45 protein-coding genes and 3 pseudogenes (1 of these 48 running past the window's edge) are annotated in these 57,671 nt (G+C 70.8%); 24 read left to right on the top strand and 24 right to left on the bottom strand.

Going from position 1 to position 57,671, the window contains the following annotated elements; genetic code table 11:
* Positions 1–113: the 3' portion of a hypothetical protein gene (locus tag ACIBJG_RS06670; RefSeq protein ID WP_399304640.1), read on the top strand. Its footprint begins 73 nt before the window's first position; only the last 113 of its 186 coding nucleotides appear in the window; the start codon falls outside the window, past its left edge; it ends in the stop codon at positions 111–113.
* A gap of 104 nt (positions 114–217) precedes the next feature.
* Here the strand turns inward: ACIBJG_RS06670 and ACIBJG_RS06665 are convergent, their stop codons facing one another.
* The 5 genes from ACIBJG_RS06665 to ACIBJG_RS06645 form a co-directional block, all read right to left on the bottom strand.
* Positions 218–3,160 carry an AfsR/SARP family transcriptional regulator gene (locus ACIBJG_RS06665; RefSeq protein ID WP_399304638.1) on the bottom strand — a complete coding sequence of 981 codons (2,943 nt, stop codon included), beginning with the start codon at positions 3,158–3,160 and terminating at the stop codon, positions 218–220.
* A gap of 281 nt (positions 3,161–3,441) precedes the next feature.
* Complete coding sequence (locus tag ACIBJG_RS06660) at positions 3,442–6,642, bottom strand: amino acid adenylation domain-containing protein (RefSeq protein WP_399304636.1); 3,201 nt, start codon at positions 6,640–6,642, stop codon at positions 3,442–3,444.
* A 30-nt stretch (positions 6,643–6,672) separates the two neighbouring features.
* Complete coding sequence (locus ACIBJG_RS06655; protein ID WP_399304634.1) at positions 6,673–7,773, bottom strand: branched-chain amino acid aminotransferase; 1,101 nt, start codon at positions 7,771–7,773, stop codon at positions 6,673–6,675.
* 65 nt (positions 7,774–7,838) lie between these two features.
* The gene (locus ACIBJG_RS06650) at positions 7,839–8,252 is read right to left on the bottom strand and encodes a nuclear transport factor 2 family protein (protein WP_399304632.1); all 414 of its coding nucleotides are present in this window, start codon (positions 8,250–8,252) and stop codon (positions 7,839–7,841) included.
* A 24-nt stretch (positions 8,253–8,276) separates the two neighbouring features.
* The gene (locus ACIBJG_RS06645; protein WP_399304630.1) at positions 8,277–10,217 is read right to left on the bottom strand and encodes a non-ribosomal peptide synthetase; all 1,941 of its coding nucleotides are present in this window, start codon (positions 10,215–10,217) and stop codon (positions 8,277–8,279) included.
* 205 nt (positions 10,218–10,422) lie between these two features.
* Between ACIBJG_RS06645 and ACIBJG_RS06640 the strand changes: the two genes are divergently transcribed.
* Entirely contained in the window at positions 10,423–11,046 is a 624-nt protein-coding gene (locus ACIBJG_RS06640; RefSeq protein WP_399304628.1) for a helix-turn-helix domain-containing protein, read from the top strand.
* A gap of 1 nt (position 11,047) precedes the next feature.
* Positions 11,048–12,409, top strand: a complete 1,362-nt coding sequence (locus tag ACIBJG_RS06635; RefSeq protein ID WP_399304626.1) for an MFS transporter — start codon at positions 11,048–11,050, stop codon at positions 12,407–12,409.
* A gap of 93 nt (positions 12,410–12,502) precedes the next feature.
* Here ACIBJG_RS06635 and ACIBJG_RS06630 read toward each other — a convergent pair whose 3' ends face one another.
* Positions 12,503–13,024, bottom strand: coding sequence for a hypothetical protein (locus tag ACIBJG_RS06630; protein ID WP_399304624.1), 522 nt, complete (start codon positions 13,022–13,024; stop codon positions 12,503–12,505).
* Positions 13,025–13,255: 231 nt separating this feature from the next.
* On the opposite strand from ACIBJG_RS06630, the gene ACIBJG_RS06625 reads away from it, so the two are divergent.
* Positions 13,256–14,056, top strand: a complete 801-nt coding sequence (locus ACIBJG_RS06625) for an SAM-dependent methyltransferase (RefSeq protein WP_399304622.1) — start codon at positions 13,256–13,258, stop codon at positions 14,054–14,056.
* A 232-nt stretch (positions 14,057–14,288) separates the two neighbouring features.
* Here ACIBJG_RS06625 and ACIBJG_RS06620 read toward each other — a convergent pair whose 3' ends face one another.
* Positions 14,289–14,771, bottom strand: a complete 483-nt coding sequence (locus tag ACIBJG_RS06620; protein ID WP_399304619.1) for a tetratricopeptide repeat protein — start codon at positions 14,769–14,771, stop codon at positions 14,289–14,291.
* 199 nt (positions 14,772–14,970) lie between these two features.
* Positions 14,971–15,193 (bottom strand): annotated as a pseudogene (locus ACIBJG_RS06615) (transposase); the annotation flags it as partial.
* A gap of 192 nt (positions 15,194–15,385) precedes the next feature.
* On the opposite strand from ACIBJG_RS06615, the gene ACIBJG_RS06610 reads away from it, so the two are divergent.
* Positions 15,386–15,775 (top strand): VOC family protein, encoded by a 390-nt coding sequence (locus ACIBJG_RS06610; RefSeq protein WP_399304614.1) that lies wholly within the window; start codon positions 15,386–15,388, stop codon positions 15,773–15,775.
* Between the two features lie 101 nt (positions 15,776–15,876).
* On the opposite strand, the gene ACIBJG_RS06605 is transcribed toward ACIBJG_RS06610, so the two are convergent.
* The 8 genes from ACIBJG_RS06605 to ACIBJG_RS06570 all read right to left on the bottom strand — a co-directional run bounded on the left by ACIBJG_RS06605 (position 15,877) and on the right by ACIBJG_RS06570 (position 26,325).
* Positions 15,877–16,146, bottom strand: a complete 270-nt coding sequence (locus tag ACIBJG_RS06605) for a DUF1905 domain-containing protein (protein WP_399304612.1) — start codon at positions 16,144–16,146, stop codon at positions 15,877–15,879.
* Between the two features lie 458 nt (positions 16,147–16,604).
* The gene (locus ACIBJG_RS06600) at positions 16,605–17,468 is read right to left on the bottom strand and encodes an NAD-dependent epimerase/dehydratase family protein (protein ID WP_399304610.1); all 864 of its coding nucleotides are present in this window, start codon (positions 17,466–17,468) and stop codon (positions 16,605–16,607) included.
* A 4-nt stretch (positions 17,469–17,472) separates the two neighbouring features.
* Positions 17,473–19,704 carry an FAD-dependent oxidoreductase gene (locus ACIBJG_RS06595; protein ID WP_399304608.1) on the bottom strand — a complete coding sequence of 744 codons (2,232 nt, stop codon included), beginning with the start codon at positions 19,702–19,704 and terminating at the stop codon, positions 17,473–17,475.
* Entirely contained in the window at positions 19,701–22,013 is a 2,313-nt protein-coding gene (locus ACIBJG_RS06590; RefSeq protein WP_399304606.1) for a hypothetical protein, read from the bottom strand. Before ACIBJG_RS06590 ends, ACIBJG_RS06595 begins: the two co-directional genes overlap by 4 nt.
* Positions 22,014–22,049: 36 nt before the next feature.
* Positions 22,050–22,931, bottom strand: a complete 882-nt coding sequence (locus ACIBJG_RS06585; protein ID WP_399304604.1) for a carbohydrate ABC transporter permease — start codon at positions 22,929–22,931, stop codon at positions 22,050–22,052.
* Positions 22,928–23,881: a carbohydrate ABC transporter permease gene (locus ACIBJG_RS06580; protein ID WP_399304602.1), complete on the bottom strand. Its 954-nt coding sequence runs from the start codon at positions 23,879–23,881 to the stop codon at positions 22,928–22,930. The genes ACIBJG_RS06585 and ACIBJG_RS06580 overlap by 4 nt, the downstream gene beginning before the upstream one ends.
* Before the next feature lie 7 nt (positions 23,882–23,888).
* A complete protein-coding gene (locus tag ACIBJG_RS06575; RefSeq protein WP_399304599.1) occupies positions 23,889–25,268 on the bottom strand; it encodes an ABC transporter substrate-binding protein in 1,380 nt (459 codons plus the stop codon).
* Between the two features lie 55 nt (positions 25,269–25,323).
* The gene (locus ACIBJG_RS06570; protein WP_399304597.1) at positions 25,324–26,325 is read right to left on the bottom strand and encodes a LacI family DNA-binding transcriptional regulator; all 1,002 of its coding nucleotides are present in this window, start codon (positions 26,323–26,325) and stop codon (positions 25,324–25,326) included.
* A gap of 204 nt (positions 26,326–26,529) precedes the next feature.
* Here ACIBJG_RS06570 and ACIBJG_RS06565 point away from each other — a divergent pair, with 204 nt between their 5' ends.
* The 5 genes from ACIBJG_RS06565 to ACIBJG_RS06545 all read left to right on the top strand — a co-directional run bounded on the left by ACIBJG_RS06565 (position 26,530) and on the right by ACIBJG_RS06545 (position 33,502).
* Entirely contained in the window at positions 26,530–27,672 is a 1,143-nt protein-coding gene (locus ACIBJG_RS06565) for a mandelate racemase/muconate lactonizing enzyme family protein (protein ID WP_399304595.1), read from the top strand.
* 59 nt (positions 27,673–27,731) lie between these two features.
* Positions 27,732–29,885 carry a DUF6351 family protein gene (locus tag ACIBJG_RS06560; RefSeq protein ID WP_399304593.1) on the top strand — a complete coding sequence of 718 codons (2,154 nt, stop codon included), beginning with the start codon at positions 27,732–27,734 and terminating at the stop codon, positions 29,883–29,885.
* 467 nt (positions 29,886–30,352) lie between these two features.
* Positions 30,353–31,651, top strand: a complete 1,299-nt coding sequence (locus ACIBJG_RS06555; protein ID WP_399304591.1) for an ABC transporter substrate-binding protein — start codon at positions 30,353–30,355, stop codon at positions 31,649–31,651.
* A complete protein-coding gene (locus tag ACIBJG_RS06550) occupies positions 31,651–32,640 on the top strand; it encodes a carbohydrate ABC transporter permease (RefSeq protein WP_399304589.1) in 990 nt (329 codons plus the stop codon). Before ACIBJG_RS06555 ends, ACIBJG_RS06550 begins: the two co-directional genes overlap by 1 nt.
* Entirely contained in the window at positions 32,633–33,502 is an 870-nt protein-coding gene (locus ACIBJG_RS06545; protein WP_399304587.1) for a carbohydrate ABC transporter permease, read from the top strand. Before ACIBJG_RS06550 ends, ACIBJG_RS06545 begins: the two co-directional genes overlap by 8 nt.
* Positions 33,503–33,600: 98 nt before the next feature.
* Here the strand turns inward: ACIBJG_RS06545 and ACIBJG_RS06540 are convergent, their stop codons facing one another.
* A complete protein-coding gene (locus tag ACIBJG_RS06540) occupies positions 33,601–34,464 on the bottom strand; it encodes a helix-turn-helix domain-containing protein (protein ID WP_399304585.1) in 864 nt (287 codons plus the stop codon).
* A 149-nt stretch (positions 34,465–34,613) separates the two neighbouring features.
* On the opposite strand from ACIBJG_RS06540, the gene ACIBJG_RS06535 reads away from it, so the two are divergent.
* The 3 genes and pseudogenes from ACIBJG_RS06535 to ACIBJG_RS06525 all read left to right on the top strand — a co-directional run bounded on the left by ACIBJG_RS06535 (position 34,614) and on the right by ACIBJG_RS06525 (position 38,062).
* Positions 34,614–35,660: an NAD(P)-dependent alcohol dehydrogenase gene (locus tag ACIBJG_RS06535; RefSeq protein ID WP_363222962.1), complete on the top strand. Its 1,047-nt coding sequence runs from the start codon at positions 34,614–34,616 to the stop codon at positions 35,658–35,660.
* 22 nt (positions 35,661–35,682) lie between these two features.
* Positions 35,683–35,880: pseudogene (locus tag ACIBJG_RS06530) on the top strand (hypothetical protein); the annotation flags it as partial.
* Between the two features lie 793 nt (positions 35,881–36,673).
* Positions 36,674–38,062, top strand: a complete 1,389-nt coding sequence (locus ACIBJG_RS06525; RefSeq protein WP_399304582.1) for an MFS transporter — start codon at positions 36,674–36,676, stop codon at positions 38,060–38,062.
* Positions 38,063–38,123: 61 nt separating this feature from the next.
* Here the strand turns inward: ACIBJG_RS06525 and ACIBJG_RS06520 are convergent, their stop codons facing one another.
* Positions 38,124–38,606, bottom strand: coding sequence for an NUDIX hydrolase (locus tag ACIBJG_RS06520; protein ID WP_399304580.1), 483 nt, complete (start codon positions 38,604–38,606; stop codon positions 38,124–38,126).
* Positions 38,607–38,636: 30 nt separating this feature from the next.
* Entirely contained in the window at positions 38,637–40,232 is a 1,596-nt protein-coding gene (gene lnt / locus ACIBJG_RS06515; RefSeq protein WP_399304578.1) for an apolipoprotein N-acyltransferase, read from the bottom strand.
* A 194-nt stretch (positions 40,233–40,426) separates the two neighbouring features.
* Here lnt and ACIBJG_RS06510 point away from each other — a divergent pair, with 194 nt between their 5' ends.
* Complete coding sequence (locus ACIBJG_RS06510) at positions 40,427–41,533, top strand: O-antigen ligase family protein (protein ID WP_399304576.1); 1,107 nt, start codon at positions 40,427–40,429, stop codon at positions 41,531–41,533.
* A gap of 51 nt (positions 41,534–41,584) precedes the next feature.
* Here the strand turns inward: ACIBJG_RS06510 and ACIBJG_RS06505 are convergent, their stop codons facing one another.
* Both ACIBJG_RS06505 and ACIBJG_RS06500 read right to left on the bottom strand, forming a co-directional pair.
* The gene (locus tag ACIBJG_RS06505; RefSeq protein WP_399304574.1) at positions 41,585–42,148 is read right to left on the bottom strand and encodes a hypothetical protein; all 564 of its coding nucleotides are present in this window, start codon (positions 42,146–42,148) and stop codon (positions 41,585–41,587) included.
* A gap of 69 nt (positions 42,149–42,217) precedes the next feature.
* The gene (locus tag ACIBJG_RS06500) at positions 42,218–43,003 is read right to left on the bottom strand and encodes a glutamate racemase (RefSeq protein WP_399304572.1); all 786 of its coding nucleotides are present in this window, start codon (positions 43,001–43,003) and stop codon (positions 42,218–42,220) included.
* A gap of 58 nt (positions 43,004–43,061) precedes the next feature.
* Here ACIBJG_RS06500 and ACIBJG_RS06495 point away from each other — a divergent pair, with 58 nt between their 5' ends.
* Positions 43,062–44,234: a glycosyltransferase gene (locus tag ACIBJG_RS06495; RefSeq protein WP_399304570.1), complete on the top strand. Its 1,173-nt coding sequence runs from the start codon at positions 43,062–43,064 to the stop codon at positions 44,232–44,234.
* 13 nt (positions 44,235–44,247) lie between these two features.
* On the opposite strand, the gene ACIBJG_RS06490 is transcribed toward ACIBJG_RS06495, so the two are convergent.
* Positions 44,248–45,591, bottom strand: a complete 1,344-nt coding sequence (locus ACIBJG_RS06490) for a TerD family protein (RefSeq protein WP_399304568.1) — start codon at positions 45,589–45,591, stop codon at positions 44,248–44,250.
* A 255-nt stretch (positions 45,592–45,846) separates the two neighbouring features.
* Here ACIBJG_RS06490 and ACIBJG_RS06485 point away from each other — a divergent pair, with 255 nt between their 5' ends.
* From ACIBJG_RS06485 to ACIBJG_RS06470, 4 genes are all read left to right on the top strand, one after another.
* Positions 45,847–46,317: a DUF6643 family protein gene (locus tag ACIBJG_RS06485; RefSeq protein WP_399304566.1), complete on the top strand. Its 471-nt coding sequence runs from the start codon at positions 45,847–45,849 to the stop codon at positions 46,315–46,317.
* A 57-nt stretch (positions 46,318–46,374) separates the two neighbouring features.
* Positions 46,375–47,199, top strand: a complete 825-nt coding sequence (locus ACIBJG_RS06480; protein WP_399304564.1) for an MOSC domain-containing protein — start codon at positions 46,375–46,377, stop codon at positions 47,197–47,199.
* Between the two features lie 132 nt (positions 47,200–47,331).
* Positions 47,332–47,934, top strand: coding sequence for a hypothetical protein (locus ACIBJG_RS06475; protein ID WP_399304562.1), 603 nt, complete (start codon positions 47,332–47,334; stop codon positions 47,932–47,934).
* A 151-nt stretch (positions 47,935–48,085) separates the two neighbouring features.
* On the top strand, positions 48,086–50,518 hold the full coding sequence (locus ACIBJG_RS06470; protein ID WP_399304560.1) for a right-handed parallel beta-helix repeat-containing protein: 2,433 nt from the start codon (positions 48,086–48,088) through the stop codon (positions 50,516–50,518).
* On the opposite strand, the pseudogene ACIBJG_RS06465 reads toward ACIBJG_RS06470, so the two are convergent.
* Positions 50,491–52,862 (bottom strand): annotated as a pseudogene (locus tag ACIBJG_RS06465) (hypothetical protein); the annotation flags it as partial. The gene ACIBJG_RS06470 and the pseudogene ACIBJG_RS06465 sit on opposite strands and share 28 nt — an antisense overlap.
* A 182-nt stretch (positions 52,863–53,044) precedes the next feature.
* Here ACIBJG_RS06465 and ACIBJG_RS06460 point away from each other — a divergent pair.
* From ACIBJG_RS06460 to ACIBJG_RS06450, 3 genes are all read left to right on the top strand, one after another.
* Positions 53,045–53,887, top strand: a complete 843-nt coding sequence (locus ACIBJG_RS06460) for a DeoR/GlpR family DNA-binding transcription regulator (protein ID WP_399304558.1) — start codon at positions 53,045–53,047, stop codon at positions 53,885–53,887.
* A gap of 52 nt (positions 53,888–53,939) precedes the next feature.
* Positions 53,940–54,392, top strand: coding sequence for an SRPBCC family protein (locus tag ACIBJG_RS06455; RefSeq protein WP_399304556.1), 453 nt, complete (start codon positions 53,940–53,942; stop codon positions 54,390–54,392).
* Positions 54,393–54,530: 138 nt separating this feature from the next.
* Entirely contained in the window at positions 54,531–55,010 is a 480-nt protein-coding gene (locus ACIBJG_RS06450) for an SRPBCC family protein (RefSeq protein WP_399304554.1), read from the top strand.
* Between the two features lie 27 nt (positions 55,011–55,037).
* Here the strand turns inward: ACIBJG_RS06450 and ACIBJG_RS06445 are convergent, their stop codons facing one another.
* Positions 55,038–56,189, bottom strand: a complete 1,152-nt coding sequence (locus tag ACIBJG_RS06445; RefSeq protein WP_399304552.1) for a PLP-dependent cysteine synthase family protein — start codon at positions 56,187–56,189, stop codon at positions 55,038–55,040.
* 226 nt (positions 56,190–56,415) lie between these two features.
* On the opposite strand from ACIBJG_RS06445, the gene ACIBJG_RS06440 reads away from it, so the two are divergent.
* Both ACIBJG_RS06440 and ACIBJG_RS06435 read left to right on the top strand, forming a co-directional pair.
* A complete protein-coding gene (locus ACIBJG_RS06440) occupies positions 56,416–56,733 on the top strand; it encodes a hypothetical protein (protein ID WP_399304550.1) in 318 nt (105 codons plus the stop codon).
* Between the two features lie 187 nt (positions 56,734–56,920).
* Positions 56,921–57,442 carry an ATP-binding protein gene (locus ACIBJG_RS06435; protein ID WP_399304548.1) on the top strand — a complete coding sequence of 174 codons (522 nt, stop codon included), beginning with the start codon at positions 56,921–56,923 and terminating at the stop codon, positions 57,440–57,442.
* Positions 57,443–57,671 lie beyond the last annotated feature (229 nt).

The following is a 57,671-nucleotide window of genomic DNA, read 5'->3' as shown; positions in this document are numbered from 1 at the left end:
CCGCGGCAGTGGCGCCGGCCACCGCGACGACATCGCAGCTGTCCGAGGGGGCGGACGGCGGAACGACGCCGCCGCCGTCCGAGCACCCGGACGGGGACACTCCCTGGACCTGAGCCCGGCCCGCACCCCGGCGGGAGCCCGGCCGGGGGATCCGTCCGTCAGGCTCAGCGCCTCCGGCTCCGTCCGTCAGGTCAGCCCGGCAGCTCAGCCCGGCAGCTCAGCCCGGCAGCGAGTCCAGGGCCTCCAGCGTCCGGTCCTCCCACAGCCTCAGACTCTGTTCCCGGAAGATGGCCAGAGCACGTTCGAGATGGCGGCGTGCTCCGGCCCGGTCGGCCCCCTGGGCGAGCAGGCTGCCGAGCTCGAACAGGGCCCGGCCCTGCGCGACCGTGTCCGCCAGTTCCTCGCTGATCTCCAGGGTCTTGCGCAGCATGGTCTCTGCCGTCTGGAAGTTGCCCAGTCTCATGTGCACCGCGCTCATCCCGAGGCGGGCGTAGCTCTCTCCCACCAGGTCGTCGTTCTGGCGCACCAGCAGCAGTACGGTGGTGAACGCCTCACGGGCCGCGTCGACCCGGTCCTGCTCCAGCTGCGCGAGGCCGAGGCGGTACAGGACCTGCGCCTCGGTGCGTCTGCTCCCGACGGCCCGGCAGATGCCGAGGGCCTCGTCCAGTTGCTTGACCGCCTCGTCCGGCGCGTCGGCGTCCAGCCGGTGCTGGGCGATGTTGACGAGGACGTGGGCGGCGCCGATCCGGTCCCCGGCCCGGCGCAGTTCCCTCAGGGCCGACTCGTACCGTGCCAGCGAGAGCCGGGTCTCGCCCATGTGGTAGTCCAGCGACGCCTGGCTGCGCAGGACGAGGCCCTGGCCGTGGCGGTCGTCCAGTTCCTCGAAGATCTCCATGGCCCGGTCGAGCAGCTCGGGTGCCGTGCCGCTCTGGCGGCGGGTGACGTGCAGCGAGCCGAGGGAGGACAGGATCGCGGCGATGCCCCGGCGGTTGTCGGTCTCGCGGACCGCGGCCAGCGCGAACTTGTGCGTCTCCGTCCAGTCGTCGAAGTAGCCCCTGGCCTCGAAGAGGGTCACCAGCGTGCTGGCGAGGTCCCAGCACAGTTCGTCCAGGCCCGCACCGGCGCTGTGCCGTACCGCGGCCGTCAGGTTGAGGCGTTCGCTCTCCAGCCAGCCCAACGCGTCGCGCATGGGGATCTCATGGAACCCTCCGCGCGGCTCCCAGCGCGGAGCCGTGCCGTGCAGCAGCGTGAACTGACCACCGTAGAGCAGCCCGTGGGCGTGTTCGGCCAGGAAGAGCCAGCCGCCGCACACCCGCTCCAGGAGCCGCCGGCCGTCGGCCTCGCGCTCCGGGCCCTCGACGGACTGCTCCCGCGCGAAGATGCGGATCAGCACGTGGAACCGGTAGGAGATACCTCCGGAGGCGCCGGCGGCGATGTAGTCGAGCAGGTGGGCGTCGACCAGCTCGTCGAGCAGGTCCTCCGCCTCCCGCACACCGATGTCGAGCACGGCGGCGGCCACCCAGCTCGGGAAGGTGTCCCATGGCAGGTCGCTCAACGCCCGGAAGAGCAGGCGCACCTGGGGCGGCAGCGTGCCGTAGGTCAGCGAGATGCTGGCCCGTACCGCGAGGTCGCCGTGGACCAGTTCGTCCAGCCGCCGGTGTTCGTCGGCGAGCCGCCGCACCATGGTCTCCAGCGTCCAGTGGGGGCGCGCGGCAAGTCGGGCACCCGCGACCCGCAGCGCCAGCGGGAGGCCGCCCACCAGCTCGGAGAGGGTGTGGGCGGCGGCCGGCTCGGCGCGCACCCGGTCCTCGCCGACGACCCTGCCGAGCAGCTCGATGGCCTCGCTCTGGTCGAACTGGCCGAGGTTGACGAGCCGGCAGCCGGGGAAGCCGGTCAGCCGCACCCGGCTCGTGATGATCACCGCGCAGCCGGCGCTTCCCGGCAGCAGCATCCGCACCTGGGCCTCGTCGGCGACGTCGTCCAGCACGATCAGTGCCTTCCGGGCCGCCAGCCGGCTGCGGTAGAGCCGGGCACGTTCCTCCACGGCGTCGGGGAACTTGGTGCCGGACGGGCTCAGGGCCCGCAGGAAGGACATGAGCAGTTCCTCGCTGGAGAGGGGGTCGGACCGGGTCCCTCTCAAGTCCGCGTAGAGCTGCGTGTCGGGGAAGTGGGCCGCGGCGAGGCGGTGGGCCACATGGATGGCGAGGGCGCTCTTGCCCACGCCGTTCTTGCCCGCGACGACGACGATGGGGACCACACCGCAGGGGCCCGCCGAGACGTCGGACGGCTTCAACGCGCGCTCCATCGCGTCCACGTAGTCCGCACGTCCGGTGAAGTCACTGGTGGCCGCGATGAGTTGGTGGGGGCCGCCGGTGTGCGCGGCCGGCTCGGCGGTTCCTGACCAGTCGAGGCCGGGCTCCTGGGTGAGGATGGCGCTCTCGAGCCGCCGCAGTTCCTCACCCGGTTCGATGCCCAGCTGGTCGACGAGTTCGGCCCGGGCGGTGCGGTAGGTCTCCAGCGCTTCGGCCTGTCTGCCGGAGCGGTAGAGGGCCAGCATGAGCTGGCCGCACAGGCGCTCGCGCAGCGGGTTCTGGGAGACGAGGGTCATCAGTTCGCTCACCAGCTCGCGGTGCCTGCCCAGCTGGAGCTCCCGGTCCACGCACTCCTCGTAGACGCTGAGGCGGGCCTGGTCGAGCCGGGCGGCCTTCGCCCGGACGAGCCGGCTGGTGACGCTGGCCAGCGCGTTGCCGGACCACAGCGCGAGTGCGTCGCGCAGCAGGGCGGCGGCCTCCGCCACCGATCCGGCCCGTAACACCCGCCCGGCCTCGGCCACCGTGTCCTCGAAGACCTGCATGTCGAGCTGGTCCGCCCGGACCCGGATCAGGTATCCCGGCGCGCGCGTCTCGATGATCTGGCCGGCCTCGGCCAGGATGCGGCGTAACGCCGACACACATATCTGTATCTGGCTGCCCGCCGTCGTCGGAGGGTCGTCCCCCCAGATCGCGTCGATCAGGCGGTCGGTGCCGACGACGTGGTTGGCCTCCAGGAGCAGCATCGACAGGACGGTCTGCTGACGTCCCGCCCGTAAGGGGACCGGCTTTCCCCCGATCAGGATCTCGACGGGCCCCAGAACACGGAACCGGACCGACGGCACATCCACGTCACCCTCGTTGACCAAGGCCGGCAAAGTTCCCCCCGAACCGTGAATCACTTCCCTGCCCAACCAGTAGGAGGCCGACAGGAGTTCGGACCGGTCTGGATCTCAGCCCGGCACGCACTTGCCCGGTTCCCCTGAGGTCAGAGTGAACCAGCGAGACCCTACCCATCTCGTGGGGAAGAATGCGACGGCGCAGCCGCCGTCATGGCGGTCGGGCCTGCCGTGACGGTCGGAGACCCTCATCCGTCAGCGGCATCACGGCCATGAGACCCGTGGGCCCGCGCTCAGTCCTGGGCGGACGCCGCGACGCGCACCGCCTCCGTGAAGTCGCCGAGCCGAGTGCTGTCGAAGAGCGCGCGAACGGGCAGCGCCAGGTCGAAGTCCTGCCGGAGACGGACGATCACCTGGGTCGCGCTCAGCGAATTGCCGCCGAGCGCGAAGAAGTCGTCGGTCCTGGCGACGGAACCGGCGCCGAGCACCTCGGACCAGATCTCGGCGATCGCCTCCTCCAGGGGCCCGTCGGGCGCCTCGGCCGTATCGCTGGCGACAGCCCGCTCCGGCGCCGGCAGCGCCTTGCGGTCGACCTTGCCCGCCCGGGACACGGGCAGTTGGCCGAGCAGGACCACATGGGACGGCACCATGTAGTGCGGAAGGCTGCGCCCGCACAGCTCGCGAAGTTCGTCCGGTCCGGGCGCCGCGCCCGGCCGGGCGACCACGTAGGCGACGATGGTGCGCGTTCCGGGTGTGTCCTCCCGGACGACGACCACCGTTTCCCGGACCTCCGGGTGGGCGGCGACCGTCCTCTCGATCTCGCCGAGTTCGATCCGGAAGCCGCGGATCTTCACCTGGTCGTCCATGCGGCCCAGGAATTCGAGCGCACCCGACTCGTTCCGCCGGGCGAGGTCCCCGGTCCGGTAGAGCCGCCCGCCCGGCACGTCACCGAAGGGGTCGGGGACGAAACGTTCCGCTGTCAGCGCCGCCCGCCCCAGGTAGCCGCGCGCGACCGTGGGCCCCGCGACGCACAGCTCCCCCGGCGCTCCCACGGGGACCGGCCGGAGTTCCTCGTCGACCACGTACGCCGCCGTGCCGGGCACCGGGCGGCCGATGGGCACGCCCGCCGTCTCCGCCGGGGTGACGCGGTGCCAGGTCGACCAGATGGTCGCCTCGGTCGGCCCGTAGAGGTTGAAGAAGCGCCGGGCTCCGGCCCAGCGGGCGGCCAGAGCAGGCGGGCACGCCTCTCCGGCGACCGAGACCGTGCGCAGGTCGGGCAGATCGGCCTCCTCGACGAGCGCGGCCAGCGCGGACGGCGGGAGCACCAGGGCGGTGATCCGCTGTTCCGCCAGGAACGCGGTCAGGTCCACGGGCACACCCCGGTCCGTCGGGGCGAGGTGCAGTGCCGCCCCGGCGCCGAAGGCCATCAGCATCTCGAAGACGGACGCGTCGAAGCTCGCGGACGCGAAGTGGAGCACCCGGTCCTCATCGGTCAGTCCGAGCACCGAGGCCATCGCGTCGATCACCACGCGCATGCCCCGGTGGGGCACCCCCGTGCCCTTGGGGCGGCCGGTCGAACCGGACGTGTAGATGACATAGGCGAGGTGGCCGGCCCCTACCTCCGCGACGGACGGCGGGGTGCCGGGGGCCGTCTCCGCCTCGGCGGTCAGGTCCTCGATCGGTACGGTCGCCCCCGGCCGGTGTGCCGCCGGGGCGGGCAGACCGCGGGCGGTGACGACCAGGCAGGGGGCGGCGTCGTCGATCATGTAGCCGATCCGCTCGGCCGGGTAGGCCGGGTCGAGCGGCAGGTAGGCGCCGCCTGCCTTGAGGGTGGCGAGGACGGCGACAACTTGGTCGATACCGCGTTCGAGGTGGATGCCGACGACACGCTCCGGTCCCACCCCGCGGGCGGCGAGGACGTGGGCCAGGCGGTCGGCCCGCTCGGCGAGTTCGCGATACGTCAGCCTCTCCTCCCCGGCCACCAGCGCCGTGGCGTCCGGATGACGGCGGGCCACGCCGTCCAAGTGACGGGCGAAGTTCCACCGCTCGTCGTCCCCTTCCGAGGCGACGAGGGAGACTTCGCCGGAGTTGTCGCCCTCGTACGGCGTGTTCCGGGCCAGGTCGGCGACGGCGAGGTCGGGGTCCGCCACGACGGCGTGCAGCAGGTCGACGTACTGACGCTGCATCCGTTCGATCCCGGCGGGGCCGAACAGGTCGCTGCGGAAGTCCCAGACGCAGGTGTACGCGTCCTCCTCCCGCAGTACCGCGACCACGAGGTCGACCGGCGCGGGCGCGCTGGCCATGACCAGCGGCTCGAACGACAGGTCCGCCGTCCGCACGGACTGCCGGTTCAGGTCCGCGAGCTGGAACATCACGTCGAAGAACGGCTGACTGCGGCCCTGCTCGTAGTCCGGGGCGAGTTCCCGGGCGACCTGCTCGAACGGCACATCCTGGTGGGCGTACGCCTCGAGCGTCACCTCATGGACGCGGGCGAGCAGCTCCCCGAAGGACGGGCGGCCGCTCAGATCGAGACGCAGGCCCACCGTGTTGACGAAGAACCCGATCAGGTCCTCCAGCTCCGGCCGGGTGCGGCCCGACAGGAGCGATCCGACCACGAAGTCGTCCTGGCGCCCGTACCGGCCGATCAGCACGCCGAAGGCCGAAAGGAGCACGGAGAACAGCGATGCTCCCTCGCGCCGGGCCAGTTCCTCCAGTTCACCGATCAGGCCGTCGGGCAGGCCGTGCGACCGGGAGAGGTTCGTGGGAGCGCCGTCGGTGTCCTGGCGCCGGTGGAAGGTGAGCCGGGGCGGCTCGCCGCCGAGCCTGCCCCGCCAGTACGCGAGTTGCCGGTGCTGCGCCTCGCCCTCCAGCCACTCCCGCTGCCAGTCGGCGTAGTCCGCGTACTGGACCGGCAGCTCCGGCAGGGGCGAGGCGGATCCTGAGGCGAGGGCCGGGTACAGCGAGACCAGTTCGGTGTGCAGGACCTGCAGGGACCGTGCGTCGCAGACCAGGTGGTCGAGGGTGAGGAGCAGCACGTGCCGGTCGTCGGCCGGCCGGAAGAGGACGGCCCGAAGCGGGAGCTGCGCCGACACGTCGAACGGGGCGTGCAGGTCACGTTCGGCCTCCACCTGCCACGCGCCCTCCGGGTCGGCACTCCCCCTCAGGTCCACCTCCCGGAGCGGGAGCGTCGCCTCGGCCGAGATGAGCTGGACGAGTTCGCCGTCCTCCAGAGCCAGCCGGGTACGCAGCACCTCGTGCCGGCGCAGGATCTCGGCGAGGACGCCGCGGAGCACCGGGACGTCCACGGCACCCTGAAGACGCAGGCCCATCTGGATGTTGTACGTCGCGGCGCCGTCCTCCATCTGTTCCATGACCCACAGGCGCTGCTGGGCGAAGGATGCCGCGGCGACGAACTCCTCCCCGCCGGTCGGCGCGGATGCCCCGGAGGGTTCGGCGAGTGCCGGCGTCGTCCCGGCGGCGTTGACGGTGGTCATGTGGGGGTCTCCTGTTCGGCGTTACCGGGGTCAGTGGGCCGGGGTCGTACCGGACACCCGTCGGATCCAGTGGGCGAAGTCGGGTGTCCTGCCCTGCTGGGCGGCGGTGAGGGCGGCGCGCAGGGCCAGTGTCACCGGGCCGGGCCCGCCGGTTCCGACGCTCCAGCGGTCGTCGTCGTGCACCGTGCCGATGGGCGTGATCCCCGCCGCGGTCCCGCAGGCGAAGGCCTCGGTGAGGTCGCCGCTGCGGCAGCCCTCCCGCCACTCGTCGACGGAGAGGCGCTCCTCACCGGTGCGCAGGCCGAGCCGCTCCGCCAGGCCGAAGACGCTGTCGCGGGTGACCCCGGGCAGGATCGTGCCGCTGCGCGGCGGGGTGACGACGCGTGCGGCATCGCCCGTACCCCGGACGAAGAAGATGTTCATGCCGCCCATCTCCTCCACCCACCGGCGTTCGGCCGGGTCGAGCCAGATGACCTGGTGGCAGCCGGCGAGCGCGGCCTGCTGCTGGGCCAGGTATCCGGGGGCGTAGTTGCCGGCGCACTTGACGTCGCCGGTTCCGCCGGGTGCCGCCCGGCTCTGGTCGCGGCTGATCCACACGGACACCGAGTCGGGCCGGTCGGCGAAGAACCCCCCGGTCAGGAAGGCGATCAGGACGAACCGGTACTGCCGGGCCGGCCGCAGCGCCAGCACCGGTTCCGAGGCGTAGAGCACCGGACGCAGGTACAGACTGAGCGCCGGATCGTCGGGCAGGAGGCCGGCGTCGGCGCGCACGAGGTCGTCCACCGCGCGCAGGAACGTCTCCACGGGCAGTTCGGGCATCGCCAGCCGGCGTGCCGAGCGCTGGAACCTCAGCGCGTGGTCCGCCGGGCGGAAGACACCGACGGTGCCGTCGGCCTGGCGGTGGGCCTTCAGCCCTTCGAAGACCACCTGCCCGTAGTGCAGTCCCACCATCGCCGGGTCCATCGACAGCGGGCCGCGCGGCCCGAGGGCGCCCGGCTCCCACCCCTGGTCCGCGGTCCATGCCGCCGTGACCATGTGGTCGGTGAAGGTCTCGCCGAAGGCGAAGCGGGCGGGTCCGGCGGCCGGCGGCAGGGCGCGGCTCTCGGCGGACTCCACGGCGGACTCGGTCATGGGCGACTCCTCGGTCGGGCGGCTGGGCCGTGGGGGTGTGCCGGCGCGGAAGGGCGGCCGGAGGGCTACACGAGCGGGGTGAAGAAGAACGTGTCCCGGGTGGCGAAGGTGAGTTCGGACGTCAGGGTGAAGAAGTCGGCGAACCGCAGGTCCACCCGCTCCCCCGTGCGCAGCAGCCCGTGGAACTCGCCGTGCACCGCGGCGCGGTCCCCGTCGACCACGGTCTCGGTCAGGGTGTGGGTGCCTTCGGCGATGATCCGCTCGCCCTGGTAGAAGCGCCGCAGAGCGGTGTGGCCCACCAACGGCTCGTAGCCGGGCCGGTGGTAGCGGGCGTCCGGGGCGAACAGCGCGAGCAGGCTCTCCACGTCGCCTGCGTCGACGCTCGTGTAGTACGCGCGGATCCGGCTCAGGACGGTGGCCTCGGCGGGGACGGTACGGGTCGCGGGCGCGCCGGGCTGCGTCGGCGTCTGGGCGGGCATGGTGCCTCCTCGGGGACGGTCGGGTCAGGGGGTCGCGGGCGGGCCGGTGCGCGCCGTACGGGCGACGCGTCGCACCCGGGTGATGGCCTTCACGGGCGCCGACGCGGGTTCCTCGGCTCTGATGCGGTCCACCTCGGCCGCGACTCCGGCGAGCGTGGACGACCGCTGGTAGAGGAAGGGCAGCGGGAACTCGACGCCCCACTGTCCACGGATGCGGGCGGTCATCCGGGTGGCGACGAGCGACTGTCCGCCCAGGTCGAAGAAGCCGTGGTCACGGCCCACGCCCTGCGTGTCCAGCAGTTCCTCCCAGACGGCGGCGAGGAAGCACTCCGTCGCGGTGACGGGCGCCGCATAGGCGCTTCCGTCGTCCCTGCCGTATCCGGCCGGGGCCGGCAGCGCCTTCTTGTCCACCTTGCCGTTCGGCGTCAGCGGCAGGCGTTCCATCAGGACGATGGCGTCCGGCACCATGACGGACGGCAGTTCGCGCCGCAGGGACGCGCGCAGCGCGCTCGGCGACGGGGCGTCGTCCGGGCCGAGCGGCACCGCGTACGCGGTGAGTCCGAGGCACTGGCCACGGTCGTCCCGGCGCGGCACCACCACCGCGTCCCGGATCCGGGGGTGCCGGCGCAACCGCTGCGCGACCTCGCCCGGTTCGACGCGGAACCCGCGGATCTTCACCTGGTCGTCGATGCGCCCGACGAAGGCGAGCAGGCCGTCCGGCCCCTCGGCCGCCAGGTCCCCGGTCCGGTACAGGCGCGCGCCGGGGACCGTGCCGAAGGGGTCCGGTACGAACTTCTCGGCGGTGAGCGCCGGCCGCGCGAGGTAGCCGTGGGCCACGCCCGGGCCTCCGACGTACAGCTCCCCCGGTGTGCCGTCGGGGACCGGGGCGCCGTCGTCGTCCAGCAGATGGACGGTACGGTCGCCGACCGGGCGTCCGATCGGGATGCCGGACGGGCGCTCGGTGTCCTGCGCCGTGATGGTGTGCACGGTGCTGAAGACCGTGCATTCCGAGGGCCCGTAGCCGTTGACGATCCGGGTGCCGGGCAGTGCCCGCAGTGCGCGTGCCACGTGTTCGGGGGACAGCGCCTCTCCGCCGGTCAGCAGGTACTTCAGGCCGCGGAGCAGGCCGACGTCGATGTCGACGATCGTGTTGAAGGCGGCGGCGGTCAGCCACAGGACGGTGGCTCCATGGTCCGCCGCCTCGCGGGCGACGGCCCAGGGGTCGCCCACGTCGCCGTCGAGGACGACGACCGTTCCGCCGCTCAGCAGGGCGGGGAAGAGGTCCAGGACGTGGCCGTCCCAGGAGAGGGCCGAGTGGTGTACGGCGACGGCGCCCGGTCCCCAGTGGGCGTACTCCTCCCCGGCGAAGAAGCCGGTCACCGCCCGGTGCGGGACCTCGGTCCCCTTGGGTGTGCCGGTGGATCCGGACGTGTAGGGCACGTACAGGACGTCGTCGGGACGGACCGGGACGCCCGGGTCCCCGGTGGGCCACGCCCCCGGCTCGGCGGCGAGTGGGTCGAGCACGGGGGCTCCGTACACGTCGGCGCCGGGAGCGGCGTTCACATCGGCGGGGGCGCCGTACACGTCGGCGCCGGGAGCCGAGTCTCCTGCCGGCTCCCCCGGCCGGCCGGGCCGGGGGGCGAGCACGAGGGCGATGCGGTTCTCGGTGGCCATCATCCGCAGCCGTTCCGGTGCCTGACCGGTATCCAGCGGTACGTAGGCCGCACCCGTCTTCGCCACGGCGAGCATCGCCACGACGAACTCGACCGACCTGGGCACGGCGAGCCCCACCCGGTCCCCGGCGCCGATGCCCCGCCCGATCATCAGGTGCGCCAGCCGGTTGGCCCGTTCGTTGAGGTCGCGGTAGGTGAGCGACCGCTGCCCCCGGACGAGCGCCACCGCGTGCGGAGTCCGTTGTGCCCATACCTCGAACAGGGCGCCGACGCCGCCCTGTTGTCCGGGCACCGCGCGATGTCGTCGAGGCCCGTCCGTCGTGTCACGGCCTACGTCCACCAGGACCTCCCTCGGGCAGTTGATGTGGCGTGACCATGCCCCCGGCTGCTATCGGCCGGGCTTCCCGCCCCTATCGCCCCCGGTGCACGAGCCCGCCCGCGGCGGGAACCCAAAGCAAATGCTTGACATCGGCGCGGACGCCCGTCACTTTCAAAGCATGTCCTTTGAACCGAGCGCGGCCGATCCGAGGACGCACGTCCTGAGCGACCCCCGCACCATCCGCGCCCTCGCCCACCCCCTGCGCGTGGACCTGTACGCGCTCATCGGCCGGGAGGGCCCCCTCACCTCCGCCGAGGCCGGGCGCAGGCTCGGCATCAGCCAGGCCCTCGCCTCCCACCACATCCGGCAGCTGGCCCGCCACGGGTTCCTCACCCGAGCTCCCGGCCGTGACAACCGCGAACACCCCTGGCAGGCGGTGTCGAACTCCATGAGCTGGCGCGGAGCCGGATCGACCCAGGAGGGCGCGGCGGCGGCCGACCTCCTGGAGCGGGTCTTCCTCGAAGCGGCCGTCAACCGCTACCTCGCGTGGCAACAGGTGCGCGGGGGAGCCGAGCCGAGCTGGCGCGACACGGCGGGCGTCGGCTTCAACAGCGTGCATCTGACCGGCGACGAACTGGAGCACCTCGTCAATGCGATCGACGCACTGATCAAGCCGTACGTCGACGCGCGTCCGATGGACGACCCGGCCACACACCCCGAGGGCAGCAGGCTCGTCGATCTGACGTACCTGGTCTCGGTGGAACCGCACTCGGCAGCCGCCGACGAACCCCCGGAAGGGTGACATGGGTGCCTTACGGCAACTCCTGCTGCAGCACCGCGACTACCGCCTCGTCCTGTCCGCCGGACTGATCTCCCTCACCGGGGACTGGATCCTGCGTACCGGGCTCGCCTACCAGGTCTTCCTGATCACCGGTTCGACGCTCGCCTCCGGCGGCATGCTGCTGGCGTCGTTCCTGCCGCAGGTCGTCCTCGGGTCGTTGGCCGGCGCGCTCGTCGACCGGTGGAACCGCCTGCGCACGATGATCGCCGCGAACGTACTGCTGGCGGCCGGTCTGCTGCCGCTGCTGCTCGTGGACGGGCCGGGCCGCCTCTGGATCGTGTACGCGGTGATGTTCTGGGAGGGCACCGTCCAGATCTTCTTCGAGCCGGCCGAGAAGGCCATGATCCCGCTGTTGGTGGACCCCCGTCAGCTGATCACGGCCAATGCCCTCAACGCCCAGAACGCGGACGTCGCACGGCTGATCGGCGGCGCGGCCGGCGGCGCCACGGCTGCCTGGGGCGGAATCGGCGCCATCACCCTGCTCAACGTGTCGACGTTCGCCCTGTCGGCGTTCCTGCTGACCCGGGTCGCCCCCCGCGCCGAGAAGGCCGCCCACACGCACGCGGGCCCGCCGGCCACCGCCGCCGGTGTGCCGCGGCGCGCCCCCACAGGACCCGTCCGCCGTCTCAGGTCCTTGTGCTCCGCCGCCCTCGGCCCCACCTGGCAGCACCGGCCGCTGCGCGTCGTCCTCGGTTTCATCGTCCTCACCGGTGTCGGCCAGGGCATCATGAGCACGCTGTTCGCGCCCTTCGTCGTCGATGTGCTCCACGGCAGCGGCACCGCCTACGGAACCGTCGTGTCCGCGCAGGCCGTCGGCGGCATCGCGGGCGGCCTGGCCACGGCCGTGATCGGCAGCCGCTTCCGTGCCGTGCGCCTCTGGATCTTCGGCGCACTGCTGACGGGGGTGATCGACCTGGTCATCTTCTGCTACCCCCTGGTCCTCCCGGACGCCGGAGTGGGACCCGCGATCGTCTGTGTGATCGTGGTGGGGCTGCCCGCCTCACTCATGTTCACCGGCTTGATGACCGTCATCCAGGACGCCACCGACAACGCGGTACGCGGGCGCGTCTTCGGCGCGCTGGGCGCGGCCGAGGCCGCCGCGATGCTGGCCGGCATCGCGATCGGTGCCACCTGCGCCGACGCACTCGGCATCATCGCGCTCCTGACGACGCAGGGTGTCGGGCTCATCGCGGGCGGCTGCCTCGCCATGGTCTTCACCCGTCGCGCGGTGCAGCCGGCCGCCGCGCCACCGGGCCGGCCCACCGGAGTCCCCGCCCCGCGAGCCGTGCCGGATCCCACGGAGCCGGCGGACCGGCCGGCCTGACGGCAGCGCGGAGTTGCGGGTGCGGAACCGCGCCGCGGCGTGACGCTCCGTGTGTCCGCCGGGCCACCGCTGCCGCACCGCGTCGGGGCCCGCTCAGCCTTCGGGGCCGCTCCCCGCGGCGTGCCAGAGGTCGCGGACCGTGATCTCAGGATTCCGGTGCCGCTCCGCGAGCCGGCCCACCACGGTGCGGGCCACCGCGTCGAGCCGTTCCAGCGTCAGCGCGCTGCTGCCCCGTTGCTCATAGGTGAGCAGCTTGAGGATGTTGACCGAGTGGGACCGGGCGGCGCCCGGTGTCACCGCGTCGAAGCCGGCGAAGAGTTCGTAGTACTGCCGCTGCTGCGAGATCACCCGCGCAAGGGCAACACCCGCCAGATCGTCGCGCGTCAGGGGGTGCCCGGTGGTGACGGCGGCGTCGTTGGACATCGCGTACAGCCGCAGGGCCAGCAGCGTCCTGCTCAGGTTGTCCGCTGCGGGAGCGGTCATCCGCCATGCGGCGTAGCTGTCGAGCCGGCGCCCCCGTTGCCAGGCCACCTCGTCGTGGGCCTCGAAGACCGTGTCGCCGTACGCGGCGCAGGCTTCCCAGATCTCCTGGGGGGTTTCGACCGGATCCGGCATGGTCCGATCCTTCCGCATGTGCCCGGATCCGGATACCGGTTGTCGGGGACGACCGGCGGTCACCGCCACCCGCCTCCGTCCCGCCGCGCGTCCGCTCGGGCTCTGCCTCCGCGCCGCGCAGGAGAGTTGCTCCCTTGTCGGGCTGGTGCTGACGATCTTGGTGAGGAAGCATGGGCGTGTGCGGTACGGGAACCGTCCGCGCCATATCGATGTGCGACACGAAGAGGGCCGATGACTGACGAGCAGGGCATCCGGACGCCGGTGGACGGAATCGACACGAGCACGCCGCATTCGGCGCGGGTGTGGAACTACTGGCTGGGCGGCAAGGACAACTACGAGGTGGACCGCCGGCTCGGGGCGACGATGGAGGAGCTGTACCCGCAGATCATCGAGATAGCGCGCGCCTCCCGGGCGTTCCAGGCGCGAGCGGTGCGCTATCTGGCCGGCGAGGCGGGGGTACGGCAGTTCCTGGATCTCGGCACCGGTCTGCCGACGGCGAACGCGACGCACGAGGTGGCGCAGGACGTCGAGCCGACGGCACGCATCGTGTACGTGGACAACGACCCGATCGTCCTGGCCCACGCACGTGCTCTGCTGACCAGCAGGCCCGAAGGGGCGACGGACTACGTGCACGCGGACCTGACGGACGCGAAGACGGTGCTGCGCGAGGCCGCCCGGACGCTGGACCTCGACAAGCCGGTGGCCGTGATGGTGCTCTCGACGCTGGGACACGTCGCGGACTCGGGCGAGGCCTCGGCGCTGCTCCGCAGCTACCTGGACGCGCTGCCCGCGGGCAGTTACCTGATGCTGTGCGACACCATCGGGACGCCGGAGACCGAGGCCGGGTCCGAGGAGTACGCCAGTGGCGGTGCCATGCCGTACATCTCGCGCCCCAAGGAGATCATGGGGACCTTCGCGGACGGACTCGAGCTGGTGGAGCCGGGCTTCGGCTCCATCAGCCTGTGGCGCCCCGAGGAGCCCCCCGTCGGCGAGCCGGTCGACCAGTGGGGGTTCGTGGCCGCCAAGCGGTAACCGCCGCCGGCCGGAGGACAGGTGAGGCGAGGTGGAGTCCGGCGCGGGACCGGCCGAGCACCCCACTCGCCTCCCTGTAGGACCGCCCCGCACACCGCCCGCCCGCCCGCCCGCCCCAACTACGGTGTCCACCAGGAGTTCATTCCGGGTCCTGGAATCCGCCGTCAGCCCGGACCGAGTCCCAGGGCTCCCACATCGTCGTCGCGCCCCGGTCGATCTGATACCGCTGTCGTCACTCGGTGCCCTGGCTGCCGCCTTCCACCTCCTCCCGCCAGCGGGCGGCGGCGCGCTGGGTCACGACGGTGTAGATGTAGCCGGCTCCGTGTACCCGCTCCATGTCGAACGCCAGCCGTTCCAACGCCTCGGCCGCACCGGCCGCGTCCCCCGCCCTGCCGCGCAGGCTGGCCAGGTTGTGCCGAGTGATGAGGACCTGGGGGTGGTCTTCGCCCAGCACCAGCACCCGCTCGGCGAGCAACTGCTCGGAGACTTCCACGGCGCCGGCCAGGTCCCCGATCTCGCTCAGGTAGTGGGCCCGGTGCCGGAGCGCCACGGTATCGGGGTGTTCTTCGCGCAGCGCCCGATCCCGCTTGTCCAGTTCCTTCTCCGCCTGCCCGAAGGGCTCCGCCGGCGCGAAGCGGTTGCCCAGCGCTCTCTTCACCGGCACCGCAAGAAGCGCGGCCCCCACCGCCCCGCTGATCACCCATCTCCACGACACGTCAGGCACGCCTCCTTCGCTCCACGCCATCCGGCCGGCGCCCCTCACATGGCCTCAGCCATGGTGGACCCGCCACCTCCATGGACGCCCCGACGGCCCACGTCAGTTGCGCCGGGCCCACCCGCGTAGGCCGGAACGCGGCGGAGCCTGGCGAGGAGGGCTCGTGGAGCCGAGGCCACACCCCTACCTCGGTCCGTCAGGCCAGGCGGCGCCGGCACGTCCTGCCCGAACCGAAGCCGAGCTCCTGCGGCAGGTGTTCCCAGGCCATGCCCGTGTACAGCACGAACAGGACGCCCTGGAGCACCAGCCTGTCCGGTTGCCGCTTTCGCCCGGGACAGCGAGTCCGACGCTCCACTTTCGGCAGCAACGTCTCGACCACCGCCCACAACTCGTTCGTCGACATGCCACGGCTTCGGCCGCGCTGCTCCGTGCCGCTCCGTGCCGCTACGAAGGCAGGGCCGAGCCCTTCCTCGCCCTCGCCGGTATACCTGCAGCCCTCATCAACCGCCGTTGATTTGCTGCGTAGACGTGACTATGATCTATGGCAACATCGCGTGTCGGTCACCGGCTGGGTGAGACATGGAGGTGTCGGGACATGCCTTCGGAGGCATTCCTTGTCAGTCGAGTTGAACCACACGATCGTTCACGCCCGGGACAACCGGGAGTCCGCAGAATTCTTTGCGAACCTACTCAACCTTGAGATCACCGCCGAGTGGGGTCCGTTCATCGCGGTCGGCCTGGCCAACGGCGTCACGCTGGACTTCGCCACTGTCCCGGCGCACAGCATCACCCCTCAGCACTACGCCTTCTTGATCTCCGAGGAAGAGTTCGACGCGGCGTACGCGCAGATCAGTCAGCGGGGCATCGAGCACTACGCCGACCCCCACCGGAAGCAGCCCGGCACGATCAACCACAACGACGGTGGCCGCGGCGTGTACTTCATGGACCCGGCGGGCCACGCCATGGAACTCATCACTGTGCCGTACGGCGGCTGGACCTCGTAACCACATGCACCGAGGGCCGCACCCCTGGCGCGGCGTGCGGCCCTCAACCGCTGCGTGTGCCAGACAGTGCCCCCCTCACGACAGTCCGAACCTTCCGGGTGTCATTCGTCCACCCGCGCCTCCAGGCGGACGGTTACGGTGTCCCCTTCCTCCTTGCCGATCGCCTTACGCACTTCCGCCTTCACCGGCAGTTTGTGGGTGCCGTCCCCCAGGGCCATGAACGAACTTTCGAACGGATGACCGTCGATCGTGCCCCGGACCTTCACCAGGCCGTGGGTTCCGAAGTAGTCGGCCGACTCGGGCCACACGACGTAGGTCCAGCCGCCCTTGGCCGGGCTCTTCTGCAAGGTCGCGGTGAACTGCTTGCCCATCATGGATACCGCCTGTTCAGGGGGAGCTTTCGATGAGGATGAGGCTATTGCCGTCCGGGTCACGCACAGCGAACATCGGCGGCGTTGCGGGCCCCATCCGCAGGACCTCCGCATCTGCGTCGACGCCGCCTGCGACCAGGTCCGCGTGATCGGTTTCGGCATCCCGGGTCGACAGACGGATGCCGGCCGGACCCGTCCGTTCCGGGGCTCACGTGCCCAGCCTTTCGCCCCTCAGCTCAGACGAGGCTCACCAGTTCGTCACCGACGGCATGCTCATACGCCGTGGCACGGTCCCCGACTCGCTTCTCAGGCCCGCAACACGACTCGTGGACAACACCAGCCAGGAATTCGGCCCGTCGGTAGCCGGCCGCTCCGACCCGCTCGGCCTCTGCGAGCGCAACGGCCTGCTCGACCTCGCGGCACAAAGCGCAAGTATCGGACCTCAAGGTGTCACTTCACTAAGAGGTGACACCCTCGCAGTCGACAAGATTCCTGGCCGTGAACCCCAGGAGCCTGCGCGCCGCCGAGGTGTCGACCGGGGCTGCGCGGCCCGGCAGCGGGCCGCGCAGCACGGTGCCGGGGTGGTAGCGGCGCAGCAGTTCCTCCGTCGGGTACGGGACGATGATCTCGGGGGCGCAGAGGTGCACCGCGTGCGCGCCGCTGCCACGCACGTCCAGCGCGAGCAGTGCCGCTCTCGCTGCGTCGTGGACCTCGAGGTACGTCCACAGGTCCCTGGCGCCGGCGGCCGGGTCGGCCGTGAGCCGGGCGGCGTGCGCGAGCAGCCGTTCCTCGAAGCCGCCCACGTACGGATAGCGCAGGCACACCACGCTCATGCCGTGCCGTCGCGCCATCATCCGCGCGGTCAGCTCGTCGACCTGTTTGGACAGGCCGTAGGCATCGGCAACCTGGGAGTCCATCGCCTCGTCGACCGGAACGTACGGCGGATGCGGATTCTCGGCCGCCGTCCAGGGCAGACCCGTGACACCCCACGAGCTCGCCAGTGCCACGTGCCGGATCCCGGCCCGACCGGCCTGCTCCAGCACGGTGAAGGTGGTCAGGGTGTTGGCCGTGAAGACATCAACTGCGGGGTCGTGTTCGGGGGTTGGGATCGCAGCCAGGTGGATGACCGCGTCGGTTCCGTCCAGGGCTGCCCGTACGGCCTTCGCGTCGGCCGCGTCGCCGGTGACGACCAGGCGGGCCGGGAGGTCACCGGGATCGTCGAGGACAAGGGCGTTCGCTTCCAACCCGCGCTCGGCGAGCAGCATGAGGACCGCTCGCCCGATCCGTCCGGCGGCCCCGGTGACCAGCACTCTCGCGGCCATCGTGTCACTCTCCCGCCGCGTAGGCGCGTACGGCGACGAGGTGCGCCGAGTCCGCGCCGTTGGTGGCTTCGACGACGATCCGGACGGCCGATGTGGTGACCGGCTCCGACGGCGTGTGCGACCGGCGGCGTCGCCGGTTCCGATCCGCGCGGGCGATCACACGCCAGGTGCCGTCCGCGTCCCGCGCCTCGACGCGGTAGTCGCGCAGGAGGGTGGGGAGGGTGTCGAAGGGGGTGCGGTGGTGGTGCAGGTTGATCAGGTCCTCGTTGACGTCGTCGTCGGCGATGACCTCGATACGCCCCAGGGTGACCGGTTCGGGCCAGGTGAGCGAGAGCCAGGGCGAGGGATCGTCCGCCAGCGGTGCGGAGACCCACATGTGCGGTCCCGCGTACGGGCGGGCGTAGCCGTCGACGGCCTTGGCCGGGGCGTACGCGGCCGTCTCCCCCGCACGGAAGCAGAAGGTACGGCGCAGCAGACCGGCGTCCGTCCACTCGCGCAGCAGCTGCGGGGATTCGTCCTGCGGCCGCAGCGGGACACGCGTGAAGCACAGGACGCCGGGGGTCGGCCGGTCGGCGCGTTGCAGGGCGATCGCGTCATTCGCGCGGATGACGAGGAAGGCGTTGCGCGGGGTGTCCGGGGACCAGTCCAGGCCGGTCTTGAGCCATTGCCGGCGACCGGCGGCGACCGGCAGGGTGGTGGAGGTGACGAGGCGGCGCGGGACGTAGTTCTGGCCGAGTTCGGGGTCGTACAGGTCGATCACGAGCTCGGTGTCACGGTCGGCGTGGACCAGGAGTTCAAGGCCAGTGAGGTGCGGGTCGACGGGAAGGACGAGTCCGGCGTCCGCCGCGAGCGGCCACAGCTCGCCGGAGTCCTCGACGGCCGGGCAGGACAGGGCAGATGACGCGACCACGGTCGCTCTCAGCGCCAGGTCCTCCGGGTCCGTCGAAGCCAGCCCGACGAGCGAGGCGTCCTGACGCAGCAGCACCCGGTGCAGCTCGGGTACGGAAAGTTCGCGTGGCGCGACCTCCCCGGCAGCGCACAGCGCCGCCGCCGTGCCCGCCGCCTGCCCGATCGTGGCGCAGGTCGCCATGACCCGGGTCGAGCCGAACGCGACATGGCTGGCGGAGATGTTCCGCCCCGCGAACAGCAAGTTCTCGGTGTTCACCGAGTACAGGCTGCGGTACGGGATGTGGTAGATCCCGTCCGCGTAGAGCTGCCGGGCCCCCGACTCGGTGGCGTACATACCCTGCGGCGGATGCAGATCGATCGACCAGCCTCCGAAGGCAACCCGGTCGGCGAACTCCGTCTGCCCGAGAATATCCCCCTGGTGCAGCACGTAGTCACCGAGAAACCGCCGGTACTCCCGCTTCCCGGGCACCGACCCCACCCACTCCAGCGTCATGTTCGCCGCGTCGAACTCGCCCGAATTCTTGATGTGGTCCCAGATCCCGTAGATCACCGACCACAGCTCGTCCCGGATCCGCTCGTTGTCGTGCACCGTGTCCAGCTCTCCGCCGAACTCGATCCACCAGTACGCACACCCGTTGTCCCCCGCCTTGATGATCCGCCGCTGCGGGATGGAGGTGGTGCTGATGTCCTTGGCGAAGTCCGGCGGCACGAACTTCACCGGCCGCCCGGCGTCCTTCGTGTAGAACAGCAGCGTGGAGCCGAGGGTGATGCCGTCGGCCGACTCCGGGGCCCACGCCTCCTCGAATTCGGTACGCGCCTCACGGCCGATGCGGTGGTGGGCGCCCGCGAGGTGGCCGATCAGGCCGTCTCCGGTGCAGTCGAGGAAGACGGGGCTCTCGAAGCGGATCCGGCGCTCGGAGCCCATCATCCAGCCGGTGGCCGAGGTGATCCGCCTCTCGCCGTCCGGGCCCTCTGCCTCGACCTCGCGCACATCGGTGTTGAGGTACAGCGTGATGCCGGGCTCGGCGCGTACCGCGTCCAGGACGACGGCGTCCCAGTAGTACGGGTTGCCGTCCGGGTTGCGGTACTGGTTCTCCACGAGCAACTCGCCCATGATGCCGCCCTCGCGGGCGTTGTGGTTCTTGCCGTGGCCGGTCGCGCCGCACACCCAGACGCGGACCTCGCTACTCGAATTGCCGCCGAGTACCGGCCTGTTGTTGATCAGTGCGACGGTCCGGCCGAGGCGGGCCGCGGCGATGGCCGCGCAGACCCCGGCCAGGCCGCCGCCGACGACGGTGACGTCGTGCCGTGCGGTTTCGTTCCTCATGCGGTACGTCCCCTGCTTCCGGGCTTGCGGTCGGGATCGGCGGCAAGGCCGTAATAGATGCGCGGGGCGCCGTCGACGGTGAGTGTGATCTTGCCGCCGGAGGCTTTCAGGGCGCGTTCCTGGCCGATGCAGTTGACTTCGCGCACGGTGCCGGCGGCCGCTACGGCCACGACCTCGGTCCTGGTCGTCCAGGTGTCGACCCACGGCTCCGGAGACGCGTACCAAGGATCGTCACCGTGTTCGGGGTTGAGGACGTAGCCGTCCTTGCGGCTCCAGATGATCGACAGCGGGCCGTCGGGAGTGGTGAAGAGAAGGCCCTTGATGCCTTGGTCCGAGAAGGCGAGATGGCGGACGAACTCGGCTTGGTCCAGAACCCGGGCGGCTGTCGCGAAGGCGAGCAGCGACGGCTTGGCGCTGGTATCGCGGTTCATCAGGCCGTAGTGGTACTCGGGGTTGGCCGGGTCGGCCTCCTGCGGGTGTTGGATGATCGAGTCGTGCAGCTGGTACCAGTTGACGGCGCGCACCTTCTCCGACTTGGCGAGGGCGAGCGAGAGCAGCGTGTTCTCGGCGGCGTGCCGGTAGGTGTCGCTCCACCACACGTTGGGACGGGTGGGCGCGTACGCCTCGGTGATCCAGAGTTCCTTGTCGCCGCCGTATTCCGCCATGACCTGCCGTGCCTTACGCAGGGCGCCGAGGAAGTTCCAGTACGTGCCGGACGAGCCCTGGGTCCACTCCTCCGGCGGCGGCGCGAAGTCGGGCGTGAAGTTGCCGCGGCCGGGGTGGAAGGCGAAGACGTCGATGAGGTCCCAGCCGCCCGCGTCGTGGAAGTTCTTGGTCCAGATGTGGTCCATGCCGCCGAGGCCGGCGTTCATGACCTTCATCCTGGAGCCGGCTGCGGCAAGGCGGGTGGTGACCTGGCGCAGGCCGTCGCGAACGTAGGCGTCGGCGCCACGGCCGGACATCCAGGGCTGGTTGACCTCGTTGCTGACCTCGAAGTACGCGGCGTCGGCGCCGAGGGCCTTGGCGACGTTGGTGTCGGCCCAGGCGGCGATCTGCTCGGGGCTGCCGCCTACGGGGATGCCGCTGAGCTGCACGTTGTGGCCGATGCCGTTGGCGTCCAGGGTAGCGATGTCGATGCCGGGGGCGCCCGCGTAGGCGATCCGGATCCACTTGATGCCGAGCGTCTTGACCAGGCCGAGTACGGCTTCCTTGCTGGGCTGGAGCAGCCAGGGGTAGTTGGCGAGGCCGAACATGGACTCCTTGCCGGCCTGGTACGTGAACTCCGGGAGCACGCTCAGATTGGTGCGGGCGATTGCCCGGTCAGCGCCGCTGACCGCCTCCACACCGGTGAACACGATGTTCTGCGAGGGCGACGTCAGAGGGAAGGAGGCGTGCCAGGCGGCGCCTGCCGCGAGGTCCTTGCAGAGGGTCCCGCCACCGATCCTCTTGCCTCCGAAGTCCCGTGCCCACCAGGTCAGGGTCACCTTTCTGGCGGCTCCCGACCCGTTGACGACCTGCGTCTCGAGCGTCATCGTCTGCCCGGCCGCCTTGTAGAGGTTGAACGGCTGGTCGGTCCACACCTCCACGCCGAGCGGCCGCCCGGCGGCGATCGTGCCCGCCGCGCGCGGCCGCAGGTCGCCGAGGACCAGATCGGCCTCGGTGACGACGGTGCTCGCGCCGGTCGAGGTGCCGGGCGCATGGATCCATGTGGCGTTCGTGCCGGCGGGGTTGGTGGAGGAGAGGCAGAAGAAGCCCTTCGCCCCCTCCCACGTCTCCACGTACGTACCGCCCGCGTTCACCTCGTACGGGATGCCGCCCCGAGCGTCCCGCTCCCAGACGGTCAGCGCTTCGTACGACTCCGGTGCGCTCGCCCCGTACACCGTGCGGGAGAACTGGAAGCCGGACGGGGTGAGCGTGCTGGAGCCCGCGACCTCCCACTTCAGGTGCGCCTTTCGCGCGGTGACGTCGAAGGTGCCGCGCACGGTGACTCCGGCCGCGCTGCTCCCCATCGTGTATGTGACCTGGATCGCGGGCCGCCCGTCGGGGAGTGCGATCAGGGCGGGGCTGCCGCCGAAGGTGCGCTGCTGGCCGAGTGCGGTGTCCTTGATCATGAAGTGGCTGAGGAGGATGCGGTCGGTTCCCGCACCGTCCTGGACGAGGACGCTGCCGTCGCTGCCGCCGACCAGTCTGATGCCGTCGGCCTCGACGGTGACCGGGTCGGCGGCTGCGTACGCGGGAACGTTCGGCAGCAGTACGGCGCCGGCGGTGAGGGCCGTGCCCTGGATGAGTCTGCGTCGGGCGACTGACATGGAGGTGCCCTTCTGTTGGTCCGGTGTGGGTGGGGCTCAGCCCTTGACGCCGGTGAAACCGAGCCCTGCGACGATGTACTTCTGGCAGACCACGAAGACAAGGACCGGCGGGGCCACGGCCAGCACCATCGCGGCGATCAGCTGGTCCTGCGGGGCCTGGGTGGCGAGCTGCGCCAGCGCGACACTGATCGGCTGCTTCTCGGGGTCGGTGATGGCGATCAGCGGCCAGATGAAGTCCTTCCAGGAGTGCATCACCGCAAGCAGGCTGATCACGGCGAGGACCGGCTTGCTCATCGGCAGCACGATCCTCGTGAGCAGCTGCCGGGTGCTCGCCCCATCGACCCGTGCCGCGTCGAACAGCTCCCTGGGCAGGGCGTCGAAGAACTGCTTGGCGAGCAGCACCGTGAAGGCGTTCGTGCCGGCCGGCAGCCAGATCGCCCAGTACGTGTCACCCAGGTTGAGGTGCAGGAGCGGCACGTCGATCACGGTCATGAAGAGGCTGACCATGTTCACCGTGTACGGCACGAACATGGTGGCCAGGATCGCCCCGTAGACGGCCTTGCCGAACTTCGGCCTGAGCACGGAGAGCGCGAAGCCCGCCGTGGCCGAGACGAAGAGCTGCACGAACCACGATCCGCCGACCACCAGGAAGGTGTTCATCAGATAGCGGCCGACGCTGAGGTCGGTGTATGCGGTGGCGAAGTTGCCGAGGGCCGGGCGGTCCGGCCAAAGGGCGAGCGGCTGGGTGGTGAGCTCGGTGGGCGGGGAGACCGCGCCCTTGAGCATCCAGTACAGCGGTCCGATGCCGATGAGCAGCAGCAGGATGAGGGTGAACCCCTGGATGGAGCGCACGGCGGCGCGGACGCCGGGCCGTTGCCGGTCGTTCGTCGAGACGAACGTGGTGAGTGCTGTGGTCATGATGTGCTCCAGCTGCGGGTGGCCCGCAGATACACCGCGGAGAGCAGGGCGAGGGCGAGCACCATCAGGAAGGAGAGGGCGGCGGCTTGGCCGTACTCACCGTCCTGGAAGGCGTAACGGAAGATCAACAGCAGGACCGTGAGAGTGGCGTTGTCGGGGCCGCCGCCGGTGAAGACGTACGGCTCGGTGAAGACCTGGACCGTGTTGACCAGCTGCACGAGAAGCAACAGGCCGATGACGGAACGGAGTTGAGGAAGCATGACGTGCCAGATGCGGCGCCAGATGCCGGCGCCGTCGACCTCGGCGGCCTCGTAGAGTTCGCCGGGGATGGAGACCATGGCGGCGAGGTAGATGAGGACGGCACCGCCCATTCCGGCCCAGGTGGCTTCCAGGACGAGCGACAGCATGGCGCTGTCGGAGGACTCCAGCCAGGGGTACGGGCCGAGGCCGATCTTGCCGAGGATGTTGTTGAAGAGGCCGCTGCCGGGGTCGTAGAACCATTTCCAGAGCAGGATCGCCACGACCGGCGGGATGACGACCGGCAGGTAGACGAGGAAGCGGTAGACGCCGGCGCCGCGTCGCACGGTCGACATGATGGCGGCGAGGATCAGTGGCGCCGGGAAGCCGATCAGCAGGCCGAGTGCGACGAAGAAGAGGGTGTTCCCGACGGCGGTGGCGAGCAGCGGATCGTCGAAGAGCGTACGGAAGTTGTCCAGGCCGACCCAGGCGGCCGGCTCCACAAGGTTGGTGCGCTGGAAGCTGAGGAGCAGGCTGCGCACGATCGGCCACCAGGCGAAGAGCCCGAAGACGAGCAGCGCGGGGACGAGGAACAGCCAGGCCGTGAGCTGTTTGCGGGCGCCGGTGCCACGCTTCCGCCGCATCGGCGGCGACTTCGGCACGGGCTCCTTGGACACGGTGGCGGGGCTCCGGGAGGGAGTGAGCAGAGTCATCGGCCGGCTACTTCTGGTCCGCGGCAAGCTGCGCATTGACGTCCTTCTCGGCCGAGGCGAGGAGGGAGTCGATGTCGGCGTCGCGTTTGGTGAGCACGGCCTGGACCACCGGGTCGAGCGCGGTGTACAGCTTCTGCGCCTGGTACGGCGGCTCCGGCTTCAGGTCCAGCGTCGTGAGCCCGTCGATGTACGGCTTGAAGTGGTCCAGCTTCACGTTCACGTACGGCTTGATCGCGGCGTTGATCTCGGTCTGCCGCTTCTGGTCGAAGACCGGCAGGGTCGGCACGCCCACCGCGGACTTCGGGTCGGCCGAGAGCGCCTTGGCCTGAGTGGCGGCGATCTCGGTGCTGTACTGCGGCTTGGCATAGGCCAAGGTCAGCCACTCGACGGCCGCTGCCACGTGCTTCTTGTCGGCGGACTTCGGGACCATGTAGATGTCGCCGCCGGTGAGGGTCGCGTTGCCGCCGGACTGCGGCATCGGGGCGGCCCCGAAGGCGTCGGGGTTCTCCATGCCGAACTGCATCTTCGCCAGCCGGTACGTCCCCGGGCTGCCCATGAACATGCCGACCTGTCCGGCCGCGAACTGCTTGATCACATCGTTCTGGTTGACCAGCAGCGTCTTGCCGAGCGAGTCGTCCTTCCAGCGCATGTCCTTCAGCAGCCGAAGCGCCTTCTTCGTCGGCTCCCCGGCGATCGTGGCGGTGTACTTGCCGTTCTCCCGCTTCTGCAGCTCGCCGCCGAAGGCGTACGAGAGCATGGTCAGCTGCCAGCCGCCCTGGTTGTCCTTGGACTCGTGGACGAAGCCTGCCTTGCCGGTCTTCTCGCTGATCTGCTCGGCGGCGGCACGGACCTCCTCCCAGGTGGCCGGCGGCTTGTCGGGGTCGAGGCCGGCCTGCTCGAACAGCTCACGGTTGTAGACCAGGCCCTGGGCGTACGGGTTCTGCGGTACGCCGTAGACGTCGCCGCCGTCGTCGGTGAGCTGCTGGAGCACCTGCGGGTTGAACTCCTTGAAGTGCTGCCACTCCTTGAGCTGCCCGGTGATCGGCTGGACCTGCTTCTGCTGGATGAGGCGCTGCGGCTCGGTCAGCGGCACCTTGATGACGTCCTCGACGTTGCCGCCGGAGAGCTTGGCGGAGAAGGTCAGCGGGTCGAAGACCGAGGTGGAGCCCTTGACCCTGATGCCGGGGTGGGCCTTCTCGAAGTCGGCGACCTGCTTCTTGAAGAGTGCGAGGCCCGGCTTGTCGGTGGCCGGGGGCATCCCCTGCACCCGGAGGACGAGATCGCCGGAGGTGTCGGCACCGGTCGGGGTGAGGGAGGAACAGCCCGCGAGGGTCGCGGTCAGGACCAAGGAGCCACATATGGCTGCATAGCGGACGTTTCTGGGCATGACGGCTCCAAGAAGGGCAGGGGTGAGCTCGGTGCGGGTGCTTTGTCGCTATGGATCAGTGGGTGGGCGCGGGGCCCGTCGAGGCCCGGGGGATCAGACGGGAGCCGATCTCAACGAGGGGGGACGTGACATCAAGTCCCTTTGTGCCACGTCCCCCCGAGCCGGCGATCGTCTCGATCAGGAGGTCTCCCGCCTGGGTGGCGATCTCCTCGGGGTCGATCCTGATCGTGGTGAGGCCGGGGGTGGAGACGGAGGCGAGCAGGGTGTCGTCAATGCCGATGACGCTCACGTCGCGGGGCACGCTCATCCCGAGGTTGGCCATCTGGTGCAGCACGCCGAGGGCGACCAGATCGTTGTGGGCGATCACGGCGGTGGCGTCGTGAGCGGCGACCAGGGTGGCGGCGTGCACACCCGTCTCGAACCTCGGCTCGTACGGGCCGAGTTCGTGCAGGGAGAGGTCGAGCGCCTCGAAGGACTCCTGGATGGACTTGCCGCGGCTCAGTTCGGCGCGGGAGGCGTTGACGAAGACGCAGCGCCGGTGACCGTACGCCTTCAGAAGCTCCGCGGCCTGGGCGATCCCGGCGGAGAGTGAAATGCGGACCTCGGGGATGCCGGGGACGTGGCGGTTCACCACCACCAACGGCATCCGGCCCGCGAGTTCATGGAGGCGCTCCTCGGTGAGGGTGGAGGCCCACAGGATCAGGCCGTCGACCCGCTTGGACACGGCCGCGATGACGGCCAGTTCGTCCGCCTCGCGCTCGTCGCTGTCGGCGACCAGGACCGTGTAGCCCAGACGGCGGGCGCGGGCCTGCATCGCCTTGATGATCGGCGGGAAGAACGGGTTGGCGATGTCCGGGACGATCAGGCCGAGGGTTCCGGTGGAACCGCCTCGCAGCGAACGCGCCGCCGGATTGGCGGAGTAGCCCAGTTCGGCCGCGGCATCGAGGATGCGCTGCCTGGTCGCCGGCTGCACCTGGTCGGGCGCGGTGAACGCACGGGACACCGTCGAGACGGAGACACCGGCGACACTCGCCACCTCCCGGATCGTGACTGCCACGGACGGCCTCCTCGTCGTCTGGATCCTGCGAACGTCGTTGATGCTTGCGAACGTTCCCGGGAAGTGTCAAGACGTGCGGCACTACTTGTTCATCGATGAAATCCCGTTCACTGCAAGGGTCTTGCGCTGGGGCTCGGCTGCCCCCAATGATGCGTTCTTGAGAATGATGCTGATGTTGCGGGAACGTTTTCATAGAGGAGCGGAATGAAGATCACCGGCCTGGAAGTGCTGACTCTCCCCGACCACGGCGACAGCATGATGCTGGTGGTGGTCGACACCGACGAGGGCATCCACGGCCTGGGCGAGGTCGGCATCAGATCGCGGCAGCGGGCGGTCGCGGGGGGCCTGGAGCATCTCGCGGAGCTGATCGTCGGCGAGGATCCGCGGCGGATCGAGCATCTGTGGCAGGTGATGTTCCGGCGGGGCTTCTTTCCCGCCGACCGCTTCCTCGGTGCCGCCATCGCGGCGGTCGACGTGGCCCTGTGGGACATCCGCGGCAAGGCGCTCGGCGTACCGGTCCATGAACTTCTCGGCGGCCGGGTACGTGATCACGTACCGGCCTATGTGCACGTCGGCGACGGCTACCACGACCGCGAGTGGTTCCTGGACCGCTGCCGCGAGTTGGTCGCCGAGGGCTGGCGCCATCTGCGGTTCGCCTCGCCGCACGACGCGGACGGCACCCTCGATGCCCGCCGTTGCCTGCGGGACTCGGTGGAACTCTTCCACCAAGTGCGGGACATGGTCGGCCACGAGGTGGAACTGATCCTCGATGTCCACACGCGCCTGGATCCGCCGGAGGCGCTGACGCTGTGCCGGGAGATCGAGGCTGCCCGCCCGTACTTCGTCGAGGACCCGTTGCGCTGCGAGAACCCGGACAGCTATCGGATGCTGCGGGCGCGTACCGGCGTCCCGCTGGCTGCAGGCGAACAGTACGGCTCCAAATGGGAGTTCAGGACGTTGATCGAGGACGACCTGATCGACTACGCGCGCGTGGACATCGGGGTGGCCGCGGGCCTGACCGAGGCGAAGAAGATCGCGGCGATGGCGGAGACCCATCACATCAAGCTGGCCACCCACAATCCGCTCGGGCCGGTGACCGCCGCCTCGTCGCTCCAGCTCAATCTGGCGTGCCCGAATGTGGCGGTCCAGGAGCATCAGACCGATCCGGATCCGGAGATCGCCGCACTGTTCACCGCGCGGCCGACGATCGTCCCGGGGCGGGTGGAGGTGAGCGAACTTCCGGGTATCGGCGTCGACATCGACCGGGAGGCCGCACGCCGCTACCAGGCCACCGCGGCCGAGCGGCCTCATCTGCGCGCGGCGGACGGGGCGTTCACGAACTGGTGACCAGCCACGCCCGGACTTCGAGTACGCAATCCACTGCAGGAAGTGAGGCGAATTCCATCGTGTCGTTCACCGCAGCCACGAGGAGACCGACCCGGCTGGTCCTTGCCGGTCTGGCGATCACGGGCGTACTGGCCGGCGCGACGGCGACGCCGGCCAGCAGCCTGGAAGGCGCGCAGATCCAGGTGACGGCCCTGTCGTCACGGCCCGGCACGGTGTCGGGCGACGACGCCCTGATACGCGTCGAGGTGCCCGCGTCGACACCGGCCGGCACGGTACGGGTCGAGGTGGGGGGCCGGGATGTCACCTCAGGCTTCCGGCCCTCCGGCAACAACGCGCTGACCGGCCTGGTCGAGGACCTGTCCCGGGGTGACAACCTCCTCACCGCGAGCGCCCCGGGAGCGGAATCCGGTCAACTGACCCTGAAGAACCACCCGGTCACCGGCCCGGTCTTCTCCGGACCGCATGAGCAGCCGTTCGTCTGTGACACCGCCGAGTTCAAGACGATCACTGGCGTCACCCTCGGGCCGCCGCTCGACCAGGACTGCTCGATCAAGACCCGCGTCGACTACATGTACCGCACCACGGCCGGCACGTTCGTCCCCCTGCCGGACCCGGCCGTGCGCCCCGCCGACCTCGCGACCGCCACGACGAGTACCGGCGAGAAGGTCCCGTACATCGTCCGCGTCGAGACCGGCACCATCAACCGCGCCATCTACGAGACGGCCGTACTGCACGATCCGCAGTCCCCCGCCCCCGACCCGCTGCAGCGCGGTCCCGGCTGGAACGGGCGCCTGGTGTACGGCTTCGGTGGGGGCTGTTCGGGCGGCTGGTACATCCAGGGGCGCAACACCGTCGGCATCATGAACGACGCGTATCTGAGCAAGGGGTACGGCGTCGCCTCGTCCTCCCTCAACGTCTTCGGCAACAACTGCAACGACGTCCTGGCCGCCGAGACCATGAGCATGGTCAAGGAACACTTCGTGGAGACGTACGGCGAACCGGCCTTCACCATCGGCAACGGCTGCTCCGGCGGCTCGTACCAGACCCATCAGATCGCCGACAACTACCCGGGGCTGCTCGACGGCATCCTCTCCGGCTGCAGCTTCCCCGACGTAGGCTTCGGGACGGTCCAGACACTCAGCGACGCACAGCTCCTGAACCACTACTTCACTCAGGTCGCGCCCGACGCGTTCACCCAGGAGCAGCAGCGGGCGGTGTCCGGGTTCGGGAAGTGGGAGAGCATCGGCAGCCTGGCCAGGGCGGCCGGACGGATCGACCCGACGGTGTACTGCCCGGCCCAGCTGCCCGCGGCACAGCGTTACGACCCCGCGGCCAACCCGGGCGGTGCGCGCTGTGACGTCTACAGCCACACCGTGAACGTGTACGGCAAGGACCCGGAGACCGGGAAGGCGCGCAGGCCCCTGGACAACACGGGGATCCAGTACGGGCTCCAGGCCCTGAACGACGGAAACATCGACGTGGACCAGTTCATCGACCTGAACCGGCGTATCGGCGGACTCGACTCCGACGCCGAGCCAGTCGCTTCGCGTACTGCCGCCGATCTCGCGGCGGTGCGGCTCGCCTATCGCACGGGCCGTCTCCTCAACGGCGGTGGCGGGCTCGCGAACGTGCCGATCATCGACTACCGCGACTACGTGGACGACGCGGCGACCGGTGACATGCACATGCGTTTCCACTCGTTCTCCACCCGGGCACGGCTGGACAAGGCCAACGGCACCCACGCCAACCAGGTCATGCTGACCCGCGCCGGCGGGCACGGGTTCACGCTCGCCGGGATGGTGTCCGACATGGACCGGTGGCTGACCGCCACCAAGGGGGACGCAGGGGACGGCGCCCCGATCGACAAGATCGTCCGGAATCGGCCGGCGGGGCTCACGGATGCCTGCTGGACGCGTGGCATCGGCGCGCAGAAGATCGAGGAGCCGCAGGTGGAGGGCATCGGCAATACGGCGTGCAACACGCTCTACCCGGTGTGGACCTCGCCTCGGATGGTCGCCGGGGCCGATGTGGCCAACGACATCGTGAAGTGCCGTAAGCGGCCCGTGACCCCAGAGGACTACAAAGTGCCGGTGACTGACGGGCAGTTGAGCGCGCTGAAGGTGATCTTCCCGTACGGCGTCTGCGACTGGTCCGTTCCCGGGGCGGGGCAACAGGGGCTTGCCGGGACATGGCTCTCCTTCGGCCCGGGCTGACCGGAACCGACAGGGGCAGGCATTCGCGGGTCGCGCACCGGCACGGGTGTCACGAGGAAGTCTTCGGAGAACATAACCGTGCCGGAAGGAATGCATGAGGCCCATCCGCCGCTCACCGCCGCACAGATCCGCATCCCCCCTCTTGTGGAGGGCAGCAACGACGCCGAGATCGCGGCCTCGCTGAGGCTGTCCCGGCAGACGGTCGACCACCTCCTGCCAATCCTGGTACGCCGCGCCCTAATTCGGCCGCCACGGGGTGGGTGGACGGCTCCGATGCCGCGAAAGGTGCTCACAGAAGATCGAGAGATGCGCAAAGATGATTCAAAGTACCCTTGACCCGACAACTTTGAGCAAATAGCGTCTGGGCGTTCCAGTTTTAGGGCAGCGTCCCCCGCGGCACGGACAGTTCGGCCCCATGGCTCCTCCCGCGCGGTGAGGCTGCGCCCCCCACCCCAGGAAGGCTCCGCGTGCGCAGACGTTCCCTCCTCACAGCGGCTGCCGCCACGACGCTCACGGCGGCCCCGCTCGCGTCCGGCTGCAGTTCCTCCTCGTCACCCTCACCCTCCTCGGGCGACGGCTCCCGGCGCGGCCATCTCACCTACGGCGTCTGGGACGTCTACCAGGTGCCGGCCATGAACCGGGCAGCGCGGGAGTTCGAGCGCACGTGGCCGGGCGTCACCGTCGATGTGCAGCTCACCCCCAACGGGACGTACTGGACCAAACTGCGCACCGCGTGCACCGGCGGCGCCGCACCGGACGTCTTCTGGATGAACGGGCCCAACTTCGGCCTCTACGCCGATGCCGGGCAGCTTCTCCCGCTGGAGACCGAGGGGTCCGACGCCGTGCTGCGCCCCGCCGACTTCCCGGCCGACCTGGTCTCCCTCTACCGCTGGAAGGGCACCCAGTACGGCGCCCCCAAGGACTTCGACACGGTCGCGTTGTGGTTCAACAAGGAGATCTTCGACCGGGCCAAGGCCGACTACCCGGACGCCTCCTGGACCTGGCAGGACCTGATCGCCACCGCCCAACGGCTCACCGACCGCAAGCGCGGGATCTACGGCGTCGGGGCCCCGGTCCGCGCACAGGAGAACTACTACAACTCGATACCCCAGGCCGGCGGCTGGGTCATCTCCCAGGACAAGGAGCACTCCGGCTACTCCGACGACCGCACGCGGGAGGGGCTGCAGCTGTGGATCGACCTGATCCACCGCTACCGCGCCGCCCCGTCCCTGCAGCAGATGACCGACACCGACCCCACCCAGATGTTCCAGTCAGGAACGCTGGCCATGACCTACGAGGCGTCCTACAACGCGGCGACGTTCTACGCCGACCCCGAGCTGCGGGCCAAGGTGGACGTCGCGCCGATGCCCAAGGGCCGCCGCCGTGCCACCGTCCTGCACGGCCTGGCCAACGTCGTCTACGCCCGGACCCCGCAGCCCGAACTGGCCCGGGAGTTCGTGCGGTTCCTCGGCGGGGAGCGTGCCTCACTGCTCCAGGGCAAGTACGGCACCGCCATCCCGGCCCGCAACGGCACCGCGAAGCCGTGGGCGGCCGGAATGCCGCGCTTCGACCTCCAGGTGCACCTGGACGCGCTCGACTACGCGGTGCCCTTCCCCGGCTCCGCCAACAGTGCCGCCTGGCAGCACAAGGAACAGAGGTGGCTCGCCAAGGCGTGGAGCGGCGACGCGAGCCTCAAGGGCGCCACCGGCTCCCTGACCGATGCGATGAACCAGCTGCTCGCCCAGGAGAGGAAGGGCCGGTCCTGATGAGCCTCGATGTGCGTACGCGGTCCGCCGTACCGGCGCAGCGCTCCGGGCCGGACGTCCTGGACCAGCGGGAGCTGCGCCGGCGCGAGCGCCGCTTCAGGAACCGGGACAAGTGGTGGGGCTACGTCCTGATCGCCCCGGCCGGCCTCGGCCTCGCGGTCTTCTACCTGTGGCCCGTGGTGCAGACGCTCTACTACAGCTTCACCGAGTGGGGCGCCTTCGGCGGCACCACCTGGATCGGCCTGTCCAACTACCGCACGCTGGTGGGCGACCCGGAGTTCTGGGACTCGCTGGGCAACACGGGCGTCTACACCGGGCTGGTACTGCTCGGCATCCCGCTGTCGATGGCGCTCGCCGTGCTGCTCAACATCAAGGGCCTGCGCGGCACCGGCGTGTACCGCACGCTGTACTTCCTGCCCGTGGTCACGATGCCCGCCGCCGTCGCGGTGGTCTGGCGCTGGCTCTACAACGGCGACGCCGGCATCCTCAACCACGCACTGTCCTCGATCGGCATCGACGGCACCTACTGGGTGTCCGACCCGCACACCATCCGCTTCGCGGTAGCGATCGTCGGCGTGTGGATGACCGTCGGCTACAACATGATCCTGCTGCTCGCCGGCCTCCAGAGCATCCCCGGCGACTACTACGAGGCGGCGGCTCTCGACGGCGCGGGACGGGTGCGGCAGTTCTTCTCGGTCACCCTGCCACTGCTGAGCCCCACCCTGTTCTTCACCACCGTGCTCTCGATCATCCAGTCCCTGCAGGTCTTCGACCTGGTGTACCTGATCATCGGCGCCAATACGACGAACTCGCTCCAGAACCCCGCCTACGGCGAGGGCCAGACCGTCGTGATGCTCTTCTTCCAGAAGGCGTTCTTCGACAACCAGCGCGGCTACGGCGCGGCCATCGTCTGCGTGCTGTTCGTCCTGATCATGGCGCTGACCACCGTCCAGTTCCGGTTGCAGAAGAGGTGGGTCCACTATGCGTGAGGCGACTGTGCGTGACGCTGCGCGTAAGCCGACGCGGCGGGCGAGCCGCGAAGGCAGGATGTGGCCCGCCCACGTTCTGCTCACCCTCGGCGCGGTCATCACCGTGTTCCCCCTGGTGTGGGAGCTGCTCACCTCCTTCAAGAGCTTCGGTGAGTCCGTGCAGGTGCCGCCGACGATCCTGCCCGCGCACTGGGACTGGTCGAATTACAGCAAGGTCTTCGACGGGATCCCCTTCGGCCGGCAGTCCATCAACACCGTCGTGATGGCGCTGCTGCGCACCGCGGCCCAGCTGCTGCTCTGCTCGATGGCGGCCTACGCCTTCGCCCGGATCCGCTTCCCCGGGCGCGGGGCGATCTTCCTGGCCTTCCTCGCCGTGCTGATGGTGCCCGGACAGCTCTTCCTGCTCCCGCAGTACCAGATCATGCAGAACCTCGGCTGGCTGGACTCCATGCAGGCCCTCGTGGTGCCCGGCATGTTCTCCGCCTTCGGCACCTTCCTGCTGCGCCAGTTCTTCATGGGACTGCCGGAGGAACTGGAGGAGGCGGCACGCCTGGACGGCGCCAATCCGTTCACCGTCTTCTGGCGCATCGCCCTGCCGCTGGCCCGCCCCGGGCTGCTGGCGCTGGGCATCCTCACGTTCCTGTGGTCCTGGAACGACCTGATGTGGCCGCTGATCGTGAACACCGACCCGGCCAAGATGCCGTTGTCGGCCGGCCTGGCCTCGCTCCAGGGCGCCCACCTGACCGAGTACCCGGTACTGATGGCCGGCTCCCTCCTGGCGACTCTCCCGGTGATCGTCGTGTTCGTCGCGATGCAGCGCCAGTTCATCCAGGGCATCGCCTTCTCCGGCATGAAGGGCTGAGAACGCCTGACCGACACGTCCATCCGTACCGAGGGCCGGCTGGAGAACTCCCCCTGTGCGGCAACGGGCGGCGCAGGGGGAGGGACCACGGGGCCAGCTCAGCGGTTCACCGGCCGGGTGTCGGTGTCGAGGCCCCAGCTGCCGAGCAGCCGCATCGACTCCTCGGAGGCCGAACCGGGCGCGGCATGGAAGGTGACCAGCAACATGTCCTGGTCGGCCGGCAGCTTCAGCGTCTCGTAGGACAGGGTGAGGTCGCCCACCAGTGGATGGTGCAGCCGCTTCGTGCCGTACCCCTTCTCCTGGACCGTGTGCGCGGCCCACAGGGTCCTGAACTCCTCACTCTTCACCGAGAGTTCTCCCACCAGAGCCGAGAGCAGCGGATCGTCGGGCCAGCAGCCCGCGCACAGCCGCAGCGCGCTCACCAGCTCGACGGCCTTGCACTCCCAGTCCACGTACAGATCTCGCGAGTTCGGGTCGAGGAACACGATCCGGGCCATGTTCCGCTCCTCGGGCGGCAGCGTCGTCTCGTCACCGAGCAACGCCCGCGCCATCCGGTTCGACGCCAGGATCTCCATCCGCCGCCCCAGCACGTACGCGGGCACGCTGTCCATGGCATCGATCAGGTACTGGAGCTCCGCCCGCAGCCGCTGCGGGCGGGCGGCGGCGGCACGCTTCTTCTTCGTCTTCGGGTTCGCCAGGTGCGTGAGGTGAGCATGCTCGGTGTCCGACAGCCGCAGCGCACGGGCGATCGCGTCCAGCACCTCACCGGAGACGTTCCCGCTGTTCCCCTGTTCCAGGCGTGTGTAGTAGGCCACGGACACCCCGGCGAGCTGTGCCAGCTCCTCGCGCCGCAGCCCCGGTACCCGCCGGGCCCGTCCCACATCGGGCAGACCCACGTCCTCGGGCTTGAGCCGGGCCCGCCGGATACGGAGGAATTCACTGAGTTCGGCGCGCTGGTCCATGTCTTCCAGTATCCGGGTACGGCGTGGTGCCCACCGTGACCCTGCCAGTAGTACGCACAGCAGACGTAGGCACAGCGGGGACCTGGGCGTTTGTCGGGGAATGAGGCACAGTTGAACGACCACCCCACCTTTGAGGAGATCATTCCCGGATGACTGTCACCACCGTCGCCGCATACGCCGCCCCCACCCCCAAGGCCCCGCTGGAGCGCACGACCGTGCCGCGCCGCCCGGTCGGCGAGCACGACGTCCTGATCGACATCAAGTACGCAGGGATCTGCCACTCGGACATCCACCAGGCCCGTAACGGCTGGGGCGAGGGCATCTTCCCGATGGTTCCCGGCCACGAGATCGCAGGCGTGGTCGCCGAGGTCGGTCCGGGCGTGACGAGGTTCGCCGTCGGCGACCGGGTCGGCGTCGGCTGCATGGTCGACTCGTGCCGCGAGTGCGAGAACTGCAAGGCCGGCCTTGAGCAGTACTGCTCCGAGGGCAACGTCGGCACGTACAACGCCATCGGCAAGGACGGCGAGCCCACCTACGGCGGGTACTCCACCCACGTGGTGGTCGACGAGAACTACACCCTGCGCATACCCGAGGGCATCGCCCTCGACGAGGCCGCTCCGCTGCTCTGCGCCGGCATCACCACGTACTCCCCGCTCGCCCACTGGAACGCCGGTCCCGGCAAGAAGGTCGCGATCGTCGGCCTCGGCGGTCTCGGGCACATGGGCGTCAAGATCGCGCACGCGCTCGGCGCCGAGGTGACCGTGCTCAGCCAGACGCTGCGCAAGGAGGCCGACGGGCTGAAGCTGGGCGCGGACCACTACTTCGCGACCAGCGACCCGAAGACGTTCGAGCAGCTCAAGGGCTCGTTCGACCTGATCATCTCCACGGTCTCGGCGCCGCTGCCGCTGGACACGTACCTCGCGCTCCTCAAGACGGACGGCGCGATGGTCAACGTGGGGGCGCCGGAGGAGCCGGTCTCGCTGAACCTGTTCTCCGTCATCGGAGGCCGGAAGACCCTTGCGGGCTCCGGCATCGGCGGCATCCGTGAGACGCAGGAGATGCTCGACTTCTGCGCGCGGCACTCCCTCGGCGCCGAGATCGAACTGATCCGCGCGGACCAGATCAACGAGGCGTACGAGCGAGTGCTCGCCAGCGACGTGCGCTACCGCTTCGTGATCGACACCGCCACCATCTGACGTCCGTACCCCGGCCGGAAGCATCCGGTTCATCGCCGCCGACGGGGCCGACACCACGGTCCAGGTCCGTCGGGCGGACCGCTCCGAGAGCCGCGACGTGAAGGCCGCGGAGCAGATCGAGGTCGCCTGCAGCGACGGCACCCTGCACATCGCGGCTCTTGGAGCGAAGAACCGGCTACTCGGCAACTCCGGATCCATCGAGGTCACCATCCAGCTCCCCCATACGTGACCGTCGTACGGGCTCGCGAGCAGTGGATCGAGCAACATCCGGCGGCGATCTGACTGGGCAGATCGCCGCCGGACAACAGGCCCACCAGGTCTGCCGACGCCAGTTGCTGTCGGCGAGCAGGAGCCATGCCAACTGGGCGAACCTGCAGTTCAGGCACCCTTCTCGGCAGGTTCAAGAATCGCGACGCGTTCGACATGACGGGTCATCGGAAACACATCCGATTCGGGGACGAGGTTCGGATTGCCGGTCTCGACGACCTCCCATGCGCTCCCCGTGACACTCCGCCTCGGCGCTCAGCTTGTCGCGACCTGCCCCTCGGCGGTTGGCGGGGCTTGCGTGCGGTCGCGTGGGTTCATCCGGCCGCCTGTGTATGGGTTGCACGCTGCGGGGCCTGCTCATGCAGGCCACGTGCCACCAAAATGGCCGGCTCCGCAGAAACCCGCCCGATCCGCCCCGAATGCCGAAGTTCAACGCTGCGTAGTCAGCACCAAGTCAGCACGGGACAGGTGATCATCAGAGGTGCTGACATGCGGTTTCAGGTCAGCACCGAACCAGCACGGGAGTCAGCGCCGGAGCAATGCACCACGCCTCATAGCGCAATCCTGACAGGCCCCTGCCGGACTTCAATACGGTGCTCAGAACAGTCTCGACGTGCCTGTCGTAGTGGCCCCACGCACACCCGGCCCGAGAACTATGGTGTCCCGCAACATGTGCCTCTGACCTGCCCATTCCTACGGTGTGGCGACACGGAACCGTCCCCGCCAACCGTCCGGAAGTGGTACCCATGGCCGCCCCCGCATCCGCTCCCCCACCCGCCTCCAACCTCCGCCGCATCGTCGCCGCCAGCCTCATCGGCACGACCATCGAGTGGTACGACTTCTTCCTGTACGGATCCGCGGCCGCCCTGGTCTTCAACAAGCTGTTCTTCCCGGAGTCCGAGCCGCTGGTCGGAACCCTCCTGTCCTTCCTCACGTACGCGGTCGGCTTCGCCGCTCGGCCGATCGGCGCGCTGGTCTTCGGGCACTACGGCGACCGGCTCGGACGCAAGAAGCTGCTGGTGCTCAGCCTGTTGATGATGGGCGGGGCCACGTTCGCGATCGGACTGCTGCCGACACACGCCACCGTGGGCGTCGCCGCTCCGGTCCTGCTCACCGTGCTCCGGCTGGTGCAGGGTTTCGCCCTCGGCGGTGAGTGGGGCGGGGCCGTGCTGCTGGTGTCGGAGCACGGGGATGCGAAGCGACGCGGGTTCTGGGCCTCGTGGCCGCAGACCGGTGCGCCGGCCGGGCAGTTGCTCGCCACCGGGGTGCTCTCCGCGCTCACCGCGCTCATGTCGGACGCGTCCTTCGAGGCCTGGGGCTGGCGCATTCCGTTCCTGCTCTCCGGAGTGCTGGTGATCATCGGTTTGTGGATTCGTCTGTCTGTCGATGAATCGCCGTTGTTCAAGGCCGCGCTGGTCCAGGCCGAGGAGCGCAGGGCCGCCTCCGGGGCGGCGGAGAAGATGCCGGTCGTGGCCGTGCTGCGACACCACTGGCGTGACGTACTCATCGCCATGGGCGCCAGGATGGCGGAGAACATCAGCTACTACGTCATCACGGCGTTCATCCTCGTCTACGCCACGACGGCGGCCGATCTGAGCAAGCAGACCGCACTCAACGCCGTTCTCATCGCGTCGGCGATCCACTTCGCCGTCATCCCGCTGTGGGGTGCGCTGTCGGACCGGGTGGGGCGCAGGCCGGTCTACCTGGTCGGCGCGGTCGGGGTGGGGCTCTGGATGTTCCCGTTCTTCGCGCTGATCGACAGCCGGAGCTTCTGGAGCCTGCTCCTCGCCGTCACCGTCGGACTGTTCTTCCACGGGGCGATGTACGCGCCGCAGGCGGCGTTCTTCTCGGAGCTGTTCGCGACCCGGATGCGGTACTCGGGCGCGTCGATCGGCGCACAGTTCTCGTCCGTCGCGGCCGGTGCCCCGGCGCCGCTCATCGCCACCGCACTGCTCGCCGACTACGACAGTTCGACGCCGATCGCGCTGTACGTGATCGCCGCCGCGCTCATCACCGTGCTGGCCGTGGTCTGTGCCAAGGAGACGCGGCACCGGGACCTGGCGGACGTCGATCCGGACGGCGGGCAGGACACGCCCTCGGAACAGCCGGAGAATGCCGTACGCACCGGCAAGTAGCGTCTGATCCGCAGCGGTCGAGGGGGGCCGGGTGGCCGCGCGGCCACCCGGCCTCCCTCCCTCACGCCTGCGGGGTGGTGGCCTCGAACCAGGTGGGACCGTCGGTCATCGACTGCTTGATCCGCAGCAGCGCGAACTCGGGCAGCGGCGGCAGCGCGTCGATGTGGAACCAGCCCACCTCGAGCGACTCGTCGTCGTTGACCCGGGCCGTGCCGCCGGTGGCGCGGCAGCGGAAGGTGACGTCCAGGTACTGGCAGCGGTCGCCGTTCTCGTACTGCATGGCCGGCAGGGCCTGTGTGAGCACCACCCGCTCCGCCACGCAGTGCACGGCCGTCTCCTCGTACACCTCGCGCTCCGCCGTTGTCGCGGGCTGCTCCCCGGGCTCGGAGATGCCTCCGATCACCGACCACTTGCCGGTGTCGGCCCGTCGTCCGAGCAGCACTCTGCCCTCGTCGTCGAAGACGACGGCGGTGACGCCGGGCAGCAGGAGCAACTGGTGACCCGCCGTGGCGCGGATCTCGCGGATGAAGTCAGGAGTGGCCATGCGACGACCCTACGTGGCGCGCCGGCCGGTTCAGCGGGCGCGTCGTGCGCGCACCGCCCGCGTCGTCACCCAGCCGAGGCCGATCACCGCGAGCAGGGCCAGCACGCCCTCGGGCAGCGGGCCCATCCTGGTCGCCGGGGTCAGTGAGGAGCGCAGCGGCACCTCGTCCACCAGGGCGTCCGGCGTGAACATCTTCGTCTTCTGGACGACGGTGCCGTCCGGGCGGATCACCGCGCTGACACCGCTGGTGACGGGGACGACCACGGAACGGCTGTGCTCGACCGCGCGCACCCGGGACATGGCGAGCTGCTGGTAGGTCATCTCGCTGCGGCCGAAGGTGGCGTTGTTGCTCGGGACGGCGATCAGCTGGGCGCCGTGCTCGACCGTGTCGCGTACGGCGTCGTCGAACGCGGCCTCGTAGCAGGTGACCAGCCCGACGTAGGTGCCCGCCAGGTCGAAGACGCCGACCTTCTTGCCCGGTCCGAAGTCACGCTGCACCCGGTCGACGTCCGAGCTGAAGATGCGTACGAAGGAACGCATCGGCATGTACTCGCCGAACGGCTGGATGTGCCGCTTGTCGTACGTGGCCATGGGCCCCTTGTCCGGGTCCCACTGGATGAGGGTGTTGCGCAGGTTGCCGGTGTCGGGTTCGACGACCGCCCCGACCACGGTCGGCACTCCGATCGCCTTCACCGCGTCGTCGATGACGATCCTCGCGTCGGCGTTGCGGTAGGGGTCGAGGTCGGAGGAGTTCTCCGGCCACAGGACGAAGTCGGGCTGTGGGACCTTGCCCGCCTTCACGTCCCTGGCGAGCTGCTCCGTGCGGTTGGCGTGGTTGTCCAGGACGGCGCGGCGCTGGGAGTTGAAGTCGAGACCGAGCCGCGGCACGTTGCCCTGGATCGCGGCGACGGTCGCCGTGCCGTCCTCGGCGGCGTCGTCCACCAGGGGCAGCGACGCGAAGGCCGCGGCGACGGGTACCAGGACGGCCGCGGCGGTCGCGGCGGCGGCGAGCCGGGGCAGCTCGCCCGTGGCGCGGTGGATACGGAAGCGGCGGACCGCCTCGAAGAGGCCGAAGCCGCACAGCACCACGGCGAAGGAGAGGAGCGGAGTGCCGCCCAGCGCCGCGAGCGGCAGGAACACGCTGTCCGCCTGCCCGAAGGCGATCTTGCCCCAGGGGAAGCCGCCGAACGGCACCCGGGCCCGCAGCGCCTCGTCGAGCGTCCAGACCGCGGCCGCCCAGAGCGGCCAGGCGGCGAGCCGGGACACGGCGGAGATGCCGATGCAGCCGACCGCGATGAACAGCGCCTCGGCTGCGGCGAGGGCCAGCCACGGCACCGGGCCGACCTCTTCGCCCGTCCAGTGCAGCAGCGGCAGCATGAAGCCGAGCCCGGCGAGCAGACCGAGGCCGAACGCGGCGCGGAACCGGCGCTCGAACAGCACCCAGCCGAGCAGGGCGAACCCGGGCAGAACCAGCCACCACAGCGGTCGCGGCGGGAAGCTCGCGTACAGCAGCACGCCGGAGAGCACCGCGGCAGCGGGCCGTACGAGGCGCGGCAGCAGGCGGCGGGCCCGGGGGACGGAGTCAGGCATCTGCGGGTCGCCGACCTGGGCGATGGTGGTGCTCACCCGGCGGAGTCTACGGTGGCGGGCCGGGCCCCGGGGAGTCCCGCCCCGGTAACGGAATCCAAGCCGCCGGATCGTTTCTTCGCATCTTCTGCGCATATGAGCGCCGCGGCCGTTAACCTGTGCGCCAGTCCCCCGCCGACCGGCCGTATCCGGCCCTCGCGGACGGGACGGTCACAGGCCGGGGGGCGCACGTGATGGCTGCACCAGCAAGGCGGGGCCCCGAGGCCGGCAACGCGTCGGACGTCGCCGGGGCGCTGATTCTCGCCGCCTGCGCGACCTGGTCGCTGATCAGCGCGGCCGGGCGCGAGACCCGTCCCGAAGGGGTACTGCTCGCGCTGCTCGCCGTTGCGGCGGGTTTCGCCTGCGGGCGCATCTGCGGAACGCTGCTGCCGGTGGCCGCCGCGACCGTCGCCGCGCTGGCGGCGCTCGTCATGGCCCTCGTGTGGCGCCACGGCATGCCCGGCGCGACGGCCGCCGTGGACACCGCTCCCGGGCACACCGGCGCGGCAGCCGCGCTGCTGGTCCTGGCGGCCGGAGCGGCCTGCTGCGCGGCGGCAGCCACCCGGCGGGGATCGCTGCGGTTCACGCTGCGGCTGCTGGCTCTCGGCACGGCCTGCGCCTCGCTCGGGCTCGGATCCTTCGCAGGGTTCGCGGCGGCGACCGCCGTGCTGCTCTGCTCGCTGGCGGCGACCAGGATGCGGAGCCGGCTGATCGGTCTCGCCGGCTTCGCGCTGGCTGCCGGTCTGATGGCCGGCGTCTCGTGGGCGGTGGCCGAGTCCGTGCTGCCCGACGGGCTCTCGGCCTCCTTGGAAGGGCAGCTGACCGGCAACCGGGTGGCGCTGTGGCAGGACGCCGCGCGGCTGGCCGGGGAGCACCCGCTGCTCGGCATCGGACCCGACCGGTTCGCCGAACTGAGCCCCACCGCTCAGCAGACCCTCGGTTCGGACGGCAAGCCGCACTCGGCCGCGCTGCAGCAGGCGGCCGAACAGGGAGTGGTGGGTGTGGTGCTGCTGGCAGCCGCGTTCGGCTGGCTCCTGTACGTACTGTGGCGCTCGCCCCGCAGCACCGCGATCGCCCTGACCGCCGGGGCGGCGCTCACCGCACTGGCGGCGCTGGCGAACGTCGGCAACGCGCTGAGCTTCACTCCGGTGACGGCGGGGGCGGGGCTGCTCGCCGGGCTGGCGTCGGCCAGGCGGCCGATCGGGGCGAGCGGACCCGCGGGCGGCGGTACGCGGCAGTCTGCACGCGGTGTTGACGGCGTGCCCGGACACGAGCCGCGGGCCGACCGGGCCGGGCTGTGAACGGGGGACCTGATGGGGCCGGGGGCCGAGCAGGCCGGACCCGGATGTGGATCAGGCCCCGGCCGTTGCGCCGGTGGACGGCAGGTGCAGGCGGTCGCGGATGAACCGGACGCCCGCCTCCGCGTCGTCGACCGTGACCGTGAAGGTCCTGCCGTCGCCGAGCCTGAGCACCAGGCCCTCGCCCCGGCGCACGACCACGGCCGTGCCCTGCTCGGGGCGCCAGCGGTAGCCCCAGCCGCCCCACTGGCGCGGGGTGACCTGGGGGGCGAAATCGGCGCCCACCACATGCGTGAGCAGGATCCGGCGGCGCGGCAGGCCCATGTGGCCGCAGCGCACTTCGAGGGCGTCACCGTCGACGCGTACCGCCACGTTCACGAAGGCGAGGGTGCCGAACAGCATGAGCAGTCCGGCCGCCATGCAGCCGATCACCGACATCAGCAGAGGGGCGATGCCCGAGGTCCAGGTGGAGCTGACGGCCAGCTGGATGCCGAGCGCCAGGCAGGCGGCACCGGCGGCTGCGAGCACCCACTGGGTCCGGTTGGTGGCCCGGCCGGTCCAGACCGCGGTGTGGGTGTCGGCGCCGGTTCGCGCCGGGTTTCGGGGGTGGTCCTCCATGCCGAGCAGCGTACTGAAGAATGCGCTCGGGGGGGACGGGTCCAACGGCACCTGTCGGCCGCCGGGCGGTCAGCGGGCGGAGCTGACGGCGGCGAGCCCGCGCCCTTCCCGGTAGGCCAGAGCGGCTTCCGGCAGCTCGGAGAGGTGCCCGGCGAGGAGCACGGTGACTCCGGCGGCGGGTTCGGCCGACGGAGCGGGCTCGGCCCCGATCCGGCGCAGGGCCTGGGCGGCGACGGCGCCGGCGGAACCGTGCAGGACGACCGGCGGGCGGCCGGGCTGCTGGACGGCGCCGCGGATGCGTTCGGCGACCAGCTCGTAGTGGGTGCAGCCCAGCACGACGGCCTGCACGTCGGGCGGGGTGAGCGCGGCGGCGGCGGCCAGGGCCTTGTCGATGCCGGCCTCGTCCGCGTACTCCACGGCGTCGGCCAGGCCGGGGCAGGGCACCTCGGTGACGGCCGCGGACCCGCCGAAGTCGCGGATCAGTCCGCGCTGGTACGGGCTGCCGGTGGTGAGGGGGGTGGCCCAGATCGCGACCGGGCCGCCGGCCGCGGCGGCCGGCTTGATCGCGGGGACGGTGCCGATGACCGGCAGCGCGGGCTCCAGCTCGGCCCGGAGCGCGGCCAGGGCGTGCACGGAGGCCGTGTTGCAGGCGACGATCAGTGCGTCGGGCCGGTGGTCCGCGGCGGCCCGGGCGACGGCCAGGGCGCGTGCCGTGACGTCTTCGGGCGTACGGGGGCCCCAGGGCATGCTGGCGGGGTCCGACGAGAGCACCAGATCGGCGTCCGGCCTCAGACGGCGTACTGCCGCGGCGGCGGCCAGCAGGCCGATTCCGGAGTCCATGAGCGCGATCTTCACCCGGTCACCATAGTCGACCGCCCTTGCGGTCCCTGCTCAGTGGGGCAGACTTCGGCCAATGAGCGCCGTTGCCTGGATCGCCGTGGGTTCCCTTGTCGCGTGGGTATGGCTACTGCTGGGGCAGGGGTTCTTCTGGCGGACCGACCAGCGGCTGCCGAGCCGCGCGGACCCGGTGCACTGGCCCTCGGTCGCCGTCGTCGTGCCCGCGCGTGACGAGGCCGACATGCTCCCGGTGAGCCTGCCGTCGCTGATGGCGCAGGACTATCCGGGCCACGCCGAGATCTTCCTGGTGGACGACTGCAGCAAGGACGGCACGGGTGATCTCGCCCGTCAGCTGTCCGTACGGTGCGCGGGGCTGCCGGTCACCGTGGTGTCCCCGGGGGAGCCCGAGCCCGGCTGGACGGGCAAGCTCTGGGCCGTCCGGCACGGGATCGCGCTGGCCCGGTCCCGGGATCCCGAGTACCTGCTGCTCACGGACGCCGACATCGCGCACGAGCCGGACAGCCTGCGGGAACTGGTGGCGGCCGCCGGGTCGGGCGGCTTCGATCTGGTCTCACAGATGGCGCGGCTGCGGGTGGAGAGCGTCTGGGAGCGGCTGGTCGTGCCGGCCTTCGTCTACTTCTTCTCGCAGCTCTATCCGTTCCGGTGGGTGAACCGGGCGGGGACCCGGACAGCGGCCGCGGCGGGCGGCTGTGTGCTGCTGCGGACCGAGGCCGCGGTACGGGCGGGGGTGCCGGAGTCGATCCGGCACGCGGTGATCGACGACGTGTCCCTGGCGCGGGCGGTGCAGCGCAGCGGCGGGCGGATCTGGCTGGGGCTCGCGGAGCGGGTGGACAGCGTGCGGCCGTATCCGCGCCTGGCCGACCTGTGGCACATGGTCTCGCGGAGCGCGTACGCCCAGCTGCGGCACAATCCGCTGGTGCTGCTCGGTACGGTGCTGGGCCTCGTGGTCATCTACCTGGCACCGCCCGCGACACTCGCCGCGGGGCTGCTGGCCGGCGATCCGCCGGCCGCGTGGGCCGGGGGCGCGGCCTGGGCGGTGATGGCGGGTACGTACATGCCGATGCTGGGGTACTACCGGCAGTCGCTGTGGCTGGCTCCGCTGCTGCCGTTCACCGCGCTGCTGTACCTGCTGATGACGGTCGATTCCGCGGTGCAGCACTACCGCGGCCGCGGTGCGGCCTGGAAGGGGCGTACGTACGCCCGCCCCGAGGCCGCACCGGAGCGGTGACCGTCGGCAGGGCTCACTTGCGGCCGGGTGTCCAGTTCATGCCCCAGCCGTACGCCTGGTCGATGGTGCGCTGCGGGCTCACTCCGCGCTGCGGCACCAGATAGCGGGCCTCGCGCTGCACGGTGAGGTCGGACCCGGTGTTGGTGATGAGCGCGAGCGCGCAGACGGTCGAGGGGACGGTGCATTCGTCGAGCGAGAAGTCGATCGCCGCGCCGTGCTGCGGCTGGAGGGTGACGGTCGCATGCAGATCGGCGAAACTCCGGGCCCCCTCGTAGATGGTGACGAAGATCAGGAGCCGGCGGATCCTGGCCTTCTGGTCGAGGTTGATCGTCAGGTTCTCCCCGGAGGCGACAGCACCCGTCCGGTCGTCGCCGTCGAGCTGGACATACGGCGGCTGCTGAAGAGCGCCGAAGGCGTTTCCGAGCGCCTGCACCACTCCCTTGCGGCCGTCGGTCAGTTCGTAGAGGGCGCAGAGATCAAGATCGAGATCCGCGTGGTGTGCGACGGCCCTGCCGAGTTTGCTGCCCCATCCCTTGAACTGCTTGCGCACTTCCCAGTTGAGATTGACGCGCATGGCTCCCGAAGTGCCGCCCTGTTTCGCGAGCGAGACGGACGGCGCCTCCTTCGTGAGCGTCACCTTGGTGAGGCGGACGGGCTGGGTGACGGGTGGCGCCGGGGGTGCGGGCGGGGCCGGCGGGGCGGCGAGCGTCGGCTGGGGGTACTGGGGCGGAGGCGGCGTGGCGGCAACCCGCGTTGCCGGATGGGGCGGTTGGGGTTGCGGAGGTGCTTGGGGCTGAGGTGCCCGTGCGGGCTGCTGCGGTTCGTCGACGGAGATCCCGAAGTCCGTGGCGAGTCCCGCGAGCCCGGTGCCGTACCCCTGGCCGACCGCCCGGAACTTCCAGGCGCCCTGGCGCCGGTAGAGTTCGCCGAGGATAAAGGCGGTTTCGACCGTGGCGTCGGTGCTGTCGAAGCGTGCCAGTTCCGCGCCGTTCGCCGCGTCCGTGATCCGTACGTAGAGCCCGCTCACGCGCCCGAACGAGCCGCCGTCCGCGGAGGCCGCCAGCACCACGCGGTCGATGGCGGGCTCCACCCGGGCCAGGTCGACGGCGAGCGTGTCGGTGGCCGCACCGGCGGCGGTCCGCTTGCCTTCGTGACGCACCGCCCCGGATGCGTGGGCCGGTTGGTTGTAAAAGACGAAGTCCGCGTCACTGCGGACCTTTCCGGAGCCGAGGACAAGGAGCGCCGAGGCGTCCACGTCCGGGGTCCCGGGGGCGGTGTGCCACCCCAATTCGACGCGCACGGCCTGAGCCGCCACTGGAACATTGGTTCCTTTTAGCATGGTCATGCTCGCCCCCATCGCGAGTCCGGCTGCCGAGACTTTCCCGGTCAACCTAATGCCCGTCCCGTCACGCGGCCCACAGTGGTGCCGGCACGAAGCTGTGGACCCGTCGGTAACCCCTCGTGAACTCGCCTTTTACACGATCACAGCGCTCCTGGGTGCCCTTTTTTCCCAAGTTCGCTCGCATTGGGGATCGCTGTTCACTCACAACACGTAAAACAACCCTCTTATCGGGCTCCCCAATCAGCACATCGTGGGCTTAACTTAGGTGCCATGACCTCCCCCCGCTCCACCTACGGCGGCGGCTACTACGCCGCACCGTCGTTCCCCGACACTCCGATCTACGACTCCCTCGTCGCGGAGCGGGGCACGCCTCAGATCGCACCGATCCGAGTGCCCGCCGCCTATGACACCGGCAACAGCTATCTGCCGGCGCTCCCGTCGGCCCTGCCGGCTCTTCCCGCGGCCCCCTCCCAGCCGAGTCCGTCGTACGGCTACCAGCAGCCGATGGCGCAGCAGGGCTACGCGCCGATGCAGCCGGCGCAGCTGCAGCACGCTCCGGCGCCGTACATCCCGCAGCAGCCCTCCGCGGGCCGCGGCGGCTACCAGTCGCCTCCGCAGCAGCAGCGGCCCGCGCCCGGCACCGGCTACGAGTCGATGCGTCCGGCGTCGCCGCGGCCCGCGCCCGCGCAGTCCCCGTACGAGGACCCGTACAACCGTCCGTACCAGGGCCGGGGCTACTAGGACGCACTGCCCGTACGCAGCGACGGGCCGCCGGGGAGTGGCTGGCAGGATGGAGGCATGCCCTCTCCCGAACTGAGTGCCGTCCACATCCATCCGGTCAAGTCGCTGGCCGCGTGCACGGTCGGCGAGGCCGCCGTCGAGCCATGGGGACTCGATGGCGACCGACGCTGGATGCTGGTCGACACCACGGGCAAGGTGGTCACACAACGTCAGCAGCCCCGCATGGCGCTGATCTCCGCCACCCCAGTGCCGGGTGGCGGGATCACGCTGGCCGCGCCGGGGAGCGCGGCGCTCACCGTGGAGGTCCCGGAGCCCCGGAACACGGTCGCCGTGCAGTTGCACCGCAGCCGCCTCGACGTGGTCGAGGCGGCGCCGGGCGCCCACGCCTGGCTCGGCGCGTACCTCGGCGTGGAGGTCCGGCTGGTCCATCTCGACGCGCCGGACCGGCGCAGGCTCATCGACCCCGCGTACGCGCAGCCCGGTGAGACCGTCAGCCTGGCCGACGGCTTCCCCCTGCTGCTCACCACCCTCGCCTCGCTCGACGCACTGAACTCGCTCATCGCGGACGGCGACCACGCAGGCGAGGGGCCACTGCCGATGGACCGCTTCCGGCCGAATGCCGTCGTGGCCGGCACGACCGCCTGGGCGGAGGACGACTGGACCCGGCTCTCGATCGGCGACGTGACGTTCCGCGTGGTCAAACCCTGTGGCCGCTGCGTCATCACCACGACCGACCAGCACACCGCACACCGGGGCGCCGAACCCCTGCGCACGCTCGCCCGGCACCGCCGGTCCGGCAAGGACCTGCTCTTCGGCCAGAATCTGATCCCGGACACGGCAGGAGTCATCCGGGTCGGGGACCCGGTGCGCGTCCTTGGCTGACAGATCCCGCAGAACCCGGAACTCATGGGCACGCGCGGCGCGTTGAGTGGTGAGGTTGCTCTCTCTTCGTCGCTCCGGCGCGCGGACTGCGCCGTATCGGGTTATGACGGATACGGAAGGGGGTGCAGGACTGTGCGAGCGCTCACGGGAGTCTGGCGTTGGCGGCACAATCCCCTGTGCCGCGCCACGGACAGGCGCGAGGCGTGGGTGGCCCTGGTCGCGTTGCTTCTGCTCGTGCTGGCGGCGCCGGCACTCGGCTGGTACTGCGGGTCGCGCGTCGACGACGCCTTGCAGGATTCGGTGCGGGCCCAGCACGCGGGCCGCCGGCTCACCACGGCCGTCGTGGTGCACCAGGCCGCCCGCCACTTCGTGGCCGACCCCGAGATCTCCACGGGCCGGCAGGCGCAGACCCCGGTGGTGGCCCGCTGGCACGCCCCGGACGGTACGGCGCGCAGCGCCACGGTGACGACCGCGTCGCGCGACACCGCGGTCGGCGCGCGGGTGCGGATCTGGACGGACCGGGCGGGCAACCCCGCGCTGCGCCCGCTGGACGGGCCGACAGCGCACACCCATGCCGCGCTGGCGGGTTTCGGCGCGACGATGCTGTCCGTCCTGATCGTCGAGGGCGGGCGGCGTCTGGTCGTATGGCGCATGGTGCAACGGCGGTACGAACGGCTCGACCGGGCATGGGCCAAGGCCGGTCCGGACTGGGGCAGGACGGGCACCGGCAACTGAAGAGCTGCTGATCGGGTCAACTCCCGCCCTCCGCGCGCGCTACGGTGGACCGGCCCGCCCGTCACTCCTGCAGGCAGGCCTCGGGTGATCACTGCCGCGAGGCCGGTGACACGGGCTTCACACACGCACGAGGTGGGGGCACGACAGCGCCATGGCACAGGGCACGGTCCAGGTGACGCACACCGGCACATCGCGGTGGCGGCGCCGCACAGGCGAATACGCCTCCCTCACCGCGGCTCTGGAAGCGGCGGCGGACGGTGATGTGCTCACCGTCGCGCCGGGCACCTACCGGGAGAATCTGGTCATCGCGCGCGCGGTGACGCTGCGGGGGCCCGAGGGCTCCGTCGGCTCCGTGCGGATCGCCCCCGTCGACGGTGTCCCGCTGACCCTGCGTGCCTCGGCCGTCGTCCAGGACCTGCACGTGGAGGGCCAGGACTCCGCCGCCCCCGCCCTGCTGGTCGAGGAGGGCGCCCCGGACCTCGCGGACCTGCGGATCGTGACCCGCTCGGCCGCCGGCATCGAGGTACGCGGTGCGGCGCGGCCCACCGTGCGCCGCTGCACCGTCGACAATCCGGCCGGGGTCGGCATCGCCGTGCTCGACGGCGCGGGCGGGGTGTTCGAGGAGTGCGAGATCGTCTCGGCCGGGCAGTCCGGTGTCTCGGTTCGCGACGGCGCGCATCCGAGGCTGGAGCGCTGCCGCATCCATCACGCCTCGGGCGCGGGTCTGTCCGTCACCGGCGAGGGCAGCGGCCTGGAGGCGGTCGGCTGCGAGATCTACGAGATCAAGGGCAGCGGGATACAGGTGTCGGCCCGCGCCGCCGCCCATCTCACCGACTGCACCGTGCACCGCACCTCCGCGGACGGCGTCACGTTGGACACCGACGCGGTGCTCACCCTGGCCGACTGCGACATCCACGACATCCCCGAGAACGCGGTGGACCTGCGGTCGCGCTCGGTCCTCACGCTGACGCGTTCGACGGTGCGCCGGTTCGGCCGCAACGGGCTCTCCGTCTGGGACCCCGGCACCCGGGTCGACGCCAATCAGTGCGAGATCCACGACAGCACCGGCGACTACCCCGCGGTCTGGGTCAGCGACGGGGCGACCGTGATACTGGACGCGTGCCGCGTCCACGACGTGCCGGACGCCCTCTTCGTCCTCGACCGGGGCTCGCGCGCCGATGTCGTGGACAGCGACCTGTCCCAGGTCCGCAACACCGCTGTGTCGGTCAGCGACGGGGCGACCGCGCAGCTCGACGACTGCCGCATCAGGGAGGCGTCGACCGGCGCCTGGTTCCGCGACCACGGCAGCGGCGGCACCCTGAACAACTGCACCATCGACGCGGCGCAGACCGGCGTGATCGTCACCAAGGGCGCCGATCCGACGATCGAACGCTGCACCGTCACCTCCCCCGCCGAGGCCGGCTTCTACGTGTCGGCCGAGGGGCGTGGCACCTTCCGCAGCTGCCGGGTCACCGGCAGTGAGGGTTACGGCTTCCATGTCATGGACGGCTGCCGTACGACGCTGACGCGCTGCCGTACGGAGCGGTGTGCCCGGGGCGGTTACGAGTTCCCGGAGGGCGGGGCCCATGGTGACGCCTCGGCCGTCGGGCCGGTCGTGGAGGACTGCACCAGCGACGAGAGCGGTCTGCGTACCGCCACTCCCCCGCCGCCCGCAGTCCTGACGGCCGCCCAGTCGACTCCGGGGCTGCTGGGGGCGGTCCCCGCGCCGCGCACGGTGGAGCCCGCGGCGGCCGAGGTCCCGGCCGAGCCCGCGCGCACGTCGGGAGCGGTGCTCGGCGAACTGGACGCGCTGGTCGGCCTCGACAGCGTCAAGCGCGAGGTGCGCGCGCTCACCGACATGATCGAGGTGGGGCGCCGGCGTCAGCAGGCGGGCCTGAAGGCGGCGTCGGTCCGCCGCCATCTCGTCTTCACCGGCTCCCCCGGCACCGGCAAGACCACGGTGGCCCGGCTGTACGGCGAGATCCTGGCCTCACTCGGGGTGCTGGAGCGGGGCCATCTGGTCGAGGTGTCCCGGGTCGACCTGGTCGGCGAGCACATCGGCTCGACCGCCATCCGCACCCAGGAGGCGTTCGACCGGGCGCGGGGCGGGGTGCTGTTCGTCGACGAGGCGTACGCCCTGTCCCCCGAGGACTCCGGCCGGGACTTCGGCCGGGAGGCGATCGACACGCTGGTGAAACTGATGGAGGACCACCGGGACGCGGTGGTCGTCATCGTCGCCGGGTACACCCACGAGATGGAGCGGTTCCTCACCGTCAACCCCGGTGTGGCGTCCCGGTTCTCACGGACGATCACCTTCAGCGACTACGAGCCGGACGAGCTCCTGCGTATCGTCGAGCAGCAGACCGAGGAGCAGGAGTACAGCCTGGCGTCCGGGACCGGGGAGGCGCTGCTGAAGTACTTCACCGAGCTTCCCAAGGGGCCCGCCTTCGGCAACGGGCGCACGGCCCGCCAGACCTTCGAGTCGATGGTCGAACGGCATGCGGGGCGGGTCGCCCAGCTCGCCGAGACGAGCACGGACGACCTCACTCTGCTGTTTCCGGAAGACCTTCCGGAACTGCCCTGACCTCTCTTCCGGACACGTCCGCCTGGTGTGGCAGGACGGGGACGAGCCGTTCCAGGAGCGCGGCACGCTCCTGGGCGAAGACGGGGTCCGCCTGGTAGTCGGAGTGCCCCAGCACCGGCTCGGGAAGCGGGTGTTCGGGGGTGCGCCCGTAGACCAGCGGATCCTGCAACGGGCCCCGGTCCACCTCCGGCCCGGACTCCTCGCCGAGGCGTACCTCGCCGCCGATCGGGTCGGTGGCCCGCCACAGGTTGCGCCAGCAGTGGACGGACCGGTGCAGCCCGTGCAGTTGGACGGGGCCGAAGTAGGCAGGGAACCAGCGCCCGTAGAGGCGTTCGATCGGTGATCCGTAGGTGAGCAGGGCGACCCGGCCGCGTGTTCCGGCGGGCAGTTGCCAGACCGCCGAGGCGGCCAGGACGCTGCCCTGGGAGTGGCCCGAGATGACGAGCCTGCCGCGGGTGCGAGCGGTCCAGCCGGACATGCGTGAGGCCAGGTCGGGGACGGCCCGCTCGGCGTAGCACGGCGGGGCGAAGGGGTGTGCGGCGCGCGGCCAGAACGTCCCCACGTCCCAGAGGATGCCGATGGTGCGCCGGGCCGAGGCGTCCCGGTAGGCGCGCCGTCCGCAGGCGACGAACACCAGGAAGCCGAAGCCGATGAGCCAGGAACCGGTGGACTGCGCCGCCTCGGCCACCGATTCGACGAAGGGGCTGCTGCCGTCCATCGCGAGGCCGGGGACCTGGCCGCTCGCCCATGCCCCGCCGACCGCCGCCGCACCGAGCAGCAGCGTGGCGCCGGAGACCAGGCCCAGCATGCCGGGGGCCGAGTCGGTGAGGGCGGCCGTGGCGCGGATCCGGGCGATCTGCCTGCTCCGCGCGGGGTCGGGCCGCACCTCCTCGTACTCCGCGTCGACCAGCGGCTCCAGCCGGCGGGCCACGCGGTACGTCCGCAGGCCGAGCACGAGACCCGGGACCAGGAGCAGCGCCAGGAGCACCGGGATGACGGAAGCCTGCCAGCTGAGGAGCACCGGTGGCCCCTCTATGAGGGCGCTGCGGCCCATCCCGGGGCTGCCGGGACCGTCGAGCCAGTCCGCGACGCGCTGGGCCACGCCGCCGGTCATCACGCCGCCGAGCGCGCAGGCGAGCATCGCGACGGCGGGGCCGCCGAGTCCGTGCAGCACGGTGCGCGGCTCGGGGCTGCGCCGGTACAGGTTCAGCGACACGACGGCGAGTACGACGACGAGTGCGCCCTGGGCGAGGGTGACGACGCGGAACATGACGTCCCCGGGAAGCGCCCCTGCGGAGACCCAGCCTGGCCGCGACCAGGCGGCGTGCAGCGCGGTGAGGACGAGCAGGACGAGGGCGGTCGCGGGCAGATACGTGACGACGGCGCGGTCGAGGCGGTTGTCGAGGCGCCGTTCGCTCCGGCCGCGCCGGCAGACGACGCCGAGCACGACGAGTGCCCCCGCCACGAGGAGGGCCTCGATCAGCTGCCCGAACACTTCGGGCACCGGACCGGTGACGGAACGGTCCCGGCGGGCCACCGCGCCCGCGACGAAGGCGGTGACGGTGAGGAACCCGGCGGCCGTGTGGGCGGCGCGCAGTCGCGCGACGAGGCGGCGTCCGTACCAGAATCCGGGCCGTCCCAGCGCGGGGCGCACCACTGCGGCCGCGTCCGGGGCGGAGGCCGGCGGCGGTGCGTCGTCCTCCGGGTCGGTGCCGGTGAGCGGGCGCTGGGACTCGTAGGCGCTCCAGGTCCGGTTGGACAGGTACCAGAGCAGTCCCACCAGCGCGGTCGGTGCCAGGGCGGCGAGGGCGAGTCGGCGGCCCGGCTGGGACCACCAGCCGCCCTGCGAGGTCGACAGGAACCCCAGCCACGACCGCTGGTCGGAACAGTCCGGCACCCCCGCGCACTGCCAGGCGGTCAGATCGAGCGCGACCTCGCAGACGGCGGCGGTCAGCAGGACGGTGAGGCTCAGCGCGACGAGCCGGACGAGCACGCCGTACAGCCGGATCGCCCGTGGGCGGCGCGTGGCGGCCGGGCGCATCCAGTGGGCGAGGTTGATCACCATGAACGGGAGCAGCAGGAGCCACAGCGCCCGGGAGCCGTTGCCGGAGGTCAGGTTCGACCAGCAGTACGCCTCGGGGATCGGCCGGTCCCGGTAGCGCTCGGGGTGGGACTCCGCGTCGACGTCGTCGGTGCGCCGGTAGATGGCGGCGGTGGCGTCACCGGTGACCCGGACCGTGCGCGGATCGACGAGCATGTCCTGGGGGGTGGCTCCGCCCACGCCGTGGACCAGCAGTTCCAGTGCGGGTCCTTCGTTCTGCGGGGGCCGGTTGGCAGGTGGCACGGGGGACTCGCTCTCGAACGTGGGGGACGCGGCTGATGCCCGGTCACCAGAGTGGTGGATGAGCCCGGGTGTCCGCACCGCTCTTGCGTAATCTCCCCAGTGGGGCGGCCCGCGACACCGCGTGGCAGGATGAGCCATCGGTATGGACTGCCGCACGGCAGAGGGAAGGACCGGGCACTGCGTTGAGCGAGAATCAGAATCTGCTCGCGGAGCAGCGGCGCGCGCTGATCCTCGACGAGGTGCGCAGGCGCGGCGGGGTCAGGGTCAACGAGCTGACCCGGAAGCTGAGCGTCTCCGACATGACCGTCCGCCGGGACCTGGACGCGCTGGCCCGCCAGGGGGTCATCGAGAAGGTGCACGGCGGCGCGGTGCCCGTGGTCGAGGCGAGTACGCACGAGCCCGGCTTCGAGGCGAAGTCGGCGCTGGAGCTGTCCGCCAAGGAGGACATCGCACGGGCCGCCGGCGCGTTGGCCGTGCCCGGCAGTGCCATCGCGCTTTCCGGCGGTACCACGACCTACGCCCTCGCCCAGCATCTGCTGGACGTACCGGACTTGACGGTGGTGACCAATTCGGTGCGGGTCGCCGACGTGTTCCACGCCGCCCAGCGTCCGGGCTCCCCGGGCTCGCGGCCGGGTGCCGCGACGGTGGTACTCACCGGCGGGGTCCGGACCCCTTCCGACTCGCTGGTCGGCCCCGTCGCCGACCGGGCGATCGCCTCTCTCCACTTCGATGTGCTCTTCCTCGGTGTTCACGGGATCTCGGTGGAGGGCGGGCTGTCCACGCCGAATCTGGCGGAGGCCGAGACCAACCGCCGCTTCGTCCAGTCGGCGCGGCGCGTGGTAGTGGTCGCGGACCACACCAAGTGGGGCACGGTGGGCCTGAGTTCGTTCGCCACGTTGGATCAGGTGCACACGTTCGTCACGGACGCGGGTCTGTCCGAGGGTGCCCGCGAGGAGATCGAGGAGCATCTGCCGGGTCTCGTGGTGGCGGGCCGGACCGGGAACGGCGAACCGGCACAGGACTGAGCACGGACTCCGCTCAGCTCGCGCCGCGACCGTGACGTCCTAGGATCGACCTGTGGCCGTCTTCCGGATCGAGCGCTTCACCCCTCTGCCCGCAGCCGAGTCCTGGCGCCGGGTGACGGACTGGGAGCGGCATGCCGCGCATGTCCCGCTGACGACGATCGCGGTGCCCACCGGGCTGCCGACCCGTATCGGGACGGTCTTCGTGGCGCGTACGGGGATCGGCCCGCTGGCGTTCGACGATCCGATGGAAGTGGTGCGGTGGTCACCGCCGGCCGGCAGCAGGGCGGGGATGTGCCAACTGGAGAAGCGCGGCCGGGTGGTGCGGGGCCGGGCGTCGATCGACGTGTACCCGACACGCACCGGCTCCCATGTGGTGTGGGTGGAGGAGCTCTCCGTGCGGCTGCTGCCGCGCTGGGGTGATCCCCTGATCACCGGCGCGGGCCGGCGGATCTTCGGCCGGGTGCTCGACTCGATGCTGGACAGGCCGGCGCAGCCGTACGACTGAGGCCCGGCCCCCGGTGGCGATCGGCCGCACCACGTAACGCATCGTGATCCGGGTCGCCGGATCCGGCGACATCTGACGGTGCGCCAGCTATGGTGTGCGCGAACCCGTCCGCCCGCCGACCGCACGGGAGGTGCGTTCATGGCACGCCGACTCCGCTCCGTAGGCCTCGACTTCGTCGGGTCCGCCCCGCTGCGGCTGGTGTTCGCCGCCGAGGTCTCGGCGCCGCCCGACGTCGTGTACCGCGCCCTGGCCGACGATGTCGATGGCTGGCCCCGCTGGTTCACGTCGGTGACGGCGGCGCTGCCGCTCGACGGCGGTGCGGGCCGCGAGGTGCGGCTGCGGGGCGGGATCACGTTCCGGGAGACGGTCGTGGCCACCGATCCCGGTGAGCGGTACGCCTACCGCGTGGACCGGTCCAACGCACCGGGCCTGCAGGCCCTGTTGGAGGAATGGCTGCTGACCCCGGCCGGTTCCGGCACCCGGGTGCAGTGGACCTTTGCGGCCGACGGTTCGCCGCTGTTCCGGTTCACGTTGCGGCGGGCGCGGGGGGCGGTGGGCCGGTCGTTCCGGGACGCGGTGCGCAATCTGGACCGGCGGCTCTCGGCGGCCGCCACCTGAGGGCCGTACGGCGCCCGGGCAGTGCGGTCAGGCCGAACGCTCCTGCTGCCCCGGCCAGTTGCCGGTGGCCAGGAAGTGGTCGATCGTCCGCGTGTACGGGGCGATGTCGAGGCCCTGGGCGGCCAGCCACTGGTCGGAGTAGTACTTGTCGAGGTAGCGGTCGCCCGGGTCGCAGATCAGGGTGACGATGCTGCCGGTACGGCCCAGTGCGACCATCTCGGCGACCAGCTTGAAGGCGCTCCACAGGCCGGTGCCGGTGGAGCCGCCCGCCTTGCGGCCGATGGACCGCTCCAGGGCGCGCACGGCCGCGACGGTGGCCGCGTCCGGGACCTTCATCATCCGGTCGATGGCGCCCGGGACGAAGCTCGGCTCCATCCGCGGCCGGCCGATGCCCTCGATGCGGGAGCCGCAGTCGCTGGTGGCGTGCGGGTCGTGGTGCGTCCAGCCGTCGAAGAAGCAGGAGTTCTCCGGGTCGGGCACACAGATGCGGGTGTCGTGCTGCATGTAGTGCACGTACCGCGCGATGGTGGCCGAGGTGCCGCCCGTGCCCGCCGTGGCGACGATCCAGGCCGGCTCGGGGTACCGCTCCATCCTCAACTGCTGGTAGATGGACTCCGCGATGTTGTTGTTCCCCCGCCAGTCCGTGGCCCGCTCGGCGTAGGTGAACTGGTCCATGTAGTGACCGCCGGTCTCCTCGGCGAGCCCGGCCGACTCCTCGTAGAGCTTGCGCGAGTCGTCGACGAAGTGGCAGCGGCCGCCGTGGAATTCGATGAGCCGGCACTTCTCGGGGCTGGTGGTTCGGGGCATCACGGCGATGAACGGGACGCCGATCAGCTTGGCGAAGTACGCCTCCGAGACGGCGGTCGAACCGCTCGACGCCTCGATCACGGGCTTGCCGGGACGGATCCAGCCGTTGCAGAGCCCGTAGAGGAACAGCGACCGTGCCAGCCGGTGCTTGAGGCTGCCCGTGGGGTGGGTCGACTCGTCCTTGAGGTAGAGGTCGATGCCCCAGCTCTCGGGGAGCGGGAAGCGCAGCAGATGGGTGTCGGCGGAGCGGTTGGCGTCGGCCTGGACCTTGCGGACGGCCTCCTTCAGCCAGGCGCGGTACGCCAGGTCGGTGCGGTCGATGTCGACGGTCGCCACGGCGTCGCCGTCGTGCCTGTGCTCACTCGTGCCCATCAGCGCGCTTCTCCTCGTAGGACCGGTCTCGGCGGGCCCCACGATAAGCCCCCTACCTGCGCAAACGTTGACTTTGATACTCCATAGCACTGCCTTGGTGTCACGGGCGGGCTCGGGCGGGCCGCCGCGTCAGGAATGGGCGCTTGCGTCCCGTTCCGCCCTGGTGCATACGCCCCCGGGTGTGCACACTTCCTCTCAGGGGCGTGACGAAGGGGGCGAAGGGGCCGTGCACGAAAAGGAGTTCAGTGAGACGGGTGTACGTATCGACCGGTGGGCGCGCTCGCTCACCCGGGCGGGGCAGGTCACCGTCAAGGACGGCCGGGTGGCGCTGCTCACCAGCTACGGCCGCGAGATCGACAGCGCACCGGCGGGGACGGTGAGCGCGGGCAGACCGTGGTTCGCGGGCGAGGACGCCACGGTGGCGCGGGTGAACGGAACGCGGTACCGGCTGACGATGCCGCGGCGCCCCGACAAGCCGGACGACGCCGCACCCGCCCGTCGCTTCCTGGAGGCCGTACGCCGGGCGGGCGGGCGGCGGGGCTGACGGAGCGGGGCCGCGGGAACACCGCGAGTTGCGGAGCGGTGGCGGCTGGGTGACATTGGAGTCACGTCACTCATGGTTCACCGGCGGTGACAATGCGATCCAGGCCGCCGGGCCAGAACCAGCAGCCAGCCATCTGCTGGATCCGTTCCTTCGTCTTCTTCCGGACCTACTTCGGGGAGTCGCAGCCGTGATCAGCGAGCCAAGCAGGCACTGCACGGTGGAGCTCCAGGCCCTGCCGTCGCGGATCGGTCAGGTCCGCAGAATCATCTCGGCGCAGTTGCGCTACTGGCATCTCGATCCTTTGATCGACCAGGCAGCGCTCGGCGTCACAGAACTGCTGACCAATGTCCACCGGCATGCGCAGCCGGACAAATCATGCACCGTCGAGGTCGAGTTGCTGCTCGAACGGCTGACGGTGTCCGTCCATGACCACGACCCACGGCTGCCGACCGTGCGCGAGGCCAGCGACTCCAGTACGTCGGGGCGCGGACTCGCACTGATTGCCGCGGTCAGTGAGAGCTGGGGCGTCCGCCCGCGGGGCGGTGCGGGAAAGGTGGTCTGGTTCACCCTCCCCACTCCCTCCCTGTTCGCCACACAGCCACCGCACGCGCTGTACGGGGCGACGACCGACGGGCCGTTCGAACCGATCGGCATCACCACACCGGACGGCGTATCGCCCTCGGTGGCCAGGTCGGTGGTCGTCGGCTGACGCCACAGGAGCGGGGCGCCCCTCGGGGCGTCCCGCTCCTGTCGTGCCCGTACGGCCAGGGGCTGTCCGACCCTGATCCAAACGAAAGGCCCTAGTCTCAATGCCGTTCGGTTAGAGGTTCGATCTGCGGCGCAATGCTCGGCGTTTCGGCTGGTGATACGGGTGCAGCCCTTGTAGGGGTTCTCGGGTCCGCCAAGACTCGTGTTCCTTCACAAGGGCTGCTGTGTCC

The sequence above is a fragment of the Streptomyces sp. NPDC050422 genome (assembly GCF_044458665.1).
In the GTDB taxonomy this organism is placed as follows: Bacteria; Actinomycetota; Actinomycetes; order Streptomycetales; family Streptomycetaceae; genus Streptomyces.
The sequence above is the reverse complement of the archived record's forward strand: the minus strand, read 5'-3'. Positions and strand labels throughout refer to the sequence as shown.

Excerpts from the sequence above, each read along its gene's own strand:
- ACIBJG_RS06470 (WP_399304560.1), top strand. The coding sequence starts at position 48,086 with ATGGCACAGGGCACGGTCCAGGTGACGCACACCGGCACATCGCGGTGG.
- ACIBJG_RS06640 (WP_399304628.1), top strand. The coding sequence starts at position 10,423 with ATGTCCTTTGAACCGAGCGCGGCCGATCCGAGGACGCACGTCCTGAGC.
- ACIBJG_RS06550 (WP_399304589.1), top strand. The coding sequence starts at position 31,651 with ATGAGCCTCGATGTGCGTACGCGGTCCGCCGTACCGGCGCAGCGCTCC.
- ACIBJG_RS06535 (WP_363222962.1), top strand. The coding sequence starts at position 34,614 with ATGACTGTCACCACCGTCGCCGCATACGCCGCCCCCACCCCCAAGGCC.
- ACIBJG_RS06505 (WP_399304574.1), bottom strand. The coding sequence starts at position 42,148 with ATGGAGGACCACCCCCGAAACCCGGCGCGAACCGGCGCCGACACCCAC.
- ACIBJG_RS06450 (WP_399304554.1), top strand. The coding sequence starts at position 54,531 with ATGGCACGCCGACTCCGCTCCGTAGGCCTCGACTTCGTCGGGTCCGCC.
- ACIBJG_RS06485 (WP_399304566.1), top strand. The coding sequence starts at position 45,847 with ATGACCTCCCCCCGCTCCACCTACGGCGGCGGCTACTACGCCGCACCG.
- ACIBJG_RS06635 (WP_399304626.1), top strand. The coding sequence starts at position 11,048 with ATGGGTGCCTTACGGCAACTCCTGCTGCAGCACCGCGACTACCGCCTC.
- ACIBJG_RS06520 (WP_399304580.1), bottom strand. The coding sequence starts at position 38,606 with ATGGCCACTCCTGACTTCATCCGCGAGATCCGCGCCACGGCGGGTCAC.
- ACIBJG_RS06490 (WP_399304568.1), bottom strand. The coding sequence starts at position 45,591 with ATGGGGGCGAGCATGACCATGCTAAAAGGAACCAATGTTCCAGTGGCG.
- ACIBJG_RS06575 (WP_399304599.1), bottom strand. The coding sequence starts at position 25,268 with ATGCCCAGAAACGTCCGCTATGCAGCCATATGTGGCTCCTTGGTCCTG.
- ACIBJG_RS06590 (WP_399304606.1), bottom strand. The coding sequence starts at position 22,013 with ATGTCAGTCGCCCGACGCAGACTCATCCAGGGCACGGCCCTCACCGCC.
- ACIBJG_RS06630 (WP_399304624.1), bottom strand. The coding sequence starts at position 13,024 with ATGCCGGATCCGGTCGAAACCCCCCAGGAGATCTGGGAAGCCTGCGCC.
- ACIBJG_RS06660 (WP_399304636.1), bottom strand. The coding sequence starts at position 6,642 with ATGACCACCGTCAACGCCGCCGGGACGACGCCGGCACTCGCCGAACCC.
- ACIBJG_RS06655 (WP_399304634.1), bottom strand. The coding sequence starts at position 7,773 with ATGACCGAGTCCGCCGTGGAGTCCGCCGAGAGCCGCGCCCTGCCGCCG.
- ACIBJG_RS06540 (WP_399304585.1), bottom strand. The coding sequence starts at position 34,464 with ATGGACCAGCGCGCCGAACTCAGTGAATTCCTCCGTATCCGGCGGGCC.
- ACIBJG_RS06565 (WP_399304595.1), top strand. The coding sequence starts at position 26,530 with ATGAAGATCACCGGCCTGGAAGTGCTGACTCTCCCCGACCACGGCGAC.
- ACIBJG_RS06625 (WP_399304622.1), top strand. The coding sequence starts at position 13,256 with ATGACTGACGAGCAGGGCATCCGGACGCCGGTGGACGGAATCGACACG.
- ACIBJG_RS06445 (WP_399304552.1), bottom strand. The coding sequence starts at position 56,189 with ATGGGCACGAGTGAGCACAGGCACGACGGCGACGCCGTGGCGACCGTC.
- ACIBJG_RS06525 (WP_399304582.1), top strand. The coding sequence starts at position 36,674 with ATGGCCGCCCCCGCATCCGCTCCCCCACCCGCCTCCAACCTCCGCCGC.
- ACIBJG_RS06650 (WP_399304632.1), bottom strand. The coding sequence starts at position 8,252 with ATGCCCGCCCAGACGCCGACGCAGCCCGGCGCGCCCGCGACCCGTACC.
- ACIBJG_RS06595 (WP_399304608.1), bottom strand. The coding sequence starts at position 19,704 with ATGAGGAACGAAACCGCACGGCACGACGTCACCGTCGTCGGCGGCGGC.
- ACIBJG_RS06600 (WP_399304610.1), bottom strand. The coding sequence starts at position 17,468 with ATGGCCGCGAGAGTGCTGGTCACCGGGGCCGCCGGACGGATCGGGCGA.
- ACIBJG_RS06580 (WP_399304602.1), bottom strand. The coding sequence starts at position 23,881 with ATGACTCTGCTCACTCCCTCCCGGAGCCCCGCCACCGTGTCCAAGGAG.
- ACIBJG_RS06605 (WP_399304612.1), bottom strand. The coding sequence starts at position 16,146 with ATGGGCAAGCAGTTCACCGCGACCTTGCAGAAGAGCCCGGCCAAGGGC.
- ACIBJG_RS06545 (WP_399304587.1), top strand. The coding sequence starts at position 32,633 with ATGCGTGAGGCGACTGTGCGTGACGCTGCGCGTAAGCCGACGCGGCGG.
- ACIBJG_RS06495 (WP_399304570.1), top strand. The coding sequence starts at position 43,062 with ATGAGCGCCGTTGCCTGGATCGCCGTGGGTTCCCTTGTCGCGTGGGTA.
- ACIBJG_RS06480 (WP_399304564.1), top strand. The coding sequence starts at position 46,375 with ATGCCCTCTCCCGAACTGAGTGCCGTCCACATCCATCCGGTCAAGTCG.
- ACIBJG_RS06510 (WP_399304576.1), top strand. The coding sequence starts at position 40,427 with ATGGCTGCACCAGCAAGGCGGGGCCCCGAGGCCGGCAACGCGTCGGAC.
- ACIBJG_RS06585 (WP_399304604.1), bottom strand. The coding sequence starts at position 22,931 with ATGACCACAGCACTCACCACGTTCGTCTCGACGAACGACCGGCAACGG.